Origin of the sequence: Bacillus sp. N3378-2at (genome assembly GCF_033412715.1) — a bacterium.
Lineage (GTDB): Bacteria > Bacillota > Bacilli > Bacillales > Bacillaceae > Bacillus > Bacillus subtilis.
In genome coordinates, this window is sequence record NZ_CP117986.1 from 1950344 (window position 1) to 2008014 (window position 57671).

Here is a 57671-nt window from a genome sequence, read left to right on the forward strand (position 1 = left end):
GATCATCATTGCCAAACCCCGGGGCAAAGCCGATTCTCACCTTGCCGGGATGCATGTTGATCTCATTCAGCACATCCTTGCCATTTGTTAACGCTGATCCTTTTGGCAATGCAACCGTCTGCCATTCCTTGGAGAGAATGGCGAGCGGCGTAAAATCGGACATTTTTAATTTACTTTGCCCGAGAAGATCATTGCTCAATATTAGGCTGGACGTCATGCTGATGGTTTGTTTGCTGCTTTTGTTGACATATTTCCAGCCTTTCTCTCCCCCGCCGCCGGATTTATAGACGATATGAACATCTCCCTTCACGATCTGCTTCTGCCTCAAAACTGATTGGATCGCCTGCGCTGTGACATCCCAGCCGCCAGAAGGTTCGGCAGGGACAACAATTTCTATCGGCCCGTCCGGCAGGCGCGGCGCAGCCGCCTGCCTGATATCACCCTGCATAAAGATCAATAGTAAAATCAATAGGATTATAGATTTTTTCATATCTAATCCGCCGCCAAATAATATTTTCTCTCCGGCCTGCCGATAATCCCGTATTCAAGCTCGGCTCTTGCTTCTTCCTTTGACACAAGATACTCGGCATAACGGCGGGCAGTTGTTCGTGACGCCCCCATTTTTTCCCCAAGTTCCTCCGCTGTCAATCCTTCTGACGCAGTCTGAAGCGCTTCCTTAATTTTTCGCAGTGTAATCGAATTAATGCCAGTCGGCAAATCCTCTGCCGGCAAAGCTGTCTTCACACTGTTCCCAAAAATATGGTCGATCATGGATTGGCTGACCTCCGGCTGAGACATGAGCAGCTTCCTTTTTTCTTTATACTGAAGCAGCACCTGCCTGAACTTGTCAGCCGTTACGGGTTTGATCAAATAGTGGGCAATTCCTGCTCTTAGCGCTTCCTGCAAATGCCGGGTTTCTGTTGCCGCTGTGATAATCATAATGTCCACTTCAGGAAATCGGCTTCGTATATCAGGAATCAACGCGGTCCCAAGCTCGTCCGGCATATAAATATCCAGCAGAAGCAAATCAACCTTGTGTTCCTTCAAAAGCGCCAATGTCTCTTTTGCGTTAGCCGCCTTGCCGATAATCTTGAATCCATCAAGCTGTTTAATCAATCTCTCATGGATTTGCGCAACTCGAAAATCATCCTCCGCAATCGCGATGTGAATCAAATGGATTCCCCCTTTGTTTCTCCTTCGGTATAAACACAGTGAATACCGCCCCGCCAGTTTTTTGATTCGCCAGTTCGATCCAGCCGCCCAGTTCACGCACTGAGTCTTTCACATTGGCCAGACCGTAGCCTCTCCTCATCCCCTTTGAAGAATAGCCTCTCTCAAACACAGCTTCTATTTTCTCTGGCGGCACACCGGGCCCTGTGTCTGATACTTCAATGACAATGTCATGGCCCATATCCGTGATAAAAAACAAAACTTCCTTCACGCTTTGCTCCGCTACAGCTTCGAAAGCGTTATCAATTAAATTGCCAATAATCGTAATAAGATGGGACAAGCCGATATGCGCAGGAAGAGGCGCGAGTGAGCTGTTCTCATCAATCACCAGCTTGACCTTCTTTTCCGATGCCTTGCTTATTTTCCCTAACAAAATGGCCTGCACCTGCTGCGAATGGATGTTATGGAATAAAAGATCATGCTGTTCATTTTGCATCGCATATTCCTCTTTAATCAGATCAATGGCTTCATCATACTCCCCAAGCTCAAGCAGCCCTAAAATCGCATAAAGCTTATTTGAAAATTCATGAGTCTGCGCCCTGAGATCCTCTGAATATTTGCGAACCTCTGTCAATGTGTCGATCAGCTTCTTCAGCTCTGTTTTCTCCCTGAAGCTGACGACAATCCCATACACCTGCCCGCCTTGATTCATCACTTTCGTATTGATAATAAACACTTGATCGTTGACGCTTACCTCCTGGTTCGGCAGCATTTCTCCTTGTTCAAGCACAGACATCAGCCCTGCTCCCGGCATGACGTCATCTATAGGAAGATGGATCACAGGCTCGGGCAGCTTCAGCATCTCGGCCGCCGATACGTTCATCATGGTGACGACGCCTTCACGATTGGTGGCAATAATCCCTTCTCGAATCGCGAAAAGCATTGCGTTTCTCTCACGATATAGAGCCGCGATCTCATGCGGCTCAAGCCCAAGCGTATCCTTTCTGATGCTTTTCGCCAGCACGGCGGCGCCAATAAATCCGAGCAGCAGTACAAGCACAGCAATCACACTCAAATTTCTCAAATGCTTTTTGATGCTTTGCTCTGTCTCCGTTTGTAGAAAATCAACAGACACGCTGCCGATCACTTGGCTGTATCCCTTCTGTTCTTTTATGATCGGCGCGCTTCCTCTGATCACTCTTCGTCCATCCGCTTTTGTTTCAGAAACATGCGAACCACCAAACAAAATTTCTCTGCTGCGCTCCAGTTTCTTTAATCCGCTTTTTCCAGAGGCGCTGCGAATGTCTCCTTTTTCGTCCAAAACATAAATGGCAAACGCGCCAGTCTGTTCTTTCATTTGTTCAATGACCTCTTGCGTCTCAGCCGCATGTCCGCCTTTTCTCTCAATGAGCTCTTTAACCGGCGGCATATAGGAAATGGTTCTCGCCGTTTGAACCGCCAGCTGCTCTGCCTGTCTCCGTTCTCCCTGTGTATGCTGAACGGCTAACGTAATGGTCAGCACACCAATGACAAAGACCAGCAGAGCCGCAATCAGCCCCATTATTTTTGTTTGCAGGGAAAAATGGAACCGCTTTTTCACCACAGCACCAGCCGTCCTTTCTACCTAGATCATACCATTTTTCACAGGAAATTTTCTCATTTTTCAAAATCCGTTTTCTTGCGAAGGAGTGAAAATAAAAAAAAGGCAGACCGCGTCTGCCTTTTTCTTTCTACCATATTCCTAGTACTTTCCACCATAATCCGCCGATCACAAGCCATACGATGATATGAACAATCGACAGGATAAATCCGATGGACCACCATTTGCCTTGTGGGATGTAGCCTGCTCCGAAGAAGACCGGAGCCGCTCCAGAACCGTAGTGAGTCGTTGACCCGAACAGGTTGCTGATGAACGCGAGGCTCAGCGCTGCTAAAAGCGGCGGTGCGCCCGCTGCCACGACGACAGCCAAAAATGCTGAATACATCGCACTGATGTGGGCTGTCGCACTTGCAAAGAAATAGTGAGAGTAATAATACACAACAATTAAAATGATAAATGCCACAATCCAAGAGAACCCTGATACGGATGATTTCATGGCATTACTGAACCAAGATACCATGCCTAATTCATTCAAGAAGTTGGCGAGCATGACAAGCGCCGCAAACCAAGTGAGCGTATCCCAAGCGCCCTGTTCTTTCTTGATATCATCCCAAGTCAGAACTTGTGATAATAATAGAACGGCCAAACCGATCAATGCGGTTGTGGTTGCGTCGATGTTGAAGCTGCCGCCAAAAATCCACAGCACAAGCACCAAAAGAAACACGATAACCATGGAAAGCTCTGATTTTTTGAACGGTCCCATTTCTTTCAGTTTTTCTGTTGCGATTTTCGCCGCATCCGGTGTTTCTTTGATTTCCGGCGGATACAGCTTGTAAATCACAAGCGGCGTGATGATTAAGCTTACAAGTCCCGGCACAATCGCGGCAATTGCCCAGCTTGTCCATGTTAAGTCCACCCCTGCGACATCATGGGCCAGCTTGGCAATCAGCGGGTTCGCCGCCATCGCTGTCAGGAACATAGCAGATGTGATCAGATTCCCCTGAAAACCGGTTTTTAATAAAAATGCACCGATTTTCCTCTCTGTTCCATTTGCCGGGCTTGATCCGAATGTTTCGGATAATGATCTGATAATAGGAAATATAATGCCTCCTGCACGCGCCGTATTACTTGGAATAGCAGGTGAAAGTATTAAATCACTGAATAGCAGTGAATAAGAAAGTCCAAGGGTTTTTTTCCCGAATTTCTGAACGAATACATACGAAATTCTAGCACCGAGCCCGGTTTTGATAAATCCCCGGGAAATAAAGAATGCGATAACGATAAGCCAAATGGTCTTATTCCCGAATCCGCTTAATGTATCCTCAATTGATAGTGTTCCAGTTAGTGCAGTAACCGCCAATGCAAAAATTGCAATTGCACCCATTGGCAAGGGCTTGGAGATAAAGCCGATAATTGTTGCGACAAAAATCGCAAACAAATGCCAAGCTTTAGGTTCAAGTCCGGACGGAGCGGGAATAAACCAGATGATTAGTCCCACAGCGACAGTAATAAGCAATGGAACAAGCTTTACTGCTGACTGTTTTCCTGCGTCTTTTTCTGAAGCCATAAATAGGTCTCCTCCTATATACTTGTTTTCCGATCCCCTTTTCCATTCTACTCCTTAACTAAGTTAATAAACATTTTAATTAATTAAAAAACACAAAGGTTAGCACCCTTTGTGTTTTTCACTTTCTTATTTTAATTTACCCGCACCCGCTTGATTTATAACATTTGATTTCACATTAGCAGAAGCATCAATCGATCCATGCAGAGACGGCGTCCAGCCGACAGAAGAGCTCAGCCCGTTTGCAGCCGATGCGTTGATCTGTGTGCCGTTCAGCAACGTGCCGGAGTCATATAAAGCCGTTCCCCCGCTGAATACGCTGATCGTTTTAGCAGCTGACAGTCCCGGTACGTCAATGACATTGTTTTGGGCATAGATTTTAGATGACTTTCCGATTCCCCATGCATAGCTGAAAGGATAACTTGAAGAGCTTGTGCTTCCTTCATAATAGTTGTTGTATACGTGCACTTGCCCGAAGCGGACTCTCGGCGCGCGCTGGACAATATTTTTATAGCGGTTATGATGCAGCGTAATTTTTAATTTGCCGTCATCGGAGGTTTTGCTGTCACTTGATCCGAAAATGGAGCTTTTATCATGATCGTGATAATAGTTGTAGGACATCGTGATATAGTTAGCACCGTTGGAAGCATCCGTTTGGCCGTCATGGTGCTGATATTTTCTTCCATAATATTTCGGTGATGTGCTGTCCGGACGCGAACCGTCATTAAATGTACAGTGATCAATCCAGATGTGTGTGCCGCCGTTTATCGTGATGTTGTCGTATTGTGAGTTCCAGTTCCCTGAGCTTCCGTCAGTCGGATCCCATTGCGGAAAATAGTCATAGGCATCCTGGAATTCAATGTTGCGAATAATGACGTTATCACTCTTGATTTGGAAGTTTCCTCCCACGACTTTAGCGTTAGTCCCTGAACCGACGATCGTCGTGTTTGCAGGGATATCCACCATGACCCGTGCTTTTTGGTTTTTCTGAGAGCGTGCTCTCGCTTCTTCTTGTGTTCCCGACGGCTCTTTTTTGCCCCATGTGCTAGGATCATAGGCTTTCAAATATTTGTCCAAATCATACTCCGGATCTTTATAATCATTTAGGCCAAGCGGCTTCAGATTGTCATCCACGTTCATGTCAATCGTTCCCTTGATATAAATGATTTTTGGCGTTGTGTTCGTTTCCTTCCCTAATGCCGAGACAAGCTGGTTTCTGTTGCTGACGGTATACACATTTGAGGAGGATGCTTTTGATCCGCCTGTCGTGCCGGTCGAGTACGCGCCCCAGCCATCATTGGATCCCAACGTCTGGTGGCCTAAATCAGCTGCGTTCGCGCCAGCTGGAGTCAATCCTAAAAACAAAGCCGCAGCTAACATCACTTTTTTCATCCACTATGTACCCCCATTTTCTATTTTGTGAGATTTTATTCCAATTTATCACAAAAATATAATAGCAAATTGAGGGACATTCAGAACCGAAAATGTTCCGCTATCCTATTGCGGCATTCTGCAAAATCCCACCGCAAAGACCGCAAAAAAACCAAAAGGCCGACATTGGCCTTTTGGTTTTTTCCTTGCTTTATGCCCAAGCTTTCACTTTTTCGTTATCTGTCACAAAGAGAAGCACTTTTCCTTCATCTAAGCGTTTTTCAAATTGAGCGGCTTCATCTTCAGAAAAACCGATTTCGTGAATTTTATTGCGGAGCTCGTCTCCTTTTTTATTGAAGATATTTCCCACCGCGTGCTTGAAACCTGTTTCTTTGGCTCCGATCGTGTTGGCGTTCGTGTTGTCTGCCAGCCTCCTTTTTATTTCGTCTTCAGTTTTCCGCCTGCATACACAGCTTCACTCAGTTCAACACCAAGCTTCTTCGCCATTTTTTTCAGCTTAGATTCCTCCAATTTCGTCACAAGGCTCAGCACGTTGCCTTCTTTTCCGGCCCGGCCTGTTCGTCCTGATCTGTGGACATAGCCATCTTCATCAGGAATATCAGCATGAATCACGTATGGCAGGTTTTCAATGTCTAAACCGCGTGCGGCAATGTCAGTCGCCAATAAAAGAGGAAACTCTCCGTCTTCGAATGCGGCAATGATTTTTGCCCTCTCCATTTTTTTCGCTTCACTGTGCAAAACGCCGAGTTCAACGTGGTGATATGCCAGTTTTTCCGCATATACACTCAGGTTGCCAATGTCTCTCACAAATACGAGTGCCTGCATGCCTTCAAGCCTTGACAGCTTTTGCAGCAGCTTCACTTTGTCGCGCTGGTCGCAAATCAGGTATTGATGTTTCACTTTCCCTGCCTCCACCTTGCTTCGCTGTACCTTCAACACCTCAGGCTCTTGCGCCAATTCGCGGAGCACATCCTCTGTTTCCTTTTTGAGTGTCGCGGAAAAACATAGAAGCTGGCGGTCTCTTAATGTCGTTTTAATAATTTGTTTGATCGTCTCGCGATGCTCCGGCAGGATAAGCTGATCCGCTTCATCAAGTACAATCGTTTTCACTTCATGCATTTTGAGTTTCTTTGCTTTAATCAGTTCAAATACCCTGCCTGGCGTGCCGACGATGATATGCGGATGTTTCTTCAGCTTTTCGACCTGCTTCTTCACATTCGCCCCGCCGATTAAGGAAGCCGCGCGCAGCTCTGAGCCCGCTTTCCAATCCTGAATCACCTGAAAAATCTGCATCACCAGCTCACGGGAAGGCGCTAAAATCACCGCCTGCGGATGCTTTTGCTCTGGTTTGATCCGCTCCAAGACCGGCAGCGCATACGCCAGCGTCTTGCCTGTGCCTGTCGGCGATTCCGCGATGACATCCTTTCCGTCCATGATCAGCTGGGCTGCCTGCTCTTGAACAGGGGTTGGCGTTTGAAAGCCGGAAGCACTCCAATTCTCTTGTATAAATGATTGTGCATTATGTAAAAATGGCCAAGTTTGCGTCATTTTGTTCTCCTCAATTCCTGAAATCTATTCCATAGTATCTCAAAACCTCGCCCGGAACGCAATTTTTCTTTTTCTTTCCTATACCTTTCAACATTCCGAATCCTCCTTTATAATCAAAAGGGTGAATATTACACGCCGATTGTGCGTGTTTGATAACGATAGAGGTGTAAACATGAGTATTTTATCTGTAAAGGATTTAAGCCACGGCTTCGGGGACCGGGCCATTTTTAATAACGTTTCCTTCCGCCTGTTAAAAGGCGAGCACGTCGGCTTGATCGGCGCAAACGGTGAAGGAAAATCAACCTTCATGAATATTATTACCGGAAAGCTTGAACCTGATGAGGGAAAAGTCGAATGGTCAAAAAATGTCCGTGTCGGCTATCTGGATCAGCATACCGTGCTGGAAAAAGGAAAATCTATTCGCGACGTCCTGAAAGACGCGTTCCATTATCTATTTGCGATGGAAGAGGAAATGAACGAGATTTACAACAAAATGGGTGAAGCAGATCCCGACGAGCTCGAAAAGCTGCTTGAAGAAGTCGGCGTCATTCAAGACGCGCTGACAAACAATGATTTTTATGTCATTGATTCCAAGGTGGAAGAAATCGCCCGCGGTCTCGGTTTGAGCGATATCGGATTAGAGCGAGATGTCACCGATTTGAGCGGCGGACAGCGCACAAAGGTCCTTCTCGCTAAGCTGCTCCTTGAAAAGCCGGAAATTCTGCTTCTCGATGAGCCGACCAACTATCTTGATGAACAGCATATTGAATGGCTGAAACGCTACCTGCAGGAATACGAGAACGCGTTCATCCTGATTTCCCACGATATTCCGTTCTTGAATAGTGTCATCAACCTGATTTATCACGTTGAAAATCAAGAGCTGACACGCTATGTCGGCGACTACCATCAGTTTATGGAAGTCTACGAGGTGAAGAAACAGCAGCTTGAAGCGGCCTATAAAAAGCAGCAGCAGGAAGTCGCAGAGCTGAAGGATTTCGTCGCCCGCAACAAAGCGCGCGTCAGCACGAGAAACATGGCGATGTCCCGCCAAAAGAAACTCGATAAGATGGATATGATCGAGCTTGCGGCAGAAAAGCCAAAGCCGGAATTCCACTTTAAGCCGGCGAGAACGTCAGGCAAGCTGATTTTTGAAACAAAGGATCTCGTGATCGGTTACGATTCCCCGCTGTCCCGTCCGCTCAACCTCCGCATGGAGCGCGGCCAAAAAATCGCCCTTTACGGCGCAAACGGGATCGGAAAAACGACGTTGCTGAAAAGTTTGCTTGGTGAAATCCAGCCGCTCGAAGGCTCTGTAGAACGCGGTGAGCACATCTATACCGGCTATTTCGAGCAAGAGGTCAAGGAAACAAACAACAATACGTGCATCGAAGAAGTATGGAGCGAATTCCCTTCTTATACGCAGTATGAAATCCGTGCCGCTTTGGCAAAATGCGGACTGACGACAAAGCATATCGAAAGCCGCGTCGCCGTATTAAGCGGAGGCGAAAAAGCGAAAGTCAGATTGTGCAAGCTAATCAACTCAGAAACAAACCTGCTGGTGCTCGATGAGCCGACAAACCACTTGGATGTCGATGCCAAGGAAGAGCTCAAGCGCGCCCTGAAAGAATATAAAGGCTCCATTCTGCTCATTTCCCACGAGCCAGACTTTTATATGGATATCGCGACAGAAACGTGGAACTGCGAGTCTTGGACGACGAAAGTGCTTTAATTTATAAAAAAACCCGCCTGCTAAGGGACTGACCCCCGTTTTTGAGACAGGGATCAAAACACCTTTTAAACAGCCAATTGCCGATAATTTATCGGTGATTGGTTGTTTAGTTTCGTTTGAATACGAATATTGTTATAATAATGAATGTATTCTATGACAGTGCGTTCTACGATGGCGGTCGTGGTTCGATCAATGCTGTTAAGATAGAACGTTTCAGACTTTAGTGAGGAATGAAACGATTCGATGGAGGCATTATCAGCGGGTGTCCCTTTGCGGGACATGCTCATGGTAATGCCTTTTGTTTTAACAGCTTTCTGATACTCGTAAGATGTATACACAGATCCTTGGTCACTATGTAACACGCAGTTCTCAGGCAGTGTTGGCAGTTGATCAAGTGTGTGTAAGACAAAGTCTGTGTCCTGCTTATCTCCAATCGTAAAAGCAATCACTTCTCCATTATATACATCCAATATACTGGAAAGGTACAATTGTTTCTGTCCATAAGGCAAATACGTGATGTCTGTTACTAGTTTTTCAAGAGGATGATCAGACTGAAAGTTCCTATCTAATATATTGTCGACCACGGCATATGGCTGCCCATTCTTCTTGCGCTTTTTCACCTTAACCCGGCACTGCCACTGATTTTTCTGCATAATACGCTGAACCGTTTTATGGTTAATACACATTCTCTTTTTTAATATAGCTGTGATTTTTCGATATCCATATCGATACTGGTGCTCTCGGCACAACGTGCCGATTTGTTTTTCTAAATGGCGCTTGGGATGATCTTTCTTCAGATTCTTCTTCCAACGATAATAAGACGAGCGAGAGATACCTAAATGAATACAGATATCCTGCACGGTCATTGTGCTGTGCAATTCTTCTACAAGTTCGACTGACGTTTGGCTATCAACTTCCTTTCCAATTCGTTGTACTTTTTTAACACTTCATTCTGTTGTCTCAGATATCGATTCTCTGCCTGCAGTTTCTCTAATTCGGAAGAATACTCCGGACCTTTTCCATAAGTGTATTGCTTACCAACAGGCTGTTCAAATCGATGTGTATCACCAGCCTTATACCATCTGACCCATGTCTTAATCTGCGTATTATTTTTGATATTCAACTCCTGCATGATCTCTTTCATAGGTACGCCTGCCAATCTCATTTCTACAGCCTTCTGTTTCACTTCAACCGGATAACTCACTCTTGTCCCCATAGAAAAAACACCTCCAAGTCTAATTTCGGATAACAATCATCCGTATTCAAACTTGAAGGTGTTTTTATTTGTCTCATCTTATGGGGTCAGTCCCTAAAGGGCGGGTTTTTTACTGCCATTTATTCTGAACGACTCTCAAAAGCTCTCTGTCTTTTAAAATGAGCTGCAATGGAGATGTGAATTCATCAAGTGTCAGCTCTCTTTTGGCAGACAGCTCAAAATCCTCCTCATCTGCCCAAGCGGTAAACCACTCGGGCGAAAAGCTGTTTTTCATGACGCTGTGTATGTATTGATAGAGCGTTTCTAAACATTTCTGATCATATTCGTCTGGCTTTGCCTTATCCATGGCAAACGTCCCCTCTACAGCATGAACCATCAACGGAGTTAAAAAAATCTCACTGAATGTCCTGGAAACAAACGAAAAGGAATCTTAAAAAAGGAGAAATTGCTTTCTTACGGAAATTACTACAATACGGTAGTAATGGGAAGATTCCACGATTAAAAAAAGACACTGCATCTGTGCAGTGTCTTTCGTTATTAATGCCCCGCCTTAATTCCAGCAAGATGTTTACGTCCCATGAGAAGGACAAGCATGCCGACAAAAACGACGATTCCGCCTACTGTATATGGTGTGCTTGCAGTAAAGTGTTCTGACAGCATTCCTGCAATCCACGGAGCGAGCGCGCCGCCGATGAAGCGGACTGAGCTGTAGGCTGAAGACGCGATTGAACGTTCAACCGGCGCAGAACCCATCACAGCGGTTGTCATGATCGTATTCACCATACCGAGAACAGCACCAGCGACAACGATACATGTAATAATCAAAGTCTGATGGTCTGTCCAGATCCCCATAATAACGAGAATAGCCGCAAAGGCGATAAAGAGAACGACGAGCGAACGCACTGTGCCCAGCGCTTTGTGCACGAGCGGCGCCGTAAAGACTGACGTAATCGCCAGCAGAAGGCCCCAGCCGAAGAAGACATATCCAAGACCGTGTTCATCTAAATCCAGAACGAACGGAGAATAAGCAAGCAAAATAAAAAATCCAAAGTTGTATAAGAATGCCGATACCGCCATTGTTAAAAGGCCTTTATATTTTAGCGCCTTCATCGCATCAAACACACCGACGCGTTTCGCCGGTTTCGGCAATTTCGGAAGCATGAAAGAAATCGCGATTAACGTAATAAACATCAGGACAGATACTCCGAAAAACGGTGCGCGCCATGAAATGCTTCCAAGCTCTCCGCCTGCAAGCGGCCCGACGGAAATCCCGAGACCGAGCGCAGCCTCATACAAAATAATCGCTTGGGCGCTTCCTCCGACTGATACACCAACGATGACCGCAAGCGCTGTTGAAATAAACAAAGCATTCCCTAATCCCCAGCCGCCGCGATAGCCGACTAACTGAGCGATTGAGCTTGAGCTGCCGCCAAGCCCCGCAAACACAATAATAAAAATAAGTCCGAGAATTAATGTCCATTTCGCGCCGATGCGGCTGGAAATGGCTCCTGAGAAAAACATCATAAATCCGGTTACAAGCAAATAACTTGTAAACAAGAGTGATACTTCACTAGGTGAAGCATGTAGTTGTGCGGCAATGGCCGGAAGAATTGGATCGACCAGCCCGATTCCCATAAAGGAAATCACACAGGCAAACGCGACAGCCCATACCGCTTTTGGCTGGCTGAGCAAACCCGTTTTCTGATTCACTTGTGTTGTCTTATCCATTTGACCTAACCTCCATCTTTATTCCATTAAAAGAAACGCTACAAAAATAGCGTTTAACAAACTTTTCATTCGATTGATTGAATGGCGCGTTCCGCTTTACCTTTCATGCCTTGCAGGCGTTCTTTAAAGCTTTGGAATGTGCGGATTTTCTCATCAATCAAACTCAGCTGGTGATTCAGGGTTTCCTGAATTTCCTCCAGTTTTTCTTTCCGTTCCTTAGGATCCAGTGACAACAAATACCCCTCTTTGTTTAACTCTAGCTGGCGGCTGGTTTCCATGAAATGCTGAAGCTCCTGAAGGGAAAAACCGAGCACCTCTTTTGTGCTGATGACTTTCTCAAGCTCCTCCATATCATCCTCTGAATAAAGCCTTACACCGCCGTCTGTCCGTTTCGGCGCCGGAATCAAGCCGATTTCTTCATAAAACCGGATGGTCCGCTTTGTCAGCCCGCTTCTTTTGGCCACTTGATCAATCTTCATCCATTCCAAGGTAAATCCCCCTTCGCCGTTTCTGTTACCATTATACACCTTTTGAACCTTAACGTAAACGTTAAGTTTTAAAAAACAATAAAAAAGACGAGCAGCATAAAGCACCCGTCTTTCACTTTCCTGTTTAAGCTAAACTTCCCGCCACTGACAGAGACTCTTTTTGAAGGCTTTCAGAAAGCACTCGATACGCGATCACTTTCTTCTTGTACTGTTTCACGACGTCGATATGGTCGTCGTAGCGGTACACGAACAGCTTCACGTCTTTTTTTCCTTTTTTTGTATCTATCACCAGCGGCGTGCCGCCATTTTCCGGATGTAAATAACGCTCTTCATCACCTGGATAGATATAATATTTCTCCAGGAAGACAGCTTCGTTAAATTGATCAATCACTTTCTGCTTCTCTGTACCCTCGAGACGTTTTCCATCTAGAGAGAGACTCGCATTTTCGCCACTAAGCTTGGCGTGCACTTCAAATTTGCCGAGCAGCCATTCTATGACGCCTGTAGGAAGACAGGTTAATACGATTTTCACCAGACTCATGAGAATTAACATCACGATCGCCCATGTCATACTTCATCATCTCCGTTAGTTTTCCATGTGCCGCTGACACACAATTTTATCCTAACATAAGCAGGCCGGTTCGTTTTTGTCCATTATGTGAAAAAAAGCGCGGCCTGCTGCGGCCACGCTTTTTAGCTTTCCAGTTCTTCGATCATGAGGGACAATTCTGTCCAGCGGTCCATCGCAGCCTCAAGCTCTTCCGCAGTTTTCGCCTGCTCGGCCATCAGCTCTTGGATTTTGCCAAAATCACTGCCTGCTGCGGCGATGTCAGCTTCGAGCTGCTCATGCTTTTCTTCCAGCTGGGCAATTTTATCTTCGATGCCGTCCCATTCCAGCTGGTCTTTGTAAGAAAGCTTTTTCCGTTTTTTCTTCGGCTCGGCTTCAGCCGTTTTTTCCTCAGCTGTCGGTTTTTGGGCCGCTTTTTTCGCTTTTGACTCCTCCATATAGTCGCTATAGGAGCCTTGAAAGCGGGAAATGACGCCATTTCCTTCAAATACAATCAAACGGTCGACGACGCGGTCAAGGAAATAGCGGTCATGGGATACGGTGATGACGACGCCAGGGAATTGGTCAATATAATCCTCAAGAACGCTTAATGTTTCAGTATCCAAATCGTTCGTCGGCTCATCGAGAAACAGGACATTCGGCTCCTGCATGAGAACCTGAAGCAAGTATAAACGGCGTTTTTCCCCGCCGGACAGCTTGCGGATATACGTCTGCTGCATTGAACGCGGGAAGAGGAAACGCTCGAGCATTTGTTCAGCTGTAATCATATCGCCATCTGCCGTTTTTACGACCTCCGCCGTTTCTTTTATATAGTCAATGACCTTTAACTCACCGTTCATTTCACTATGATCCTGAGTATAGTAGCCGATTCTGACCGTCTGTCCGATCGTAATATCGCCTCCGTCCGGCGTATGACGGCCGGCAAGGGCATTTAACAGCGTTGTTTTCCCGATGCCGTTCGGCCCGATGATCCCGATCCGTTCACCTGGTATGACAAGTTCATTAAAACGGTCGACGAGCATGCGGCCGTCATAAGCGATCATGACGTTCTCCGCTTCAATAACCTGTTTTCCGAGACGGTGCGAGCCAATGGCAAAATCGAGTGAACCTGATGACTGAGGGCCTTTCTGCTCTTTAAGCGTCTCTACCCGGTCAATTCTCGCCTTTTGTTTTGTTGAGCGGGCTTTCGCTCCTCGTCTGAGCCAGGCCAGCTCGCGGCGCAGCAGGTTTTGCCGCTTCGTCTCCTTTTGCTCAGCCTGCGCTTCCCGTTCCGCACGTTTTTCTAAAAACACTTCATAGTTGCCTTTGTACGTGTAGAGGCTGCCTCTTTCAAGCTCATAAATGCGGTTGGTGACACGGTTTAAGAAATATCTATCGTGCGTCACCAGCATGACGGCGCCGGGATATTGGCTTAAATACCCTTCAAGCCACTCAATCGTTTCATTATCCAAATGGTTTGTCGGCTCGTCCAAAATGAGCAGATCAGCAGGCTGAATTAAGTTTTTGGCAATGGCCACCCGTTTTTTCTGGCCGCCTGAGAGCTCATTGACCGGTTTTGTTACGTCGTTGACGCCCAGCTTAGACAATACGGTTTTTGCCAAGGTGTTTGCATCCCATGCATTGTTTGCGTCCATTTTCGCTTGTGCTGCCAGCAGGTGTTTCTGGCGCTGTTCATTTTCGGGATCTTTCCCCAGTTCATACAGCGCTTTTTCATATTCACGCAAGGTTTTCATCACAGCCGATTCACCGGAATAGATATGCTCCAGCACTGTTTGCCCCGCAGGCAGCTCCGGGTCTTGATGAAGAAATTCGACCTGCACGCTTCCGGATTTCGTGATTTCTCCTTCTTCGATAGATTCCAAGCCGGCAATCACTTTCAGCAGCGTTGATTTTCCAGTTCCGTTCGGCCCGATTAATCCGATTCTCTCATTCTCTTCAATATGAAAGGAGATATGGTCAAATAATGTTTTATCTCCGTATGTTTTATAAAGATTTTCCGCTTTTAATATGCTCATGGTTCCTATCAATCCTCACGTAAGTTCATGTGTACATTTTAAATCAGCCGCTGGAATAAAACTAGTAAAACGTCAGACGAATTTCATGGAAATGCAGGATAAGAAAAAGACCGGGGATGTTTGTCCCCGGTCTCTTACTCTTCCTCAAGCGCTTTTTCAGCCATTTTTGCAAGATGCTGCGCGCTTCCTGAAATCTCCTGCATCGTGGCGGAAATTTGTTCAACGGCAGCGGCTTGTCCGTCTGTATGCTGGTTAATCGACTCAATGGATTCCTCCAGCCCTTTCAGCAGGCTGTGGATTTTTTTCGTAATCTGGTCAATTTGGCCGACATTTTCTTTTGAATGCGTCGCTAGCTTTCTGATCTCATCTGCGACGACAGAGAACCCTTTTCCGGACTCCCCTGCTCTTGCCGCTTCGATCGCGGCATTCAAGCCGAGCAGATTGCTTTGGTCAGAGATGCCTTTAACAGTTACTGAAATATCGGCGATTTCACCGGCGCTTTCGCTTACTTTTTTCGCCTGAGAGGAAATGCCCGACATTTGAGTTGAAAACCCGTTAATTGATTCAGAAATGTCGGAAATAGCCGCGGCTGTTTGTTCAACGACAGCTGATAAGCTTTCCGCGACATCATGCAGCTTTGACGACTCCTCAAGGCTCGTTCCGAGGCCGACGCCTCCAATGACTCTTCCATTCTCGTCGTGCAGCGGGATGGCACGCGCGATCAATGGGAAGCCGAACAATTCTTTCGGAACCATGCTCGTCTTCTTCTGATTGCTTCGGATGGCATCTGTGATGATATCCCCTTCCTGCAGCGGATCGCCGGCTTTTACGTTCAGCGAAAAGGTTTTGGCCGGTATATTCACGAGCAGTTTTTCCGTATCATAAATGCCGATTGTAATATCATCCTGAACCAGGCTGTTTAAATAAGGGGCTACTTTGATAAATGCGTCCAGAATATCTGCGGTTTCTTTTTCCGTATTTATGGTCAATTCCATTCACTCCTTTTCATTAATAAGGGAAGCTGCGTTTTTCGTGCTGGACCGAGATCCATTTCAGCGTTGTAAATTCTTCGAGGCTCCACTCACCATTTAAACGGCCGAGGCCTGATTGCTTTTCACCGCCGAAGGCTACATTCGGTTCATCATTGATGGTCGTGTCATTGACGTGAATCATGCCTGTTTCAATGCGTTTCGCAAATGCCACGCCGCGCTCAAGATTTGACGTATGTACAGCACCGCTCAAGCCAAACGGGGTTTCGTTTGCGATATCCACCGCTTCGTCTTCTGAATCAAACTTCATAAAGGAGACGACTGGTCCGAACAGCTCTTCCTTGGCAATGCTCATGAACGGTTTGACGTCTTTTAAGATCGTCGGTTCCACGATCGTCCCGTTAAATCCGCCAAGCTTCACTGGTACAGCGCCTTCTTCAATTGCTTGCTCAACAGTCTTCATCAGCCCGTCCGTCTGTCTGCTGTTGATTAATGGCCCGATAATCGTATCAGGATCCATTGGGTCGCCGACTTTCAGCGATTCCACTTTTGCCTGGTACAGCTCAAGGAACTTGTCATAAATAGAAGAATGAACAAGCACGCGGTTGGCTGACATGCAAATCTGTCCTTGATGTGTAAATCGGCTGAACACCGCCGCATTGACCGCATATTCTATATCTGCATCCTCCAGTACGATGAAGGCGCTGTTTCCGCCAAGCTCAAGAAGCGGCTTTTTAAAATGCTTCATCGCAAGCTGTCCAATGTAGCTGCCGACTTTCGTAGAACCGGTAAATGAGATGATCCGCGGCACTGGATGCTCAACAAAGCTGTCGCCGATTTCTGCAATGTCTGTGACAACAACATTCAGCAGCCCCGCTGGAATTCCCGCGTTCTCAAAAATTTTCGCGATCAGCGTTCCGCCGCAAATCGGCGTTTCCTCATGCGGCTTTAGCACAACGCCATTGCCGGCTCCGAGTGCAGGCGCCACTGATTTCATAGATAAAAAGAATGGGAAGTTAAACGGACTGATGACACCGACAACGCCTGCTGGCACACGATATAATCTGTTTTCCTTGCCATCTATTGTGGACGGAAGAATTTTCCCCTCCATGCGGATTGGGAACGTTGCCGCTTCTTTCATGATGTTTTTGACAAGTCCGATTTCAAAAGCCGCTTTGAGCCTTGTACCGCCTAGCTCCTCCATAATTAAATAAATAATGGCTTCTTCATTTTCTTCAATATACGTGACGGCTTTTTCTAAAATTGTTCTTTTCTCAAACGGGTTGACCGCATCCCATTTTTTCTTTGCCAGCGCCGCTGCCCGATACGCTTCATCTACATCGTCAGCAGTCGCTTTACGGAATGTTGTGAATGTTTTTTGAGTATAAGGATTTTTGTTTTCCAATACATTTGGGCTGCTGCCCTCCTGCCATTTCCCGCCGATAAACTGTTTATTCAACTCTTCATATTGAAACATGGTCAGCATCTCCTTTATAACCGCAAATCAAAATATGGGCGAATCTATTTTTTCTATCGGTTCATCTTGCATAAAATTGAATATACGATTAGTAAAAATTACTATCCTATGATACGACAACGCTGTTTCGCTTCTATCATTTAAAGCAGAAAAATATTTTATTGACTGCGTCAAATTTCGACAATATAATACAACAAGAACTGTATATAATGATTAGAATATTTTGAATATTTACAGGAGGAACTTTTGATGAGTTCATTATTTAGAAAAAAACCGCTTGAAACATTGAGTGCGCAGAGCAAGTCAAAAAGCCTTGCCCGTACGTTAAGCGCATTTGATTTAACCTTGCTCGGTATCGGTTGTGTCATCGGTACAGGGATTTTTGTCATTACAGGAACAGTGGCAGCGACCGGTGCAGGTCCCGCCCTCATCATATCGTTTATTTTAGCGGGGCTCGCCTGTGCGCTGGCTGCTTTCTGTTATGCTGAGTTTTCGTCTTCCATTCCGATTTCGGGAAGCGTGTACTCCTACTCATACGTGACACTTGGAGAGCTGCTCGCCTTTTTGATCGGATGGGATCTCATGCTTGAATATGTCATTGCACTGTCGGCGGTTGCCACCGGCTGGTCTTCATACTTTCAATCACTGCTTGCCGGCTTCAATCTTCATATTCCGGCTGCACTGACAGGAGCGCCGGGAAGCACGGCGGGCGCCGTATTTAACCTTCCGGCTGCGGTGATCATTCTCCTCATCACTGCGATTGTCAGCAGAGGCGTCAAGGAAAGCACACGCTTTAACAACGTCATCGTACTGATGAAAATCGCGATCATATTATTGTTCATTATTGTCGGCATCGGCTATGTGAAACCGGATAACTGGTCTCCTTTTATGCCTTTCGGGATGAAAGGCGTCATACTTAGCGCCGCCACTGTATTCTTCGCGTACCTTGGGTTTGACGCGGTTTCTAACGCGTCAGAGGAAGTGAAAAATCCGCAAAAAAACATGCCCGTCGGCATTATTTCAGCTCTAGCCGTCTGCACGGTTCTGTACATCGCGGTATCGCTTGTGCTGACAGGCATGATGCCTTATGCCAAATTGAATGTCGGAGATCCTGTATCCTTTGCTCTGAAATTCGTCGGACAGGACGCTGTTGCCGGAATTATTTCTGTCGGTGCGATTATCGGGATTACGACGGTGATGCTCGCTTTGCTGTACGCTCAGGTTCGTTTGACATTTGCCATGAGCAGAGACGGCCTTCTGCCTGGATTGTTCGCAAAGGTTCATCCGTCATTTAAAACCCCGTTCCGCAACACATGGCTGACAGGGATCGTTGCAGCGGGAATCGCCGGCTTTATTAACCTCGGAACGCTGGCCCATCTGGTGAACATGGGAACACTTGCCGCGTTTACGGTCATATCTATTGCTGTCATTGTGCTAAGAAAGAAACATCCTGAAATCAAGGCGTCCTTCAGAGTGCCGTTCGTTCCGGTTGTGCCGATTATCAGCGCAGGCATCTGCCTTTGGTTCATGTACAGCCTTCCCGGCGTCACATGGCTTTCATTTGTCATCTGGATCGCTGTCGGAACGCTGGTTTACTTCCTATATTCGAGAAAACACAGCTTATTAAACAAATAATCTCTTTTCAGCCGGCGGTGCCTCACCCGCCGGCTTTTTCCTTTTTTTATGTGCTATACTTTGAATACATATGAGAAAGGGAGACACACAGATGAAACGATACCGCACTTTATTATTTGATGTAGATGATACCATCCTTGATTTTCAAGCGGCAGAAGCTTTAGCCCTGCGTTTGCTGTTTGAAGATCAGAACATTCCTTTAACAAATGACATGAAGGCGCAGTATAAAACCAGCAATCAAGGTCTCTGGAGAGCCTTTGAAGAAGGTAAGATGACACGGGATGAAGTCGTAAACACACGTTTCTCCGCTTTGCTCAAGGAGTACGTTTACGAAGCGGACGGCGCTTTGCTTGAGCAAAAATACCGCCGCTTTCTTGAAGAAGGACATCAGCTTATTGACGGTGCATTTGATCTCATCTCAAATCTGCAGCAACAGTTTGATTTGTACATCGTGACAAACGGCGTGTCTAACACACAATATAAGCGTCTCCGTGATTCAGGATTATTTCCATTCTTCAAGGACATTTTCGTTTCTGAAGACACAGGCTTCCAAAAGCCGATGAAGGAATATTTCGATTACGTATTTGAACGGATTCCTCAATTTTCAGCAGAGCACACATTAATCATTGGGGATTCACTGACTGCTGATATCAAAGGCGGACAGCTCGCCGGACTTGACACTTGTTGGATGAACCCTGACATGAAGCCGAATGTGCCAGAGATCATACCAACCTATGAGATTCGTAAGCTTGAAGAGCTATATCACATTTTGAATATCGAAAATACCGTCAGCTCCTAATCAGGCTGACGGTATTTCTTTCATAAGAATCTTTTTTCCTCTTGATAAATTCTTCACCTTATGAATAATATGGTGGTATGCTTTGGTTATATATGTAAGGAGGAGACTCAATTGGCTATCGCCGCCCCGTTAAAAGAAAAAACAGTTCAAAAACCAGGCACCACGGTGTATCCGATTTTGATTATTATCGGAATTTGCCATATGCTCAACGATTCGCTTCAGGCTGTGATTCCGGCCATGTTCCCTATTTTGGAACGCTCCATGAGCCTGACGTTTACACAGCTCGGCATCATCGCTTTCACATTAAACATGGTGTCATCCGTCATGCAGCCTGTTGTCGGCTGGTATACCGATAAACGGCCGCGGCCGTATGCGCTGCCAGTCGGTTTGACCGCCAGCATGCTTGGCATTTTAGGCCTTGCATTTGCCCCGTCATTCATAACGATCCTATGCTGTGTGTTTTTCATTGGATTAGGCTCGGCCATTTTCCACCCGGAGGGCTCCCGTGTGGCGTATATGGCCGCCGGCACAAAACGCGGGCTCGCCCAGTCGATTTATCAGGTGGGCGGAAACTCAGGCCAGGCGATGGCGCCGCTGATCACCGCGCTGATCCTTGTACCGCTCGGGCAATTCGGCGCTGTTTGGTTCACGCTTGTCGCCGCGCTTGCTGTTTTGTTTCTCATGTATATTGCGAAATGGTACGCCTCACGTCTCGGCAGCCTTGCCCAGAAATCAGGCAAACAAAAGAAAACGGCTGAAAACACGGCCATCACCAAATCTGTTGTATCTGCTCTTATTATTATTATATTTCTCATTTTTGCTCGTTCTTGGTATACGAGTGCGATCGGTAACTTTTACACGTTTTACGCGATGGATACCTATCACGTAAGCATTCAGCAGGCACAAAGCTATATTTTTGTCTTCTTGCTGTTCGGTGCAATCGGCACGTTTCTCGGCGGCCCGCTTGCAGACCGTTTTGGAAAACGCTTCGTTATCCTCGGTTCGCTGTTATGCTCGGCGCCGCTGGCGATTGTGCTGCCATTTGCCGGCCCGGTTCTCGCCTATGGCGTGCTCGCATTGATTGGCTTGGTTCTGATGTCGAGCTTTTCTGTAACGGTCGTCTACGCACAGGAGCTAGTTCCTGGAAAAATCGGCACAATGTCCGGTTTAACCGTCGGGCTTGCCTTCGGGATGGGCGCGATCGGCGCTGTGGCGCTGGGCGCTCTGATTGACGCAGCGGGACTGACCCCGACGATGATCGCCATTGCCTTTCTCCCTGTTCTCGGCATCCTTGCCTTCCTATTGCCAAGTGACCAGAAGCTGAGAGAATGGCATAGCTGAAAAAACCCCTGCCAGGCGGCAGGGGTTTTTTAATCCAGCTGGATAAAATGAGTGTCAGGCACTGCGTGCTTCGGGATAAAGCCATCCGCAAAGTCCGGAAACGCCGACTGTATTTCATCAATCCATCTTTTCAGATTTAATATATACGGCATATAAATCATCTCAATTGTCGCTTCGTCTTCAATCCGATAGTACCAGCAAAGATTAAACTCTTTTTCTGTCACCAGTGTAAACCCAGAGAAATGATAGAAAATCAGCGGCGTTTCATCTATATACACGCGGCCGTCCTTTTGCCCGACCTTATAGTTTTCGATATTCCAAAGCGCTGTATTGGCTCCTATGGATTTGACAACATGAACACCTTTAAACTGCTCCGGCCATTTCTCCACATATCTTTGATCACCATATGTCTTTCGTTCCGTATCCATTTCGACCGTGCAAAATTCAATACAGTCCTGTCTCCACTGCCACACCGCTTCATATGCTTCCTTTGTATTACCGGCACCGACAAAGCCTGTATTAAAGCGTCCGGTTCGGTCGTAGTAGGACATGAAGCGCGGCGAATTACGATGATCAGTCAAATACAGAGACGCCGTTGGGTTTTCTGCAAAAATACGTGCCGGATCAGAAAAGAAAAATAGATCCGTATCCATATGGGCAAAGTATTCAGCGTCATCCCACTTGCTCATCACATGAAACAAAAAGGCGGGCTTTAACGTCCAGCAATATTCATGAAACGTTCTGTTGCTTTTCGCTTTCAACAGCTCCGGGTCTTCCATTTCATGCAGCTGCACAAAGGTTACATGCTCCCATGGAACGTGCTGAAGCAATTCATACGCTTTCTGGTCGACACACAGCACATATAAATGAAAATCATCGCAATGCTCATGGAGAGAATGAATCATAGGCATGAGCTTAAAGATATGTGTCCTTGACACTATCGTTGAAAAATGAAATGTACTCACTTATACCACATCCAATGATCTAAGATCCACGTGCAGCAAATCGTTGACAAGCGCATACAGTGCGTTGGCAAAATCGTTCACGCCTAGCTTTTTCTTCGCCTTAGGCAGAAGCTTGCGGACAGTTTGCAAATCAAAGCTTTTCGCCGTCACCCTTGGGGATTTCTTTCGCCAATCCGGATCAATGTTGCGCTCTTTAACAACATGCAGAAGCTCAAGAAACAGATTCAGCAGCATATCATATTTCTGTGATTCCAGCAGCTTTTGAATATCAGCCATGATTCTGTTCGTCATGTCAGGCGGGAACGGCCCATTAAAAGCGAGATGAACGTCTAAGGAGCGGATGTTATTGTATTTATCGCACATATAGGCAATGTTTGCCCGAATATCGTCTACAGACTTACAATTGCTTGGATGTTCCTGATGAACACTGACAATATCACGGCGAAGCCTGAAGGTCAATCCGGCCTGATGAAGCCTGATCCCGAGGTCATAATCCTCAAACCCGTACCGCACAATGCCTTCGTCAAATAAACCGAGGTCAACCACATGCTTGCGTTTCACAGAGGAATTATTCGTGATAAAAAAGCGCCATGGCATATGATAGCCTTTCAAGTCATCGCCGTACTCATCTAAAATCTTCTTGAGCACGTCTATAAAGTCGGTATCGAGGTCAAAGCTTTTATCAAGAAAGCTTCCGTTTTTGATGTCCGCTTCCTCCAGCAGCTTTTGTTTGTCTTTCTTCGGCATTTCACCTGTGAGCTTTGCGAGCTGTTCCTTATGTTCTTCTTCAAATCGTTCATAGTAAAAACTGTAGATCCGTTTCCAAAACAACCCGCACACGACGAGATTCTCTTCGTTCTCATGGGCTTTAATATGTTTTGCCACAAGGTCCTTTGCCGCAAGCATATCGCTGTCATGGAAAATCAGGATGTCTCCTCTGGCATTGCGAAGCGCCTGATTTCGTCCGTACGCAATGCCCCTGTTTTCTTTAATCCGTGTAAAGATCAGCGGAAAATCAGCTTGAAATGACTCAAGCATCGAGAGCGTCCCGTCCTCAGAGCCATTGTCCGCTACAATGACTTCAAATTCTTCATCGCACTCCTGCTGGTTTAATGACAGAAGGCTGTTGTAAAGACGCTCCTTCGAATTATATGCAGGAATAATAACGCTTGCTTTCACTTCATTTTCACTTCCTGTATTTACTCATTTATTTGTTGTCATCTTTTGAAGCAAAACCGTTAAATTCAGGGTCTAACGTTTGCATGTGCTGAATGATATGCGGCAGTGTCTCTTGATACAGTTCATGCACAAACGGCAGATCTGTGCGGGTTGTTTCATGAATCTGTTTGATTTCATTGATGCTGACGATTCGGTATCCGCTGAAATGATAAAAGATCAGCGGACTGCCATCCTCCAGCACGATCCGGCCATCTTTCCAGGAAAACGTATGCTGTCCATAATTCCAATGGCCGATGTTCACGCCGGGTGTTGTAATGTCACACACATTCGGAAACAGCTCAGACATATAATCCAAATAGCCCTGATCACCGAATTTCCCTTCACCCGGTGCATTTTTGCATTCCTCAAGACAGCGTTCCTTCCACCACTCCAAGCAATCCGTGCCTGCATCATCATGCTTGAAGCTGATAAACCCGGAATTATATCTGCCTAAAAGACGCTGCAGCATGTCAATCTGCTCTTTCTCAAAAGAAGGGATTACAATATCCCCTCGTGAAAGCAACACCGAGCAGTCCGGCTGGTTTTCAAAAATCGGCGATGGATCTGCATAGAAAAAGAGATCCCCGTCAATATACGTCACACGCTCCAGCCCGGGATTGCTATTCAGCACAGCTTGCAGAAAGATCGGCTTCATCGTCCAGCAATACTCACTTTGATCTCTAGTTTCCTTCAGCTTCAGAAGCAATTCATTTTCAAGAGCGGCCACCGGCACAAGGTTCAGCTGCTTCATCTTCAGCTTCTGTAACACGCGGTGCGTATCTTCATCCATGCAAAGTATAAAAATGGGACTGTCTTGATCAACTAGCTCTAACGACTTAAACAAAGCGACTGCCTGATATAATCTTCCTTTTGATAAAACGGTGCAATACGCGCTGGTCACAGTCTTGTTCACCTCGTTTCACATTACTTTTTGAAGAATTCCGTATACCACTCAATCGTTTTTTCAAGTCCCTCATCAATGGTGTAGGCCGGTGTCCAATTCAGCAGCTTTCTTGCTTTTTCCGCGGATAAATATTGATGTTTGATTTCATTGCTTCCCTGATTCAGCACCTTAGGTTTCAGATTACTGTTCATTTTCTTTAATATTTTCTCTACCAGTTCAAGTACGGTCAGCTGGATCTCATTGCTGAAGTTAAAGGCCTCTCCGGCAAGATTGTTTTCTTCCATTTTTTCTGCAAGAAGCAGATAAGCCTGAACGGCGTCTTCAATATAGAAGTAGTCCCGTACAAAGGTACCGTCGCTTCGGATTTCCGGCGCTTCCCCGTTCAGCACAAGCTGAATCGTCTGAGGAATGATGCGGTTGAAGTTCAAATCTCCGCCGCCGTATAAGTTTCCGCAGCGCGTAATGCAGACCGGAAGCCCGTACGTGTGAAAATAGGTGTGGCTGATCAGATCTGCGCAGCTTTTTGAGACGTCGTACGGGTGCTTGCCTTGCAGCGGCATGTTTTCATCGTATGGAAGGTTTTCTTGATCGCCGTAAGCTTTATCACTTGAAGCGACAATGACCCGCTTAATTAACGGATGCTTGCGGCAGGCTTCGAGAATATTCCATGTACCGAGGATATTCGCTTCAAAGGTAGAAATCGGGTTGCGGTTTGCCACGCCGACAATCGCTTGTGCAGCAAGATGAAAGACAGTGTCGATCTCATACTCGCCAAGCGCGCGTTCAATCACAGCCAAGTCCTCAAGAGAGCCCCGCACGATGTTCATTTTCTTGATATGTTCTCCCTGATAAAGATTGGATTGAGGCACATGATCCCTGACAAGCCCCGTAACGTTTGCGCCCTGTTCAATCAGCTCTTTCACCAAATAGCTTCCTAAAAGACCTGTGCATCCCGTGACAAATACGTTTTTATTTTTCCAGAAACTCAAATCGATTCACCATACCTTCCATACTTGTTGTCCTTGATTCCACATTTTGTTGACTTCTAAGAGATTTTTATACGTATCAATGGCCGTCCAAAATCCGTAATGGCGGTACACAGCAAGCTCCCCGTCTTTGGCAAGGTTCTTCAGCGGTTCATCTTCGAACATCGTGTTTCCGTCCTTCGGCAAATAATCGAAAACCTTTGGACTGAGAACGAAGAATCCGCCGTTGATGATTCCGTCACTTGATGTCTTCTCAGAAAATGTTTTCGCCATGCCGTCCTCAACCGTCAAGGTGCCAAACTGCGAGACTTTGTCAATGCCGGTGACAGTCGCGGCAGCACCTTTTGTCTGATGATAGCTGATGAGATGGAAAAGATTGATATTGGCCAGCCCGTCCCCATAGGTAAGCAGAAATGTTTCATCACCGATATAGTCTTTCGCCTGCAAGATTCTTCCGGCTGTCAGCGTATCTTCCCCAGTCTCCAAAAACGTAATTTTCCACGTTTCAGGCTGCCCCAGCATCTGTACCTCTCCCGTAGAGCTGTCGAGTGTCAGGCTGTTGTGCTTCCATTCATAGTCGAGAAAGTATTCCTTGATTTTTTCTCCTTTATAGCCCAAAAGCAGAATAAACTCGTTTACTCCGTAGTACTGATAAATTTTCATAATATGCCATAGAATCGGTTTGCCGCCTATCATGGCGAGCGGTTTAGGAATGTCATTCGTGACTTCACTCATTCTCGTTCCTTTTCCGCCGCAGAGAATGACCGCTTTCATCTCTACCCCTCATCTCTATGAATATTGAGTTCGAAACCTGGTACATCTTCACAATCTATCAAGGCATTTCCCCGATAATTTGTCCGATTTCAATCCGGTTTCAAAATCTACTGTAATGATATGAGAGAAAGCCAGCCTTGGTGACCAAATGGAATCTATTTTTTCAAGTTGGTTGTATAACCAAAAAAAGAGCCTTGAGCGAAGGCAATGCGCCCGCTCAAGGCTCTTTTTTTATCTTATTTGATTTCTTTTTCCTTGCCGTAATGATAGTCTGACGGATCAACGGCTTTGAAATCATTTAGTTTATGGAACCTCAGCAAGTCTTTGTACAGGACACTGTCTGAAAGGCTCAGCTGCTGGTTCACTCTTGTTTTCAGATTCTTCGTTTCTTCATTCGCTTTCAGTTTTTCACCTGTCTTCGTATCGTAAATGATATTGTCGACTGATGTGTACTTCGGCGTTACGAAGTCTCCGTTTCTGAATGCCACTGTATCGTCGTGGTCTTTAGAGAATAAATCAGTACCAAAGTTGATGTATTTCTGAGAATCAATTCCTTCTAAGTGCAGAAGTGTCGGCATAACGTCAATTTCGCCGCCATACGTATGGTTCACTCCGCCTTTTTTGCCAGGAACGCGGATCATCAGCGGCACACGCTGGTTCTGTGCGTTTTGATAATCTGTGATCTCTTTTCCAAGAATCTCTTTCATCGCTCGGTTATGGTTTTCAGAAATACCGTTATGGTCACCGTAAATCATGATGACTGAGTTGTCATACAGGCCGGCTTCCTTCAGCTCCTTGAAGAATTGCTCAAGCGCTTCGTCAAGGTAACGCGCTGTCTGGAAGTAGCTGTCAACTGTGTTATCGCCTGTTGTCGCTTTTTTAAGAGACGCGTCTTTTTCATCAAGGTTAAACGGATAATGGTTTGTCAATGTAATCAAATGCGCATAAAACGGCTGTTTAAGAGATTCAAGCTTTGAAATCGATTCTGTAAAGAACGGCTTATCCTTAAGCCCCATGTTAATCACATTTTCATCCGACATATCGTACGTACTTGCGTCAAAGAACTTGTCGTATCCGATATGTTTGTAAATCTGGTCACGGTTCCAGAACGATTTGTAATCACCATGCAGGACGGCGCTTGTATAGCCTTCCTTCTGGTCTAAAATCGCAGGAAGCGATTGGTAAGTGTTTTCGCCTTTCGTCACAAACGCGGAGCCTTCAGGAAGACCGAAGATCGAGTTATCCATTGTCAGCTCGGCATCAGATGTTTTTCCCTGGCCTGTCTGATGGAAGAAGTTATCAAAATACGTCACATCTTCCCCGCCGTGCGCAAGTTTATTTAAGAAAGGCGTCACCTCTTCACCGTTTAGCTTGTAGTCAATCAGGAATGACTGGAAGCTTTCGAGGTGAATTTTAATGATATTTTTGCCTTTGGCAGAGCCGAAGTACTCGGCGTTTGGTTTCGCATAATGAGACGTCGTGTAATTCTCGACGCTTGTTAAATCATCGCTGCTTGCATAGGCCCGTTGCGTTTCTGTTTGAGCCGTCTGCACACCGTCATAAATGGTGTAGTTGTACAGACCTAAATACTTCACGATATAATTGCGGTCAAACGTTCTTGTCAGCAGCTGCGGACGGTCTTTTTCCGCATAGTGCAGGTTGATGAAAAACAGTGCGATCCCAGAAAGGATCACTAAAGACGCAAAGCGTTTTTTCATTTTGTATTCTTTTAATTCAGGTCTCCAGATCAATACCGCAATCAAAATGATAATATCTAAGAAATAGAAAATATCATGACCGGCCATGATACTGAAAATCCCGTCTCCCATGTTTCCAACGTTTCCGGACTGTTTAATGTTCGGGAACGTCAAGAAATCGTCAAAGAAACGATAGAATAAAATATTTGCATATAACACAAATGTCATCAAGAAATCGATAATCAGCATAATAATGGCTGATTTACGCCCTTTCGCCAGCAAAGCCAGTCCTAAAAAGAAGACGGCGCTTGAGAATGGGTTAAATATCAGGAGGATCTCCTGAGTTGTGCCTTTTACCCCAAGATTAAACTCAGTCTTGTAGGATAAATACGTTTTTGCCCAAAACAGTATAACAGCCAGCACAAAAAAGCTAAGTTTGTAAGAAAAAAGTTTCTTCATGGCAACCTCTACTTTCTTAAACACTTTAAGTTCTTCATTCATATTTACCTGCTCTTTATATCCTGCCTTCCAATTCCTTCTTTCCAAACAAAATCAAGGCATCACACAACAAGAAATACACCGCGGCAAGCCGGAATATTTATGTTTCGCACCATATCATTTTTATTACAACCATTTGGAAACCAATCACTGGACGAAAGAAACCTTCATTTCGTTTCACATTTTTTTCTCGGAAATAAAAAAAGGATTTCTTTTGTCATGTGTGCCTTTGAAAAAAGAAATAGATACCGAGTATAAGAATAACATAAACTAGCAAAAACGAAAAATAGGTTTTGCAGACAGCCCGCCCTTCCGGCGGACTGAAGTTATTGTATGCATCAATGTTTAGCGCGATCACCATTTTTTCTAAAGGACAAAAAAGACTGGATGTCTCCAGTCTTCTTTATCTATATCCCTGCCCAGACATCCTTAGCGTACATACCGGTATCCTGCAGATGTCTCAGCCAGTTTTGCGCTTCTTGCTCCCCGGTGCCATGAACAGACTGATACGCCTTTTGCAGTGCCGCCTCCACATCCGGGGCCATTTTGCTGCCGTCACCGCATACATAAAGCCTGCCTCCGCGGTCAAGGATCGATATTAACGTTTCTGCATGGTCAGCCATGACATGCTGGACATACGTTTTCGGCATGCCTTCTTTGCGGGAAAAGGCTGTGTGGACAGTGACAATTCCGTCTTTTTCAAACTGCTCAAGTTCATCGCGGTATATAAAATCACGATCGTTCCTGCATCCAAAATAGAGATGAGCTTCACCGAGCGTTTTCCCCTCCCGCTTTAAAACTTCGCGGGCTTGAAGGAAACCGCGGAATGGCGCGACTCCCGTGCCAGGTCCGACCATAATGATTGGCGTTTCAGGGTCTTCCGGAAGCTGAAACCGGGATTCCGGTGTGCGGATAAACATCACGACATCATCACCCGCTTGACGCTCAGCTAAATCATTTGATGCCACGCCCCTGTATTCGCCACGGCCGCTCCACGCAGGGCCGCGCACGACGCCGACTGTGATCGATGCTAGCCGCGGATTCACTCTTGGAGAGCTTGAAATTGAATAATATCTCGGTTTTAACGGACGTAAAAGCTCTAAAAATCGTTCAAACGGCATGTCGCACGCTTCGTACTTTTCAAGCAGATCCAGCATGGAAATTCTTTTTTTCAATATTTGCTCCTGATAAACACCCTCTGCTGACAGTTCTTCTAATTCACGCCTATGCGGCGGACACACTGTAAATGCCGCCAGTTCACGTATTTGCGCTCTTGTGGCTGCTTCCTGCACCTCGACGCTGTAGCTGAGAAGATCATACAGGCTGACAGGACGGCCCAATGGCAGATGCCCCGCACTGCGGCCGCTTGCCGACAATGTCACTTGGTCGGTGCCCTTCAGGCCGAATCTGTGGAGAATCCGGCTGACATTGGTTTGGCTGTTTTTTGGCAATACGCCAAGATGGTCGCCCTCTTGATATTCAACATCCGGCGGCAATGCAATTTCGATATGGCGAGTGCTTCGATCGCTGTCTGCGGACTGGAGTTCACGATTTTCGGCAATGGATGCGTGAGAGGCTTCGTACGATCTAGCGAGCGGAGACTCGCCCAGCCCTCTGACAAACTGAAGGCTCAGCGTGCTTCGTTCCTTATCTGCGTTTTCATTAAGCTCAAGTCCGAATGCTTTGATGGCATCCGCCCACATGCTTTTTTTCCACTCGTCAAGCTGCCCTTCAAAATCACCGCTGACATCCCCTTCCCCGCGCCCAGAAAACCGAGTCGCGCCTTTTTCTGCAAGCTGCTCATCAATGAATCTCGGCACGTATTGATACGTGCTCGCCCAGTTGTGGTCGCCGCAGCCAAATACCGCGTAATGGACGCCCTCAAGCTCACCCGGTTTGATTTCTTGAAGCCACTGCACGAATTGTCCGGCATTGCTTGGCGGCTTTCCATTATAAGACGAGGTCACAATGACAACCGCTCCCTCTTTCGGCAGCTTTCCAATCCGGTCGTTCAGAGGTGCTGTCTCTGTCCTTACGTCGTGAAGACTGGCAGTATCAGCAAGCTCCCGGGCGACGCCTTCTGCGGTGCCGGTATCTGAGCCGTACAGCACGAGAAGCGGGCGGTTGTTAAGACCGATGACCGATGCGCCCTTTGCTTCCGTTTTCTCCTTTTGCTCATCAGGCGCGGCTTTTTCAGCTGTCTGGACGTCCGCATGAATGGCTTCCTGATGACGGCTTTGAACCCTGATGTGAAAATCGCCCGGCTTAAGTGTTAAGGTTTGTTTGATATCAAGCTCATAATTCTCATGATCAATCAATGTGAAATATTTTAGAATCATGCCTAACACAAGTGTGGCTTCATGAAGGGCAAACTGCATGCCGATACAGGCCCGTTGTCCATTTCCGAATGGTTTGTACGCATGATGAGGCACTTGGTCCTGATGCTCGAACCGTTCCGGCCGGAATTCCTCGGCGTCCTTTCCCCAAGCGTCTCGATCACGATGAAGCTGCGGAATCAGCACAGAAATTCTGTCTTTCGTCGTGATCGGGAATTTCCCGCCAATGACTGTATCTTCTTTTGGATAAAGGCTGAAAGCCGGAGCTGTCGGCCATAAGCGCAGTGATTCATTTAAAATCATCCGTATGTATGTAAGCTCCAGCACTTGTTTATAGGTCGGCGCTGCATCCGTCAGCACCCGATCGACCTCTTCATACGCCTTTTTCAGTTTGTCAGGATGCTTCAATAAAAAGTAAGTCGCAAAGGAAAGCAGGCCGCTCGTTGTTTCATGGCCGGCAATCAAAAACGTAATGATTTGAAAGCGGATATTTTCGTCGTCGAGCTTTTCACCCGTTTCCGGATCTTCCACATTCAGCATGCGGGCGAGCAAATCTTTTTCATCCTGGTCTCCATTCGCCCTGCGCTCTGCAATAATGCTGTCGACTAACGAAAACATCGTTTGAATATCATGGCGGAATTGCCGTTTTGTTCTGACCATAAGCTTATCTTGAACATCAAGCCGCTGCATTTGATGCATCGCTTCATCAAGCGCCCGCACCATGCTGTTGATAAACGGGTGGGGCGTTTCTCTGTAGTAACTGTTAAAGCGGTAGTTAAACCCGCATAGCCCAATGGTGTCGAGCGTCAGCCGGGTCATATCTCCCGGGACATCGACTACTTCATTCGGGTTGAGCCTTGCCCATTTTTGAATGAGCTGAACAGCGATATCGACCATTTTCTCATGATAGTCCTTCATGGCCTGCTGGCTGAAAGTCGGCATCAGAATGTTGTGCGCTTTTCTCCAGTTAGGCTCATGCGTCCAGCTCGTAAACAATCCGTCACCGGAAAATGCGCGAACCTTTTCCAAGGCGCCTTCAATGCTTTTATCAAACCGTTCTTCATCACAAACCTCTTTCACCAATTCGTGGCCGGACACTACAATGGTCGTGCCCGCGGGTGTATGGATTTGAAAAATTGGGCCCTGTTCTTCCGCCAGTTTGATCAGCGAAAGCGTCGGCTTGTCTTTATCGATTAAAGGCAAATTGCCGAGCGGCCCAAACGTCTTCGGCTGAGGAATCGGGCTTGTTTCCTTCATCGAACCATTCCTTTCCGTATGAGATGCCTTCTATTTGATTACATTTCCCTTTCATGGTCATGATTATTCTCCCAATTGACGCATGATCGCTGTTTTTTCTATACTTGAGAAGCTGTACAATACGCGAATAAGGTGAGTTTATATATGGATTTTGAAATTCGGTTTTTATCCTTTTATGTCATACAGGTGGAAGGCAAAGATGAGCAGGCGAACAAGCAGTTCAAGCACTTCCAGACCCTTGATACGGGCGAATTTGAAGAAAGCGAGCTGAAGGACTTTCTCGACGGGGAACTGAAAAAAATCGTCAAACGGAAAGCCGACCGCCATCCGCAGTCCGAGCAGGTCCCGACGAAAATCGGCCATTTTATCGTCGAGCCCGGCCACGAGCTCGATTCCAACCCAAACTACAACATGTTCAACCGCGCGCGTCTGGCGGAAACAAAAGAAGACTTCAATGAGCTGAGTGAGCAGTTCGTCCGCACGTACCTCGACACAAGCGCGGTTCGCGGCGGCGTGTTTCTCGTCGCTTCGGCCGTGCCGAGAAAATACTTTGACGAGTCATTTGTCTTCATTATGAAATGTGATTTTGAGCCGAAGGTCGCCCGCATCTCTGACGCGTCTTCTCTCATTAAAAAAGTCGAAATGGCGATCACGACAAAAAACATGAAAAGCATCCAATACCCGTACATGCCAGAGGAAGGAATGGTCGAGGAAGGTGAGCTGAAAATCCACCAGGCTTCGCACGCCCGCTATTTTGAGGACTTTCTGAAATTCGTCGAGTACGGAGAATCGATGCCGGAAATCATGAAAAATCAGGTCATGAACATGGTACAGGAGCACGTCTACGAGACATTTGAAGACAACAGCGAAGAGCTCAAGCAGTTCGAGCACGACATTGAGATTTGGGAAGCAAGCGAAAAACGGGAAATCCAAGAGCGCCTCGACACCCATCAAGTCATCGAAGCCTCCGCCCAAATCATCGAGCACACGCCAGAGGCCCAGCTGAAAATGAAAGTCGGAGAAACAGAGATTAAGGGATTGCTAGCGGATTTTGGCGATTCTATTCATCTCGCAAAAGTAAACGGGCGCTATGTCGCGCTGATTGAAGCCGAGACGATTTCGTTTGAGAAAGGCAGTTCGCCGGTGGAGTTTTATAAGCCTGAGGGGCTGCATGAGGTGATTGAGCGGATAAAAGGGAAAAATATAAATGACGATTAACGTTTGTTGAAAATAATAAAAGAGAGAATATTTCAGTATTCTCTCTTTCTTTAGATAACCATATATGAATTAGCGATCACAAGCGGGCTTGTCAAGAAAAGTGTGTAAGTTATTCTAGATATTTCTTCACACGTTCCTTTAGGTGGTCATGAACTAATAGTTGATTCATGACCATAGCCCATTGCTGGATGCGTCCACCATCCCATTTCTTTTCTAATTCTTTTGTTCGTAAAAACAATATTTTTAATAGGGCATTCTCATGGGGGAATGCTCCTTTTTTCGTGACTTTTCGAAAGCTAGAGTGGATACTTTCAACGGCATTTGTAGTGTACATGATTTTACGAATATTACCACCATAATCGAAAAGTTGTTCCACATGAGAAAAGTTTCGTTTCCATACGTCTACAGCTCCAGGGTACGTAGACCACTGCTTTTCAAAAGATTCAAATGCACTGTGACAAGCCTTAAGGCTTGGAGCTCCATACACTTTCTTTAAGGCAGCAGTAAAAGGCTTGTAGTCTTTACTTGGTATATACTTAATCGAATTTCGAATTAAATGAACAATACATCTCTGTACGGTCACATCAGGAAAAATCGCACGTGCTCCTTCTTCCAGACCACTAACGCCATCCATTGAGAGAAAGAAGATATCTTCTACACCACGAGATTTGATTTCATCAAAAATTTGCATCCATTTATGTTTACTTTCCGTTTCATTCAACCACAAACCTAGAATGTCCTTTTTACCTTCTATGGTATATCCTAGTATTGTGTAAACGGCATACTTCTTCGTTTCATAGTCATTACGAATGGTTGTGTAAAGACAATCGACAAACACAAAAGGGTAACAGTTACTTAAGGGACGATTTTGCCACTCTTCTAAATTAGGAAGTACAGTATCCGTAATGTCGGATACCATTTCATGAGATACAGAAAAGCCATAGATGTCTTCTATCGTGGAAGAAATGTCTCGTTGTGACATTCCTCTGGCATACATCGAAATGACCTTATCCTCTATAGAGGATACATCTCTTTTACGCTTTGGAATCAACTGCGGTTCAAATGAACCATCACGATCACGGGGGACTGCAATTTCAACTTCTCCTGCCGTTGTTTTCACGATCTTTTTGCCATATCCATTTCTTCTATTTCTTGTTTCTTTTTCTCCCTTGTCATTGGATTCATAGCCCAAATGGTGATTCATTTCACCTTTTAGCATTGACTCAAACATGGGACCAAATATGTCTTTTAATGCTTCTTGCATATCTTCTACTGATTTAGGCTGATACTGTTCGATAATCTTGTTAGCTAATTCTACGGAGTTCGGATCTCTTTTCAATTTCCCCACTGAAACCACTCCTTTAGCTTTATACTTATTATTCTATCAAATAAAAAACTGTGTGAGTAAGGAACCGTACGCATTCCTTACTTACACAGTTAATATTACACTCCCTCACAAGCAATTCCATCACCATCACGGTCAAGATGTTTAGCATATCCCGGTTCACCAGAATGGATAGGTGCAACACCAGCTTGCCGTGCTACGGTACAATTTTTGTAATAGACATTCGTCTGTTGTTCTTGTGCCTCTGCTTGTTGTATCTCTTTCTCTTGCTTACGCTTTTCTTGTGCTAGTCGCGCTTCTTCCTCTTGCTTGCGCTTTTCTTGTGCTAGTCGTGCTTCTTCCTCTTGCTTGCGTTTTTCTTCTGCTAATCGCGCTTCTTCCTCTTGCTTGCGTTTTTCTTCTGCTAATCGCGCTTCTTCCTCTTGCTTACGTTTCTCTTCTGCTTGCTTTTTTGCTTTTTCTTCTTTCTTACTCTTATTATCTTGTTGTTCATTACCTTCCTGTTTGCTTTGATTTTCTGTCTGTTCTTCCTTTTGTTCGGTCTTTGAAACAGCTGTTTTATCACTTGATTTTACAGAGCTAGCTTCTTTATTGTTTTCACCAAAAAATGCGTTAAAGGTTAACAGTAATATCAGCAGGTAAACCAATGAAGCAATAGCTCTCTTCCACCACTTACCACTTCGGAACCCTAGGATTTTTTGGTACCATTTCCTCTTCTTCTGATGTAGGGGAATATTTGCATCATTTAAAATAGAAACAAATTCCTTGCCAGATAGATTTATAATTAAACTTTTTCCTGTCTCCGTAACATTGATAACTGTTTTTATTGCAAATCGATCAATAACCGCATGAGAAAAATATTTAAAATCCCACTTATTTAATAGTTTGGCTTTTCTTTCTTTATTATTAAATTCATATAAGTACACCACTTGATTGTCGAGTACAATAAAATTACCCTTACTTTGTCTATCCTCTTGAAAAAAGCCTTCCGCTATCAAGGAAGCACCTTTATGCTTTTCACGCAATAATCGTTCACCATTTTTCGACAGATTTAGATTGTCCCTCTTCATTAGAAATGAAGTAATTTTAACATTTCGATTTTGTAAATCATTTAATTTTTCAGCATGTAAAAAATAATCAAAATCATGTGTAACTGTCGTTAGAATTTCTTTTGATTGATTAGTTATTATGTATTCTAAAATCTCTATAAATTCTTGGCTATCATCGTTTTTCTTAATATCATCGAATGTACGTTTTTTACGGCCTATTTTAAGGCTTAAACTCCAACTATTTTTATCTTTTCCATTAGTCCTTACTTCAATATCATTAATTTGTGAATATTCATAAGTCATCTGTTCGTGCTTAGAAACAAAGAAAATGGATTGTGTAGTAAGTGCTAATATCCCTTTTAATTCTCTACCACTTTTTTTATCACATTCAGCTTCGATAATCTTTAGAACGCTTTCCTGCGACGATAAGGTTGCGATTTCTGCTTCTTGTAATAATCTTCCATACTTTGTTACTAAGGTTTTTTGACCTATTGTAGGGCGTTTACCTATCCACTTTTCCATAATGTCCCCCTATTTTACATAATGATATTCTAACAGAAACTTATATTTTTTGACTTAATTTTACCAAATACCGGATGATTTTACATCATTTATTGTTATCAATTTCTAGATAATTTAGTTAAACACTTGTGTCTTTCTAAACAAAAAAGTCCAGAAATCACTTTCTGGACTTTTCCTATTTAATACCCTTCCCTCAACACCGCATAGCACTCCCCAATCAGTTCTTCCGCTCCCGGCTCTCCTTTCAGCCTGCGGCGGACGATTTCCGATGATAGGTTCTGGACTTTGAGCGCTCGTGGGGCTCTTCTTTTATAGTACGCCTGTAATGCTGTTTCGTGGTCGGCGTGGTTTTGGAGTTCTTCGGCGAGGACGATGGCATCCTCGATCGCCATTGCCACTCCTTGTGCCAGGGTTGGCGCACCGGCGTGGGCGGCGTCTCCTCCGATGATGACGGGTCTTCGTACCATGGCTCCAGCACTGTGACCTGCTCCAGCGTATTTAAAATGATAGGATACTCATAAACACTCCATCTGCCCTTTTTATGTATGGAAAAAAAGCGCCTATCTCATGACAGGCGCTTTTTCATTAATCATCACTGCTCAAAATGCCGAAGAAGCGGAGCAGGTTGATGAACAAGTTGATAAAGTCTAGGTACAGCGATAACGCCATAACCGGAATCAAGTCTTCCGTAATGTGGCGGTGCTTGATTTGGTTCAAATCATACAAAATGTAAAGGGAAAAGACGATGGTTCCGATCACGGAATACGCCATCATCGCCGCTGAGTTTAACGGGCTGAAAATGTTGAAAATCCCTACCACTGCGAGGGCGAGCACCGCAACCAGCAGAAATGACCACAGGAAGGATAAATCCTTCTTCATTTTTGCGCCGATTGTGCCTAAGACGGCAAAAATGACAAATGTAGAACCAAAGGCTTCAAGCACGACATAGGCGCCGGCGATGGAAGCGTAATGGCTGACGATCGGAAATAAGGTAATGCCGGAAACGAACGCGAATGTATATACAAACGCATACCCGACCGCTTTTCTTCTGCGCATCCAGAAGGCCAGAATAATCATCACCACTTCAAGAATAGAAAGCGGCAGCATCAAAGCGACAGGAACAAATTGGCCGATAAAAAGGCCGACAGTCGCGATCAGCAAAGTGAAGACAAAGACTGTCAAAATGCGTTGCATGATCGATTGCTTACTCTCGTGAACCGTAGCTTGCATGTCAAAAATCCTCCTAAAAAATGATCTTAAAGGTCTATTATATAAAAATTGGATGAAATATGTATATGTTTTAAGGAGAATTTAATGAAAACAAACGCCCTTTACATTATCATTTTGATTCTTTCCTTTTCAGCGAAAAACGGTGCTTTTCTATTTTCTCAATTTGGGTAATCTGAGAATCATGAACCGTAATCTGAACGGTGCCGAAATCGAGTGTTTCCAGCGAGCTGATGATTTTTTCAATCACTTCCGGATCAATCGTTGATTTTGAAACCAAAAGACCTTCCCCCCTGTTGAACAGGTTTTAATTCGCAGTATTCTTATAAGAATTATAATATTATGTTTTTTTTGATAAATCAATGGTGATTTCTGTTCAAATCAAAAAGGCATATGATCACCCGGTGACGGACAATCATATGCCTGGAAACTTCCTATTTGTTTTCTTCCAATTCCTCAACAATACAGCGGACACCCATATTTTCTAATGCCTGCTTCAGCGTGCCGTACGTTTCATATTCACTAAAATCAAGCCCCAATTGAATCGATGTTTGGGCCACATCCGGGCGAATCCCTGAAAATACGGCTTTGACGCCTAATAAGAAAAGCGTTTTAGACAGGTTGTACAATTGCTGAGCCACCATGGTATCCACAATCGGAACACCCGAAAGATCAACGACGAGGCTTGTGATTTTTCTCTCGACACAGCGGACCGGCACTGTTTCTAAAATGACCTGTGCCCGTTTTGTATCAATGGAGCCGATAAGCGGCAATATCCCGATTCCATCGGCAATGGAAATGACCGGGCAGCCAAGCTCTGAGATCAGTTCCTGCTGAGATGTGAGCCTCATCAGCATGAATTTTTGGTACTGCTCAGAGAATTCAATAATCAGCTTATCGAACGACTGATTCACAATGCGGTTCCATCGGTCTGCATCCTCATTTGTCACGATCTCCTGATTCTCTTTTATAAATGTGACGACTGCGTCCCAGAATGAGATTCTAGAGTTGGATATGGCTTCTACGACCTCATGAACTTGAACATCCTGCTCTACCCTGTTTTTCGCAACGTTTTCCGCCCATTTTGTCATGTTGTCTTGAAAATCGGTTTGATCCTCCAGAAATGCGCTTGCGATTGTTATATTGGTAAATGTATGCTGCTCGGTTAAAAGTGTTTTCGTTTCTTCACTTAAATGGCTGGCGGAATATAGCTCGCCTTTTAGCTGGCAACGCAAACTGAACCATTTCTCAGTAATATCCGCAGTGTTGTCTATGATATATTGATATAATAATTGATCGATATTCACGGTCTGTCTCCTTTTTCGTAATAGAAGCACTTTCATTATAAAATGATAAATCGGAATTGTGAATAAGACTAGAGAAAAATCAAATGATTCTGCTCTCTGAGAGCATTTCAGCTTCATATCCTTAGGCGAATGCACCAATAAGAGTCCGCCCGCATAAACTGCAGTGTACAGTTTACAATGAGAAAGGACGTTATCACATGTATTATGTTGATCCTTATATGTTTGCGGGGCATTTTTATGAGCCTTGGCCTGCTTTTGAATATGAATACCGATATCCATGGCCTGGCATTGGCAGCGGTGCTGTTCCGGGCTCTGGCGGCGGCTCCGGCCCTGGCATTGGCGGCGGTGCTGTTCCAGGCTTTGGCGGCGGTGCTGTTCCAGGCTTTGGCGGCGGCTCCGGCCCTGGTATTGGCGGTGGCGCTGTTCCAGGCTTTGGCGGCGGCTCCGGCCCTGGTATTGGCAGCGGTGCCAGCCCAGGCTTCGGCGGTGCGCCGCAGGGACCTCCTCCTTCCCAAATACCAGCGAAACCCCCAAAACCGCAGGGTTCTCAAGGAGCCGTTTTGTTAATTGAACCAATCACCATTCGTCCTTGCCTTTTCCGATTTACCTATGTTTGGTTAACCAATGGCCGCTCATTTTGGTTTTACCCGATCATCCTTGGCAGAAGATCCGTCGGCGGCTTTTATTGGGATTCCTCACGGCGCCGCTGGGTTTATTTCGCCTTAGACACAAATCACATCGATGTTGTAAGCTGCTCATTTTAATAATCAGCCGGTTTCCCGGCTGATTTTTTTATGTTACTTCGGCCGTAAACAGGTTATAGTATTATTATCTTTTCAACTTGGAGGTTTCCCTATGATCAAACAAATTGGCACTGTTGCTGTATATGTCGAGGACCAGCAGAAAGCGAAGCAATTTTGGACAGAGAAGGTAGGCTTTGATATTGCAGCGGACCACCCAATGGGACCTGAAGCAAGCTGGCTGGAGGTTGCGCCAAAAGGAGCCGAGACTCGTTTAGTCATTTACCCGAAAGCCATGATGAAAGGCTCAGAGCAAATGAAGGCTTCTATTGTGTTTGAATGCGAAGACATCTTTGGTACATACGAGAAAATGAAGACAAACGGTGTAGAATTTCTCGGTGAGCCCAATCAAATGGAGTGGGGCACCTTCGTTCAATTTAAGGACGAAGACGGAAATGTGTTTTTATTAAAAGAATAAACTGTTGCGCACGGCGGTTCGATTCCGCCCTGCGCTTTCTTTGACATTGAGAATGAATTTCATTTACAATTATTCATATGTGAGAATGATTGGAGTGAGACAAATGTTTGTACAGTTAAGAAAAATGACGGTTAAAGAAGGCTTTGCAGATAAAGTCATAGAACGTTTCAGCGCTGAAGGAATCATTGAAAAACAAGAAGGTTTAATTGATGTGACAGTGCTTGAGAAAAACGTACGCCGCGGTGATGAGGAAGTTGTTGTCATGATTCGCTGGGAATCAGAGGATCGCTGGAAGCAATGGGAAAAAAGCGATGCGCATATCGCCGGCCACAAAGCAAACAAAGGCAAACCAAAGCCTGACTATCTGATCAGCACTGAAGTGAGCATGTACCATGTACGTGCTGTCAAACAAGGGACATACAATCAATAAAAAGCTTGCGCCTTGCTGCAAGCTTTTTTCTAAGAGTCATGTTGATCTGCTTTGTTCGTATGTTACGGTATACAGCGGCTTATTTTTATGCCATTCTGCAAATAACACGTCCTCCGTCTTATCAATGTTCTTCTTTTTCAATTCTTGCTTCAGCCACTGTTCATCCACACCTGCTTCCTTCAGATTATCCCGGACAATCTCTCCATCTATGATTAAAGTGATCGGCAGGGAAACAGACTTCGAAGGAATCTGCAAATCCTTATTGGTCGGTTTGTCAAAGTCGGATTTTGGAAGCACACTGACCATCCCGTTTGTTTCCAAAATCGCATATTCTACTTCTTGAATCGAAAAGCTCCCCGCTTGCCTCAAAAGGCTTTGCAGCTGGTTAATGTCCATCTTATTTTTCTTCAATACTTTATATTGAAGCTCCCCTTTGCGGATGACGATATTCGGCTCGCCCTCCAAGAACTTTCGCGATGATTTCATTTTTTGCGTGATAAATTCAATAATATAAATCAGCACGCCCCACAATAGCGAAGCAAAAATAATTTCTTTGATTTTGATTTCATGATCGTAAACGGCATTTCCGACCAATTCTCCTAAAATTAAAGCAGAGATAAAGTCAAACGGCGTAATTTGAGAAAATTGGGTTTTCCCGAGAAGCTTTAAGATGATAAATAAAATGCCTAAACCGCAGACCAGTTCTACCGCAACACTTAAATAATTTCCCATATTGATAGCACCTACTTCTTGATAATACTATCAGTATGGTCAATGCTTTCCTTTCTAAACCGGAAAAACTCCGCTCAACGTTGCATGATGCATTGGAGCATGTCATTGAAAAGCTGCTCTGCATCACTGCGGTCAATCTGGACAAGCGGGTCATTGAGGAAGGCTTGAAACGCGAGGCCAGTGTCCTTTGTTAAACCTGCTTCCGCCACTGCCTCCTGATTGGATATATGCCTAGCCGCCAGCATTTCCACACCTTTCGGAAGCGCTCCGGACAAAATCGGCTGGACACGGTTCCTTGTGATGAATGCGTTTGTTTCGACAATGGCTTGTATAGGAAGGTTTGAGACCTGGCCTTGATTCGGCATATTTACATTTGTGACGAGTTCACCCAATCCGAGAAGAGCCGCTATGATATTCACGCCTTCTTCTCCCGAAGCTTTCTCAGCAACGCCTCGTTGTTGCACGATCAACCGTTCTGTTTCTTGTCGTTTCTCAGCTCTGTCTTGTTTTCTGAATGATATAGGTGTGAGATGAAATTTCCATACTTCAGGCTGTTTGAGGTATGGGCCGGGAAGAAACTCTGCCAGATGCCTGTCTCCCGCAGCAGGGATGGCGCCATACGTTTCAAATAAATCAAACGCAACACGGTGTGCCGAACAAAAGACGCTGTCCCTCCAGCTTTCCCCCTCCAGCTCATATCCTCCTGATTCCCCATAGTGCGCGCTGAATTCACGGAATATAGGCAGCAGGTCAATATGGCGGTAAGAGGCTTTTGTGATCCATGTAAAATGGTTAATGCCGAGCACATTAACGCGGATATCTTCACGCCGCGGCACCTCAATCCCCAGCCTTTCCGTGACCATTTCCGCCAATAACTTTTGCGTCCCGAATACCTCGTGGCAGCAGCCAATCGCTTTGATGCCGGGAAACACTTTATACAGCACTCTTGTACAGACAGACATCGGGTTTGTATAATTAATGACCCATGATTCAGGTGCGTAGTCTCTTATTGCCCGGGCAATTTCCGCAAATATCGGCACAGCACGCAAGCCCCTGATGATCCCTCCAGGCCCGACAGTATCACCTACAGACTGATAAATACCGCAGCGCTCAGGCAAGTGGACATCGACTTCCATATCATCCAGTGATCCCGGCAAAATGGAAATAATGACGATATCCGCGGCTGATAACGCCTTTTTCAAAGTAGAAACAGCCTCATATCTCCATCTGCCGTTCCCGCTGTGATTGCCGATCACTTCATTTTTCTGAGCGGCTTCAAAATCAAGATCATAGAGCGCCACCGTGCCTGACATACGTTCATCAATCGACAAATCACTCATCAGGCTTCTGGCCCAGCCTTGGGACCCCCCGCCAATATAGACAATCTTAATCTGATCTAATGTACTGATATGAAACACTCCCTTTCTCAGCCTTTCACCGAACCGATCAGCATTCCCTTTGCAAAGTGTTTTTGTAAAAATGGATAGACCGCCAAAATCGGCAGCGTTGCAATGACAATGACAGCGAGTTTAATTCCCTGCTCCGGCGGAACGGCATTTTGCATCGTATCGCCATTGGTCGCTGTTAAATCCGATAAAATCGTGACTTGGCGAAGCACCATTTGCAGCGGCCATTTTGCACTGTCATTGATATATAAGAGAGCGTGGAAGAAATCATTCCAAATCCCGACCGCATAAAACAGCGCAAAGGTCGCTATAACCGGCTTTGACAGTGGCAGGGCGATCCGCCAGAAGACGCCGATTTCGGAACAGCCGTCAATTTTTGCTGATTCCTCCAGCTCGCGCGGCAGCTGCTGAAAGAAGTTTTTGATAATAATCAGGTTGAACGGATTAATCGCCATCGGCAGAATCAATGCCCAATACGTATCCAAAAGGCCAAGTGATTTTACGACAAGGTACATCGGAATCATGCCGCCTGAAAACAGCATGGAGAAAATCACCAGATTCAACAGCAGATTCCGTCCCTTCACATGCCGCTTCGCCAGCGGATACGCCATCGTGAAGGTAAAAAACAGCTGTACAGCCGTCCCAACCACCGTGATGAAGATGGACACGCCCATGCTTCGAAGGAACGTCGGTGTCGAAAACACATACTTGTAAGCATCAAGTGTAAAGGTTTTCGGGAAAATAAAGAAGCTCCGCTGGGCGAGTTCCGCTTCTGTCGCAAAGGAACCGGCGATAATATATAAAAACGGCAAAATGGTAATCGCGCCGACACCGCCGAGAAACAGAATGTTGCAGACGTCAAACACCCGTCCGGCTTTGGTGTTGTGCATCGTGTGAATTTCAGCCATACCTCTCCCTCCTCTAAAACAATCCTTCCTGATCAAACTTTTTCGCAATGTAATTGGCGCCAAAAATCAAGATAATCCCGACAACTGATTTAAACAAACCGACCGCCGTGCTGTAGCTATACGCCCCTTGGGTAATCCCCATCATGTACACATACGTGTCGAAGATGTCAGCCACACTGCGGTTGAGCGAGTTCGTCATCAAATACACCTGTTCAAAGCCTAGATTCAAAAAGCTGCCGATTCTTAAAATCAACAAAACGATAATGGTGCTTCTAATCGCCGGCAGCGTAATATGCCACATTCTCCTGAACCGTCCCGCTCCGTCCATGATGGCCGCTTCATACTGCTCTTGATCAACCGTAGCAAGCGCTGCCAAAAATAGAATCGTTCCCCAGCCTGTCTCCTTCCAAATGCTTTGCATCACAATCATTGGCCGGAACCAGTCTGCATCCGACAAGAAAGAAATCTGCTCACCTGTCAGGCTCATAATCAATTTGTTGATCACACCTGTATCGACAGTAAAGAAAACGAAGGTGATGCTGACCACAATTGTCCATGATACAAAATGGGGTACGTAAATAAAGGTTTGGATACATCTTTTATACACGGCCTTTCTTACCTCATTCAAAAGCAGAGCCAAAATGAGAGGCGCGGGAAAGGCAAACAAAAGATCCAGGCTCGCCAGCATGAGGGTGTTGCGCAGCAGCCGGAAAAAATCCGGATTCATAAAAAAGTCTTTGAAATAATCAAAGCCGACCCATTCGCTTTTCCAGAAGCCGAGATATGGCGAGTAGTCTTTAAAAGCGATGAGCACGCCCCACATCGGCAAGTATTTGAAAATCAAGAAATAAAGCAGACCGGGAATAAGAAGAAGATAAAGCCATTTGTCCCGTTTGAGCGCAGCCATCCAGCTGATGCCTTTTCCAGCGGTGAGAACAGGTGCATCTCCCTTCTTCGGCACTGTTTCCATATCTGTTCTCCTTTCGTGATACCGGGGCGCCCGCCGAAAGGCAGGCGCATCGGTTTATTTTGACGATTGGTACAATTTGTTCAAGTCCTTCATCAGTTCATTGCCGCCGCTTTTTTTCCAAAGCTCCACCGCATCATCGAACCCTTTTTCATCAATTTCTCCAATGATAAATTGTGTTCTCGCGTCGAGGATGATGTTGTCAAGCTGGGCTCCTTTTTGGGTATAGACATCAGATACAAGCGACTCAGCCGGGTTAAAGACCGCTATTTTTTCTCCTTCGGTTATGATGTCCTTGCGATGCTGGAAGAGCTTGGTTTTCTGGTCTTCGATGTAATACTCGCTTTTCGGAATCGACATGCTGAACTGTGCCAAGCCTTCATGCTCATACAGGAGAGATTTGTTGTTTTTTTCAAGTGAGGTGAATACGCCGTCCTTGAGCTCGTAATTGCGGCCCTTCACTCCGTTGTTCGTGAGAATCTGCGCTTCCTTGTCATTCATCTTATCGAGGAAGGACAGCACCTCTTTCAGCTCTTTTTCGGTTTTGACGCTTGATTTTGGTATCGCGATCATGCCTGAAGAACCAGATGTCGGGAAGGTGCGCTTGCCATTCGGTCCCTCAAGCGAGCCGACGATATCAATGATATCCTTGTTCGACTCATCAGCCTCCTCCATCGCGCTTTGGATTTGAGACGCTCTTGAGCCTGTATCAACGATGACACCCGCTTTTCCTTTCACAACCGGATCATTCCACTTCGCAGAATCCATGACAGCAAAGTCCTTATTGATCAATCCCTCATCATAGAGCTTTTTAAAAAACGTGAGCGCATTCATGTATTCCTTCGTTGTAAAATCCGAAATCAGCTTTCCGTTTTCAACACCGTAGCGGTTCGGAGCGCCGAACCAGATTTGCAGAACATCCCATGGGCTTCCGTTGCCGAGTCCCATCCATTTCGGCACGACCATGCCATACGTATCATCCTTGCCGTTTCCGTCAGGATCTTTTTCCTTAAAGGCTTTCAGCACTTCATAGAAATCATCAAGCGTTTCCGGCATATCCAGACCGACATTTTTCAGCCAGTCGGTTCTGATGATCATACACGCCCTGATCAGATCCCTCGTTCTGTAGATTCCGTACACCTCGCCGTTCACCGAGCTGTTCTTCAAAATCTTTTCATCTGCCTGGCTTAAATTCTTGTAGTCTTTTAAATAAGGAGACAGCTCCCAAAACGCCCCTGCTTTGACAGACTTGATAAAGCCGGCTGACTTATCTTTAATGATAATCGCGTGAGGCATCTCTCCTGAAGCCATGACGATGTTGAATTTGTCGTTGTAGGATGAATCAGGCACCCATGTGACCTTAATCTCTTTGCCTGTGTATTTTTCGAGCGCTTTTAATGAAGGACTCTTATCACTCGGGCTTTCCGGCGATAAAAGCGGCGCCATAATTTTGATCGTATCTTTCGAATCGCTTGCTGAATTGGATGTTTCCGAATGGCTGCATCCGGCGATCATCATGGCAGCAAGCGGCAAGGCCATCCATTTTTTTCGCATTCTTATTTTCATGATGCGTAAGTCCCCCTTTTTTCAATTTGCATTTCCCCTTTGCCCCTCTCAATATAAAGCGCTTACATAAATTCTTGCAATCTTCATTTTTTGCACCATTTCTCCTATGAAATTCCGGCTGTTATCCGGATCAGTTCCAGCGCCGCTATGACATTTAAACACCATTGAGAGACAGTGTTCGTTGTCACCCATGGAAGCTCCTCTAGCTGCGTCCATGTCTCGATGCGCTCCGGTTTGATCGGAAGCGGCGTATGGCTGAGCTTATCATCTAGCAAAAGATTCCACGCTTTGGCGGCGAGATGAGGATCTTGTTTTTTTCTCGCGGCGTAGGCTGTCATACCGGCGGCGAACATCGGCCAGTGAAAATGCCTGTCATGAAGAGCGCCTCCGCTTTTTTTCCGTTTTTCCTCATCACTGAGTGTGTAAAATTCGCCGAATTTACTCAGCATATCCTCCCATTCCCGGTCATCAAGCAGCTCAGCCAGCTCCATCCACACTTGCGGCGCGCCGAAGGCAATGATCATATGATATCCGCCCGCAATGCCGTCTCCCATGTGATGAAGCATCGAGGTCGCCGGGTCATATTCAAATGTCGGGCCGGATAATAAGCGGAGCGGTAGCCACTTCAGACAGTTGATTCCCGTTTCGATTTTTTTGAGATATTCCGGATTTTCGGTCCGCTCCCATTCCGCCAGCCAGTTCGAGCAAAACGCCGCCCAGTCCGGTCCCGTTCTGGCGTGAGTCGGGTGCTTGCCTTTCTCGTAAAAAGCGCGCATCGGATCGGTTTTGACGAGGGCATAATCGGCATCCTTCACCTCTGTCAAAAGATCTCCCGTCCGCTCATCACCCGTCAGATAATAATAGAATTTATAAAGCCCGGCCATGCTGATTCTCGCTTCCTTGCAGCCGCACCCCCAGTGCACAACGTTATGCCGTGAACCAAGTCCTGCGTATTCACCGAGGTGAAAGCTGTCCGTTTCGCTCGTATGGCGGGTCATGGCTTCTGCCATGCGAAAGATATCCTCTCTGCCTGAGCGGAAAAACGCCTGCCACAGCCATAGGGTCGGAACGAGCTCATTGTTTTGTCATGCGTATCCACCGAGATCGTACCGCCACATATGCCGGATCGGGTCATACGTATGCATGACATCGCCATAATGCCAAAAACCGTACCATCTGCGTTGCTCTACTTCCTTTTTATAAAACAGAAAGGCCGCATCAAGCTGTTCTTCCAGCTCTTTTTTGAGCGGATGGGATGTGTCAATGATGCTCCATACCCCAAGTGCTTTTGATTCGTAATAGACGTCCGGCTCGCATACAATGAGCGGCGGCGCCTGCCATTTGTCAGCCAGCGCATTGAGGACTTCGTCAGACGGCATGTGCGAAAAGCACGCCAGGCTGATTTCATTTGTGTTCGCAATGCCTGTCGGATCAGAGCGCATTTCATCAAAGCCTTCATACGCGCTGGCCACGTGGGTGTTTCCTGTATAATGCCGCAAATCCATCGCTTCGCCGTCCGGAGGCCAAAGCCAGATAGTCATTTTGGGGCGGCTGCCGGCAAGACCTGTGATTTCCAGTGCTGACGGATATTTCTCAAAGAAATACCGCAGGCCGAGAGCCACACCGCCATTTTCTCCGCCCGCATAGCAGAGCCCCTTCGCCCGGCTGCCATGCAGCATTCCGACCCACGCATAATCTTTTCCGGTCCGTTTTGACAGGCTGTAATGATCGCTGGAATCTTGCATGAGCTTGACATCGTCCCAAACCGCATTCTGTGTGCCATGTGCAAAACATTCCTTATGCTCTTCATCTGGAGACAGCATTTCGCCATTGATTTGTTTTTCATAAAGCGGATACCGTTCATTGAATTTACGTGTGCCAAACAGCTGGGCGGGTTCTTTGTACATCCCTTTCTCTCCCGCAAAGCGGAAATGGCGGTTGTACGGCTCTCCCTCCAAAAAAAGGTCGAATTCGATGCCGAGCCCCTTAACGAATTCTTGTTTACCGCTCCTGTCAATCAGCTGCGTGTGCACAAGGCCGATCTCAGACAGCCCGGCTTAAAACGTCAATCGGATGACAAACGGCAGCCATTCTTCATTCGTTTTATGGAGCACATGCACTCCCTCGATTTTGACTACTGCTTTGACAGGACCACTCTGCTCAATCGCCGCCCGTTTGATAAAGCTGACAGACCTTTCATGCAAAAGAACCGTTTCCGCCGCCGACTCCTTTCTCGTTTCTCTTATCGCGACGAGCCTCCCGCCTGCGGCGATCGGCTTTCCATTGATCCGCAATGATTGAATGAAATCAGATCCTGTTTTATGAATGGTACAAACGAGTGCTCCTGTATTCACTTGGATATCATGCTCTGTCTCATGAATGCTGAGCGATTCAGTTGGCTGCGGCACTTCTCTTTTGCGAACTGTAAAGCTTTGGTTTTCCTGACCGCCAAACACCGCCGCGTGCTTCGTCCACTTGATGCTCCCATCCGGCCAATAGGCCGACGGTTCGCTTTGCACATATCGCGTTTCCGCGTTTTCATTCATAAGCGCCAGACGGTCTCCTTTTTTTAATTCTCCTTTTTTCCATGGCACGCCCCACGTCACGCCGCTTGTCAACTTTGGCTGTCCTGATAACCATTTGATCTTTTTCATCTGTCTCTCCCTCCATAGAAAAAAGCTGATTCGATGCAAAGAATCAGCTGTGATTGTCAAATTGAATCACACGGTATTCATGCGGTCCGACCGCCAGCCTCCCCGCCTTTTCCAAGCGGTGCGTCAACAGATCTGTTCCCGCTTCCGGCAGTGTCACACTTCCTCCTTTTCCATCCATATTCACGATGATCCACACAAGGCCGTTATCGCCTTTGCGCGGGGCAACGATTGTGCCGGGCGTAACATCCGACCGGCTGGAAATAACAGCTTCCTCCGCGTAATGCCTAACGAGCGCTTCCAGCATCGCATCCCCTTCTTTCCCGGATGGAAGCGAGCCCAGCATGACAATTTTCCCCTCGCCGTAATTCCGTTCCGTCAGAAAAGCATGGCCCGCCCCCGGTCCTGCTTCAACCGTACCAAGGGTGTTTCCGCTCTCTGTGTCAAACACCGTGCTCCATAGTCCGAGCGGCGCCGTGATGCCAAACGCTTTTCCTGTATTCACGTTCTCATTCATCGGAAAGGTAAAAAGTGTTTTGATCCCTGACGTTTTCTCAAGTTCGCCAAGTCCGCAATCGGTATGAATGGTATGCTCGCATGTGCGCCCTCCTGTCAGCGGCCCGGTGATCCAGATGCCGCCAGCTTCAGCGAATGCCGAAGCTTTTTTGATAAATTCAGCAGACAAATACGGCACAAATGGCGTAAACAGCAAGCGGTAGCCGTCCAGCGGAGCGCCTTCCGGAATAAGGTCACGGTGAATCCCCGTGTTGAGAATACGTTCATAAAAATGCGTCACAAGCGAACGATGCCGGAGCCCCCGGTGAGGCTCAGTTTTAATAAATGCTTTTGCTCTGTCAGAGTAAGTCATCGCCGCCTCGGCTTGAACGGGTTCAGTCGATAGAATAATAGGCTCGATTCCTTTCTTGCCCGCTCAACCGCCAGTACATTTTGGTAGCCGATGGCGGGTTCGCCCCAGGCACTGAGAACCGAACCGTGGGAAATCTCGCTGCCTGAACGCTGCTGTCGCCATAGCCAGTAGCAAAACCCCTGGCTTCCTAAGGCGTAGGACGATACGGCTTCGGCCTGCAAATACCCGTCTGCGTGCGGGTAAGCGGAGCTTTCAAGCGAGGCGGCATACGACGGACTCGTTTCCAAAATCCAAAACGGGCGCCCCTGTTTCAAATTTCTCCATAAATCACAGTTCAATAAAAAGGCAGAGGCGTTTTCCTGCGAAGCGTACGTGTCATAGGAGGCAAAATCGAGATTCTGAAACATTCGCTCATTGTCCACGCTGAACATGACTGATCCGTTATGCGTGATCGGCGCATCTGAATAGCAGCGGATGATTTTGGCCTGTTCATCCGCAAACGAAGCGATCATCTCCATCGAAAACAGCTGATACATGGTGCTTAGGGAAGCGTGATGCAGAAACGGGGCCGGTCCCGGCTGCGGGACTTGCTCAAACGTCTGATAGGTTTCGCTCCACACATCGGTTCCCCAAGCTTCATTCAAGCGCTCAATCACCCCGTAGCGATTTTTGAGCCAGTCATGCCATAAGCGCAAACATGTCTCACACATACATTCTGCAACATGGCATTTAAACTCATTGTCTAGCTGCCATCCGATCAGCCCAGGGAGCCGGCCAAGCTCCTTGGCGATGGCTGTGGTGATGATGGCGGTTTTTTTTTCGGAAATACGGGTTGTTCGTACAGGCATGCTGACGGGAGCCATGCCCCATGATCTCTCTTTTTTCATTGACATGCATGCGTTCGGGCCGGCCGTGTGAGAACCAAATTGGCGGGGTAGGCGTCGGCGTGCACATAATCGTTTCGATCCCGCTTTCATACAGCCGGGCAATGATTTCTTTGAAAAAACCGACGTCAATTTTTCCTTCTTCAGGTTCCATGACAGACCAGGCAAATTCGCCGATCCGCACAACATTTACGCCAACTTCACGCATGATGTCAATGTCCTCCTGAATCGTCTCTTCATCCCATAATTCCGGATAATAGCAAGCGCCATGATACAGTTTTCTCATCCCATTTTCACCTTTCTTTGATGATCGATTCTGTCAATGGCAGGCCGAGCTCCTTTATGCCTTTTGCCACAAGTTTCGCCATTTCATTTGCGCCTTTTTTTGTAAAATGCGTGTAATCGTTAATCCCTTCTGAAATCATAAAATAGGTGTATACTTTTTCCTCGCCCTTCTCAGTAAAGAAAGCAAGGCTTTTCTCCATCAGATCAATGAGCTGGACATTCTCCTCTTCAGCCGTCTGCTTCATGGCAATGCAGTAATCTGGAAAATCGTTCAAAAACACGCCATTTTCGTAATGAAAGCGGGCTACGGGGGTAATGAGAAGCGGATGGGCGCCTTTTTCCCGTGCGCCTGCGATATACTGCTTTAAATATTGTTTATAAGTAGTATAGGGCTCGGTGTAGCGCTCCGGCTTATTTTTCGACGCGTCATTATGGCCCATCTGCACGAACAGCCAATCATCCGGCTCAATCACATCAAGGATTGCCTGAAGCCTGCCCTCTTCCACAAATGTTTTCGAGCTTCTTCCCCCGATCGCTCTGTTGATCACTTGAATATGCTCCGGCAGATGCGAGCCGAGAAACTGCCCCCAGCCCCCTTGATTTGTGCTGTCTCCATACGTTTGAACAGTCGAATCGCCGGCAAGATAAATATGATTTGCCATTTTTTCATTCCCCCTCGTTTTTTATACAGCTTCCATCACGGATAGCTCTTCCCTTGAAAAAGACCGGTGCGTACAGCGCTTGAGCATTGGTTCGTCCTGCCCGTTCGTTAAACATCTTGTCGTAGCGTTCAGCCTTTGCGTCTTATCCCTTAGTCCTCCTACAGCGGCGCCTCCGCTTTACTTCCCGCTATGTACAGGGCGGGCTTCGGCGGTTTTTTCATTCCCGTTCCGAGGTAAAAGCTCGTGTGCGGCGGCTGGTTGTAGGCGGTATTCTGCCAGGCGATGCCGAGCCTGTAAACCGGATCATGCATCAGCGTGTAAAAGCGGTGGCGGGTGAGATGTGTCGTTGTATAGATACGGAGCGCGCTGCTGTCTTCCGTTCTCCATATCACTTCTTCCCGCCAGTCTCCGAACAGGTTGGCCTGAAGAACCGGGTTTCCTTTCGTGCCGTTGTTGGACAGCACGCCGGCCGGCTGAAATACCGTCTTCAGACAGCCGTTTTCAGCATCCCATTTTTCAATCTTTGGCCTGCCGATCGTTCCGTCCCAGTCATGATCAAGCAGTTCTCTGACCAAATCACCGTCCCACCAGATGGCGAAATTGGCTGAAGCGGGCGCTTTGTCGCTGATTTTTTCGCCTTTGCTCGTGAAAAGCCCATACGACATGCCATCATTGCCCGGCGGATCAATTCCCCAGACGAGCGATCCTTTGTAGCTTGGATCAATATGAGCCGCCATGCCCCGGCCAACGTCAGTTCCAGCATGGACGCCCCATAATATCTCACCGGTTCCGGCATCTCGCAGCGACAGTCCGTACGGCTTCGTGGCGTCCTCATACACCTGGAACACTTCAAGCCCTTTTCGTGACGGGTCCAGATCCCCTACATGCATCGCGTCTCCGTGCCCGAGCCCCGTTGAGTACAGGCCGGTTCCGTCATGATCGACAGCCATTGCGCCGTATATGATTTCATCTTTTCCGTCTCCGTCGACGTCCGCCACGCTTAAACTGTGGTTCCCCTGTCCTGCGTACGCTTCATGTCCCGGATGGTTGGAGTCAAATACCCAGCGTTTTTTGAGCCTTCCGTTTCTGAAATCGTATGCCACGAGCACGGCTCTCGTATAGTAGCCGCGCGCCATAACAAGGCTCGGCCGCTCCCCATCCAAATAAGCGATCCCGGCGAGAAAACGGTCCATCCTGTTTCCATAGCCGTCTCCCCAATCCTCCAGCTTGCCGCGGGGCGGTTCATATTCCACGGTCGTGAGTTCCTCACCGGTTTCTCCTTTAAACACGGTCAAATATTCCGGACCGGACAAAATTCTGCCCTGTTCGTTTCTAAAATCGGCATGCTCATCACCGATGATATGTCCTTTCCCGTCTGTTGTGCCGTCAGCTGTTTTCATGGCTATTTCTGCTTTTCCGTCACCATCCAGGTCATACACCATAAATTGCGTGTAATGAGCGCCTGCCCTGATGTTTCTGCCAAGGTTGATGCGCCACAAAAAGGTGCCGTCCAGTTTATAGGCATCTATGAGCACCTCCCCTGTATACCCGTCATGAGCGTTGTCTTTTGAATTGGACGGGTCCCACTTCAGGATGATTTCATATTCTCCATCCCCGTCCACATCCCCGACGCTGGCATCATTGGCGCTGTAGGTGTACGGCTTTCCATCCGGCGTCACACCGCCTTCTGGTTTGGCAAGCGGAACCTCCAGTACATTTTCCCGCCAGACTGGAGCTTCTTTGGACAGTTTTTCTTCCCTTCCCTTATTGACGGCCGCCACCTGATAAACAGCGTCAGCCGTTCCGTTTTGATCGAGAAAATTAGTGCTTTCAGCGATTGGATCGCGGGTGATCCGCTTTCCATCCCGATAAAGGTGAAAAGCCGTCGTCTCATGGTCCGTGCCGAGAAAACGCCAGCTGACAAACACGCCCTGATCTGTCTTTACCGCAATCAAACCTCTGGTCAAGTATTCCATTTGCCTCTTTTTTGGTTTCATTTGATGGGAACGGGCTGCACGCAGCCCGTTCCTTCCCCCTTTCAGTTAAGGCGTATACATATTCGGTTTTGGCTGTTCCGCCATGCCGTCTCCTAAAAAGAAGCTTGTGTGCGGCGGCTGGTTATAGGCGACATTTTGCCAGGCGATGCCAAGCCGGTACACCGGATCGTGCATCAGCGTATACAGCCTGTGCTCAGTCGGAATGGTCGTCGTGTAAATGCGAAGAGCACTGCTGTCCTCCGTTCTCCACACCACTTCCTCCCGCCAATCACCGAGCAGATCAGCCTGAATCGCCGGTGTTGCTTTTGTGCCGTTGTTAGCCGCTGCGCCTGATGCAGTCAGCACATTTTTCGATACGCCGTTTTGATAATCCCACTTATCAATTCGGTTGCTGTCCAGCTGTTCCCGGAGCAGATCGCCGTCCCACCAGATGCCGAAGTTGGTCGAGGACGGAACCCCGCTTCCGATTTTGACCCCTTTCGCTGAGTAGAGAGAACCGTTTGCCCACACTTCCTGTCCCGGATAACTCGGGTCAATATCAGCAGCCATTCCCCGGCCTACATCCTTGCCGGCATAAACGCCCCAAAGGATTTTTCCGGTTGCAGCATCCCGGAAAGATAAGCCGTATTTTGCATTTTTGTCCTCATGAACTTGAAACACCTCAAGCCCCGGCCGGCCCGGATCAAGATCTCCTGTATGGAGGGCATCCCCATGGCCTAAGCCGGTCGAGTACATGCCTTTCCCGTCATGATCAACAGCCATTGAGCCGAAAATAATCTCATCTTTTCCATCCCCGTCAACGTCCGCGATGCTCAGGTTGTGATTCCCCTGTCCGGCAAACGCTTCATTTCCTGACTTTGAGGAGTCCAGCGTCCAAAGCTTTGACAGCTTTCCATCCCTGAAGTTATAGGCAACTAGCATGGTTTTAGCGTAATACCCTCTGGTCATGATCAGGCTCGGCCGCTGTCCATCAAGGTAGGCAATGCCGGCGAGAAAACGGTCAACACGGTTGCCGTAGCTGTCTCCCCAATCCGACACATTGCCGCGCGCCGGTTCAAAATTTGCGGTGACAAGCTCTTCCCCGGTTGAACCTTGAAACACAGTGAGATATTCAGGGCCTGAAAGCACACGCCCCTGTTCATTTCTGTAATCAGCATTGGCATTTCCAATTACTTTGCCCGTGCCGTCTTTTGTCCCGTCTGCCGTTTTCATTGCCACTTCCGCTTTTCCGTCACCATCAAGGTCATACACCATAAACTGGGTGTAGTGCGCGCCCGCTCTGATGTTTTTGCCGAGATTGATCCGCCATAACTTTGTGCCATCCAGTTTATACGCGTCAATTAGCACGTCACCCGTATAGCCATCCTGTGAATTGTCTTTTGAGTTAGACGGGTCCCATTTCAGGATCAGCTCGTATTGCCCGTCACCATCCACATCGCCAACACTTGCGTCATTAGCGCTGTACGTGTAAGCTTCACCTTTTGGCGTCGTGCCGCCAGCCGGTTTATCCAGCGGGACGGAATGATACGGCTGCGCCCATACGGAGGCTTTTTCAGAAGCCGGCTGTTCGGTACCGTTTACAACAGCCCGAACCGTATACGTTGAGCCCGCCGAACCGTTTTTATCCACATAGTTCGTGGTTTTGACAGGCGCAGCATTCAGTTTTTGCCCGTCTCTGTACACATTGAACAAAACAGATGCGTTTTCAGTTCCAAGAAACCGCCAGCTGACAAAAATGCCCCCGTCTGTCTTGACCGCTACAATCCCCCGGTTCAGCGCTTCCATCTGCCGCGCTGCCCCTTCAGCTTTCACAGGACATACAGAGATTCCCATCACCAACAAGACCAGCAACGTAACAGCGGTAAACATGCGTTTCCTTCGTGTAATCATCAGACAGCTCCTTCTCATTTATATGTAAGCGCTTACTTAAATTGGATTTTATGCGCTGTGTGAGCTGTCTTCAATTTCACTTTTTTGCATCTGCCTATTTCGGACACTGCACTTTTTTGCGTATTTGTCATTTTTTTGTTACCCGGCTTGATGATGCCGGGCCTCCGTCTTTTGAAATCCCCTAAGAGCAAAAAACATCAAAACAAGCCCAAATAAACACGGGCCGTAAAATGGGATCAGGCCAGGAAGCGTATACAGCAAATAAAGGACAAATCCGCACCCGATCAGCATACAGCCGGTTGTCAGCGGCCTCATGGCGCCAAACAGCAGTGCCTGCGGAATATATTTGCGAAGCGGGAGCTGGTAATGCACATAAAGGGGAAACACATACATCAGCGCGATGATATACAAAAGCCCTGCAAGCAGCGTGCAGCTTGTTACTGCAAAGGACAGCCAATCCGTACTGGCAGAAAAATAATGATAGTTCGCGGACAATATGAGCAAAAGAGCCGAAAACGCCAATCCGATCGCATTAACCTTGAGAAACTCTTTTTTATAGGTATCGAGAAATAACGGAAATATCGGGACATCCTTTTGCCCCATCAGCCATTTCCTTATAACGGCACACATCGCGGCTGTGCTCGGCGCCCATCCGAAAAGAACGCCGCCCAAAAGTGTAAACAACAGCCACAGCCCGTTGAGCCATGCTATTTTCACCACCGCTTCGCAGCCTGCATAAAGCGCGTCCGTTAGGGTCGTCTTCATCTTCTCACCGCTTGATGCACGGCAAAATCCCTGTAAGCTGCTTTCATGGGGGCCATCTGCCGGAACCCGATTTTTCCTTTTGTTAACACAGGCCCATAAGTGCTGCCGTCGTCCATCCACTCAAGAATGGGCAGACCATTGATTGAAAAGTGCACATAGCCTTTGTCTTTGATCAGCTTCATACGATACGGAGAATCAGCGTCGTCTGGAGAAGGCAGCGGATCGGCCCCCATTTCGGCGAGGTGGAAACCGCGGCTTTTTCTTAAATTGCAGGTGCGGAATGCTCTTTCCTCCGGGTATTTTCTGCGGAAATACGACAGGTGGAGGGCATTGATATCTCCTGAATGATACTCAGGGTATGTTCCTGTTCTTTTCCTGAGACTTGTGTCAAACAAATCCTCGCCGCGAATACCCGCAGCGGCAAAAAACAGCATACACAGTCCAGGCTGCTCGATCGGAGAGAAGTCCCATGTCACAATGATGCCGTCTGGAAAGGTTTCCGGACACCAAAAGACAAAGTGCGCTTCGTCCTGGACATGTGACAGGTGCAAGCTGTGATCGTCAAATGAGATCTGTCCGCCTCCCTCCATCCGCCAGTCCTTTACATCACTAACTGACCGGAGCGGATTGTGGTACAGGCACGCGCCTTCCTTATACATGTTCTTTCCCCTCCCGGCTCACAAGGTGGTCCTTAAGCGGAAGTCCGAGCTCTTCAATGCCTTCTGCCACAAGCTTCGCAACCTCCATTGCACCTTTTTCCGAAAAATGCGTATTGTCCTCAATGCCGTCCGGGTAATTCGGATGTTCATTCGGCTGAAACCAAATGAACAATCGCTTCGACTCCTCCGGCCCGTATGCTTCATACAGCACCTTTGTTTTCGCAAGCAGATCAATCACAGGTACATCGAGCTCCTTCGCCAGTGCTTTCATCGCATCGGGATACTCACCGAGCGTATGCTCGATCCGTCCGTTTTCATCAAAGCGGCGGCGCTGCACCGATGTGACGAACACAGGATGCGCGCCCTTTTCGCGTGCCGTATCTGCAAACAAGGTAAGAAACTGCTGAAATGTGGAGTACGGCTTCGTCCCCCGCGGTTTTTGGTCATTGTGGCCGAATTGAATCAACAAATAATCGCCTTGTGTGATGTGCTCGGCAATTGCTTGAAGCCTTCCTTCCTCCACAAAAGAATTGGTGCTCGCTCCTCCTTTGGCATGATTGCGGACCAGCACACCTTCAGAAAACAATTGCCCGAATACCTGCCCCCACCCCGCCATCGGCGCTTCATGAGGCGGGCAGTCACTCACAGTGGAATCCCCCGCTAAAAATACTTGAATCGGTTTCTTCATCACATGTTCTCTCCTTTCACGGCGTTTCCTGATACATTTGCCTGAAGACACCCGGCGGCATGCCGACCTGTTTTTTAAAAATCCGATTGAAATAATTGTGGCGATAGCCGACTTCTTCAGACACATCATGAATTTTTTTATTCGTATTGACCAGCAGTTCTTTCGCCTTTTCGATTCTGATCTGGGTCACATAATCGATAAAATTAATGCCGGTCACTTGCTTAAATGCCTTGCTTAACGTATAGGAATTCATGCCAAGCGCATCGGCACAGCTTTCCAATGAAATGTCCGCCATATACTGTTCGTGAATCATCGCAATCACACGTTCTGCCAGCTGCTTTTGCTGTCTGTTTTTTCTGCCCTCAAGCTTGGAAAGGTAAGGCGTCACCACTGCATCCATCAGCCAGGCCGCCGCTTCGTTAGGTTCGCGCAATTCTGAAATATCAAGAAACGGATTCCGGTGCTGAAACAGTTCGCTGGGATTGAGCCCGGAATGCAAAATATCCTCCTGAATGCGGGAAAACAGCTGAATC

Annotated in this window: 45 protein-coding genes and 6 pseudogenes (2 of these 51 running past the window's edge); 9 read left to right on the forward strand and 42 right to left on the reverse strand. The window is 46.7% G+C overall.

Annotation, left to right across the window (positions count from 1 at the left end):
• The 7 genes and pseudogenes from PUN35_RS10700 to PUN35_RS10730 form a co-directional block, all read right to left on the reverse strand.
• On the reverse strand, positions 1-490 hold the 5' portion of the coding sequence (locus tag PUN35_RS10700; protein WP_014479152.1) for a tripartite tricarboxylate transporter substrate binding protein. The gene continues 470 nt to the left of window position 1, outside the view; only the first 490 of its 960 coding nucleotides appear in the window; it begins with the start codon at positions 488-490; the stop codon falls past the left edge of the window.
• 2 nt (positions 491-492) lie between these two features.
• Positions 493-1173 carry a two-component response regulator CitT gene (gene citT, locus PUN35_RS10705; protein ID WP_014479151.1) on the reverse strand — a complete coding sequence of 227 codons (681 nt, stop codon included), beginning with the start codon at positions 1171-1173 and terminating at the stop codon, positions 493-495.
• Positions 1145-2773, reverse strand: coding sequence for a two-component sensor histidine kinase CitS (gene yflR / locus PUN35_RS10710; protein ID WP_014479150.1), 1629 nt, complete (start codon positions 2771-2773; stop codon positions 1145-1147). Before yflR ends, citT begins: the two co-directional genes overlap by 29 nt.
• A gap of 127 nt (positions 2774-2900) precedes the next feature.
• Complete coding sequence (locus PUN35_RS10715; protein ID WP_003233725.1) at positions 2901-4337, reverse strand: anion permease; 1437 nt, start codon at positions 4335-4337, stop codon at positions 2901-2903.
• Between the two features lie 126 nt (positions 4338-4463).
• Positions 4464-5726, reverse strand: a complete 1263-nt coding sequence (locus PUN35_RS10720) for a pectate lyase (protein ID WP_014479149.1) — start codon at positions 5724-5726, stop codon at positions 4464-4466.
• A 190-nt stretch (positions 5727-5916) separates the two neighbouring features.
• A pseudogene (locus PUN35_RS10725) lies at positions 5917-6144 on the reverse strand (general stress protein); the annotation flags it as partial.
• Entirely contained in the window at positions 6144-7274 is a 1131-nt protein-coding gene (locus PUN35_RS10730) for a DEAD/DEAH box helicase (RefSeq protein WP_014479147.1), read from the reverse strand. The gene PUN35_RS10730 and the pseudogene PUN35_RS10725, both read right to left, overlap by 1 nt.
• Before the next feature lie 172 nt (positions 7275-7446).
• Between PUN35_RS10730 and PUN35_RS10735 the strand changes: the two genes are divergently transcribed.
• Entirely contained in the window at positions 7447-9003 is a 1557-nt protein-coding gene (locus tag PUN35_RS10735) for an ABC-F family ATP-binding cassette domain-containing protein (protein WP_014479146.1), read from the forward strand.
• A 65-nt stretch (positions 9004-9068) separates the two neighbouring features.
• Here the strand turns inward: PUN35_RS10735 and PUN35_RS10740 are convergent.
• Together PUN35_RS10740 and PUN35_RS10745 are read right to left on the reverse strand one after the other, a co-directional pair.
• A protein-coding gene (locus tag PUN35_RS10740; protein WP_087614160.1) for an IS3 family transposase occupies positions 9069-10219 on the reverse strand; the annotation gives its coding sequence in 2 pieces (ribosomal slippage) (positions 9069-9946 and positions 9946-10219; 1152 coding nt in all).
• A gap of 192 nt (positions 10220-10411) precedes the next feature.
• Positions 10412-10565 (reverse strand): annotated as a pseudogene (locus tag PUN35_RS10745) (hypothetical protein).
• Between the two features lie 31 nt (positions 10566-10596).
• Here PUN35_RS10745 and PUN35_RS10750 point away from each other — a divergent pair.
• Positions 10597-10721 (forward strand): annotated as a pseudogene (locus tag PUN35_RS10750) (GNAT family N-acetyltransferase); the annotation flags it as partial.
• A gap of 35 nt (positions 10722-10756) precedes the next feature.
• On the opposite strand, the gene PUN35_RS10755 reads toward PUN35_RS10750, so the two are convergent.
• The 6 genes from PUN35_RS10755 to yfmT form a co-directional block, all read right to left on the reverse strand.
• Complete coding sequence (locus tag PUN35_RS10755) at positions 10757-11947, reverse strand: MFS transporter (protein ID WP_014479144.1); 1191 nt, start codon at positions 11945-11947, stop codon at positions 10757-10759.
• A gap of 65 nt (positions 11948-12012) precedes the next feature.
• A complete protein-coding gene (locus PUN35_RS10760) occupies positions 12013-12435 on the reverse strand; it encodes a MerR family transcriptional regulator (protein ID WP_014479143.1) in 423 nt (140 codons plus the stop codon).
• A gap of 124 nt (positions 12436-12559) precedes the next feature.
• On the reverse strand, positions 12560-13006 hold the full coding sequence (locus tag PUN35_RS10765) for a YfmQ family protein (protein WP_014476106.1): 447 nt from the start codon (positions 13004-13006) through the stop codon (positions 12560-12562).
• Positions 13007-13128: 122 nt separating this feature from the next.
• Positions 13129-15018, reverse strand: coding sequence for an ABC-F family ATP-binding cassette domain-containing protein (locus PUN35_RS10770; protein WP_014479142.1), 1890 nt, complete (start codon positions 15016-15018; stop codon positions 13129-13131).
• Between the two features lie 134 nt (positions 15019-15152).
• On the reverse strand, positions 15153-16013 hold the full coding sequence (locus tag PUN35_RS10775; protein WP_003233767.1) for a methyl-accepting chemotaxis protein: 861 nt from the start codon (positions 16011-16013) through the stop codon (positions 15153-15155).
• A gap of 13 nt (positions 16014-16026) precedes the next feature.
• A complete protein-coding gene (yfmT, locus tag PUN35_RS10780) occupies positions 16027-17484 on the reverse strand; it encodes a benzaldehyde dehydrogenase (protein ID WP_014479141.1) in 1458 nt (485 codons plus the stop codon).
• Positions 17485-17733: 249 nt separating this feature from the next.
• On the opposite strand from yfmT, the gene PUN35_RS10785 reads away from it, so the two are divergent.
• From PUN35_RS10785 to PUN35_RS10795, 3 genes are all read left to right on the forward strand, one after another.
• Complete coding sequence (locus PUN35_RS10785) at positions 17734-19119, forward strand: branched-chain amino acid transporter BcaP (protein WP_003233771.1); 1386 nt, start codon at positions 17734-17736, stop codon at positions 19117-19119.
• A gap of 91 nt (positions 19120-19210) precedes the next feature.
• Positions 19211-19918 carry a YjjG family noncanonical pyrimidine nucleotidase gene (locus tag PUN35_RS10790; RefSeq protein ID WP_014479140.1) on the forward strand — a complete coding sequence of 236 codons (708 nt, stop codon included), beginning with the start codon at positions 19211-19213 and terminating at the stop codon, positions 19916-19918.
• Positions 19919-20029: 111 nt separating this feature from the next.
• The gene (locus PUN35_RS10795) at positions 20030-21259 is read left to right on the forward strand and encodes an MFS transporter (RefSeq protein WP_014479139.1); all 1230 of its coding nucleotides are present in this window, start codon (positions 20030-20032) and stop codon (positions 21257-21259) included.
• A gap of 29 nt (positions 21260-21288) precedes the next feature.
• Here the strand turns inward: PUN35_RS10795 and PUN35_RS10800 are convergent, their stop codons facing one another.
• The 7 genes from PUN35_RS10800 to cypD all read right to left on the reverse strand — a co-directional run bounded on the left by PUN35_RS10800 (position 21289) and on the right by cypD (position 31894).
• Positions 21289-22224, reverse strand: a complete 936-nt coding sequence (locus tag PUN35_RS10800) for a putative nucleotide-diphospho-sugar transferase (protein WP_015252589.1) — start codon at positions 22222-22224, stop codon at positions 21289-21291.
• Positions 22225-23403, reverse strand: coding sequence for a glycosyltransferase family 2 protein (locus PUN35_RS10805; RefSeq protein WP_003233779.1), 1179 nt, complete (start codon positions 23401-23403; stop codon positions 22225-22227).
• Between the two features lie 28 nt (positions 23404-23431).
• On the reverse strand, positions 23432-24343 hold the full coding sequence (locus tag PUN35_RS10810) for a putative nucleotide-diphospho-sugar transferase (protein ID WP_014479137.1): 912 nt from the start codon (positions 24341-24343) through the stop codon (positions 23432-23434).
• A gap of 23 nt (positions 24344-24366) precedes the next feature.
• Positions 24367-25335: a GDP-mannose 4,6-dehydratase gene (locus tag PUN35_RS10815; RefSeq protein ID WP_003244102.1), complete on the reverse strand. Its 969-nt coding sequence runs from the start codon at positions 25333-25335 to the stop codon at positions 24367-24369.
• A gap of 6 nt (positions 25336-25341) precedes the next feature.
• Positions 25342-26106, reverse strand: coding sequence for a glucose-1-phosphate cytidylyltransferase (locus PUN35_RS10820; RefSeq protein WP_014479136.1), 765 nt, complete (start codon positions 26104-26106; stop codon positions 25342-25344).
• Between the two features lie 236 nt (positions 26107-26342).
• Positions 26343-28262, reverse strand: coding sequence for a lipoteichoic acid synthase LtaS1 (ltaS1, locus tag PUN35_RS10825; protein ID WP_033881176.1), 1920 nt, complete (start codon positions 28260-28262; stop codon positions 26343-26345).
• Positions 28263-28708: 446 nt separating this feature from the next.
• A complete protein-coding gene (gene cypD, locus PUN35_RS10830; RefSeq protein ID WP_014479134.1) occupies positions 28709-31894 on the reverse strand; it encodes a bifunctional P-450/NADPH--P450 reductase in 3186 nt (1061 codons plus the stop codon).
• Between the two features lie 144 nt (positions 31895-32038).
• Here cypD and PUN35_RS10835 point away from each other — a divergent pair, with 144 nt between their 5' ends.
• Positions 32039-33112 (forward strand): DUF3900 domain-containing protein, encoded by a 1074-nt coding sequence (locus tag PUN35_RS10835; RefSeq protein ID WP_014479133.1) that lies wholly within the window; start codon positions 32039-32041, stop codon positions 33110-33112.
• Between the two features lie 109 nt (positions 33113-33221).
• Here PUN35_RS10835 and PUN35_RS10840 read toward each other — a convergent pair whose 3' ends face one another.
• From PUN35_RS10840 to PUN35_RS10865, 6 genes and pseudogenes are all read right to left on the reverse strand, one after another.
• Complete coding sequence (locus PUN35_RS10840) at positions 33222-34469, reverse strand: IS256-like element ISBsu2 family transposase (RefSeq protein ID WP_031600262.1); 1248 nt, start codon at positions 34467-34469, stop codon at positions 33222-33224.
• A gap of 86 nt (positions 34470-34555) precedes the next feature.
• On the reverse strand, positions 34556-36028 hold the full coding sequence (locus PUN35_RS10845) for an excalibur calcium-binding domain-containing protein (protein ID WP_041516347.1): 1473 nt from the start codon (positions 36026-36028) through the stop codon (positions 34556-34558).
• 179 nt (positions 36029-36207) lie between these two features.
• Positions 36208-36545 (reverse strand): annotated as a pseudogene (locus PUN35_RS10850) (FAD-dependent monooxygenase); the annotation flags it as partial.
• Positions 36546-36613: 68 nt separating this feature from the next.
• Positions 36614-37258, reverse strand: coding sequence for a Bax inhibitor-1/YccA family protein (locus tag PUN35_RS10855; RefSeq protein ID WP_014479129.1), 645 nt, complete (start codon positions 37256-37258; stop codon positions 36614-36616).
• A gap of 109 nt (positions 37259-37367) precedes the next feature.
• Positions 37368-37535 (reverse strand): YezD family protein, encoded by a 168-nt coding sequence (locus PUN35_RS10860; protein ID WP_003244522.1) that lies wholly within the window; start codon positions 37533-37535, stop codon positions 37368-37370.
• Positions 37536-37689: 154 nt separating this feature from the next.
• Positions 37690-38562 carry an STAS domain-containing protein gene (locus PUN35_RS10865; RefSeq protein WP_014479128.1) on the reverse strand — a complete coding sequence of 291 codons (873 nt, stop codon included), beginning with the start codon at positions 38560-38562 and terminating at the stop codon, positions 37690-37692.
• Between the two features lie 197 nt (positions 38563-38759).
• On the opposite strand from PUN35_RS10865, the gene PUN35_RS10870 reads away from it, so the two are divergent.
• The 3 genes from PUN35_RS10870 (at position 38760) to hmoA (ending at position 40210) form a co-directional block, all read left to right on the forward strand.
• Entirely contained in the window at positions 38760-39326 is a 567-nt protein-coding gene (locus tag PUN35_RS10870) for a hypothetical protein (RefSeq protein WP_031600257.1), read from the forward strand.
• A 91-nt stretch (positions 39327-39417) separates the two neighbouring features.
• Positions 39418-39780, forward strand: a complete 363-nt coding sequence (locus tag PUN35_RS10875) for a VOC family protein (RefSeq protein WP_003233803.1) — start codon at positions 39418-39420, stop codon at positions 39778-39780.
• Between the two features lie 103 nt (positions 39781-39883).
• Positions 39884-40210 carry a heme-degrading oxygenase HmoA gene (hmoA, locus tag PUN35_RS10880; RefSeq protein WP_014479126.1) on the forward strand — a complete coding sequence of 109 codons (327 nt, stop codon included), beginning with the start codon at positions 39884-39886 and terminating at the stop codon, positions 40208-40210.
• Between the two features lie 36 nt (positions 40211-40246).
• Here the strand turns inward: hmoA and PUN35_RS10885 are convergent, their stop codons facing one another.
• From PUN35_RS10885 to yesS, 14 genes and pseudogenes are all read right to left on the reverse strand, one after another.
• Positions 40247-40942, reverse strand: coding sequence for a DUF421 domain-containing protein (locus PUN35_RS10885; RefSeq protein ID WP_014479125.1), 696 nt, complete (start codon positions 40940-40942; stop codon positions 40247-40249).
• 74 nt (positions 40943-41016) lie between these two features.
• A complete protein-coding gene (lplD, locus tag PUN35_RS10890; RefSeq protein ID WP_014479124.1) occupies positions 41017-42360 on the reverse strand; it encodes an alpha-galacturonidase LplD in 1344 nt (447 codons plus the stop codon).
• An 8-nt stretch (positions 42361-42368) separates the two neighbouring features.
• Positions 42369-43256, reverse strand: a complete 888-nt coding sequence (locus PUN35_RS10895) for a carbohydrate ABC transporter permease (protein ID WP_014479123.1) — start codon at positions 43254-43256, stop codon at positions 42369-42371.
• Positions 43257-43269: 13 nt separating this feature from the next.
• Positions 43270-44226 (reverse strand): ABC transporter permease, encoded by a 957-nt coding sequence (locus tag PUN35_RS10900; protein ID WP_014479122.1) that lies wholly within the window; start codon positions 44224-44226, stop codon positions 43270-43272.
• 54 nt (positions 44227-44280) lie between these two features.
• Positions 44281-45789, reverse strand: coding sequence for an extracellular solute-binding protein (locus PUN35_RS10905; RefSeq protein WP_014479121.1), 1509 nt, complete (start codon positions 45787-45789; stop codon positions 44281-44283).
• A gap of 104 nt (positions 45790-45893) precedes the next feature.
• A pseudogene (locus PUN35_RS10910) lies at positions 45894-48443 on the reverse strand (hypothetical protein).
• Positions 48444-48486: 43 nt separating this feature from the next.
• Positions 48487-50478: pseudogene (gene yesZ, locus PUN35_RS10915) on the reverse strand (beta-galactosidase YesZ).
• Positions 50479-50485: 7 nt separating this feature from the next.
• Positions 50486-51139 (reverse strand): rhamnogalacturonan acetylesterase, encoded by a 654-nt coding sequence (locus tag PUN35_RS10920; protein WP_003233813.1) that lies wholly within the window; start codon positions 51137-51139, stop codon positions 50486-50488.
• A gap of 158 nt (positions 51140-51297) precedes the next feature.
• On the reverse strand, positions 51298-53136 hold the full coding sequence (gene rhgX, locus PUN35_RS10925) for a rhamnogalacturonan exolyase (RefSeq protein WP_049832635.1): 1839 nt from the start codon (positions 53134-53136) through the stop codon (positions 51298-51300).
• A gap of 45 nt (positions 53137-53181) precedes the next feature.
• The gene (gene rhgW / locus PUN35_RS10930) at positions 53182-55044 is read right to left on the reverse strand and encodes a rhamnogalacturonan lyase (protein ID WP_072592510.1); all 1863 of its coding nucleotides are present in this window, start codon (positions 55042-55044) and stop codon (positions 53182-53184) included.
• Positions 55045-55164: 120 nt separating this feature from the next.
• Positions 55165-55791: a YesL family protein gene (locus PUN35_RS10935; RefSeq protein WP_033882027.1), complete on the reverse strand. Its 627-nt coding sequence runs from the start codon at positions 55789-55791 to the stop codon at positions 55165-55167.
• Positions 55788-56450, reverse strand: coding sequence for a YesU family protein (locus tag PUN35_RS10940; RefSeq protein WP_014479110.1), 663 nt, complete (start codon positions 56448-56450; stop codon positions 55788-55790). Before PUN35_RS10940 ends, PUN35_RS10935 begins: the two co-directional genes overlap by 4 nt.
• Entirely contained in the window at positions 56443-57141 is a 699-nt protein-coding gene (rhgT, locus tag PUN35_RS10945) for a rhamnogalacturonan acetylesterase (RefSeq protein ID WP_031600252.1), read from the reverse strand. The genes PUN35_RS10940 and rhgT overlap by 8 nt, the downstream gene beginning before the upstream one ends.
• A gap of 13 nt (positions 57142-57154) precedes the next feature.
• Positions 57155-57671, reverse strand: partial view of a transcriptional regulator YesS gene (yesS, locus tag PUN35_RS10950; RefSeq protein WP_014479108.1) — the 3' end only. The gene runs 1769 nt beyond the window's last position; only the last 517 of its 2286 coding nucleotides appear in the window; its start codon lies off the right edge, out of view; its stop codon occupies positions 57155-57157.

Bases quoted from the DNA above. Each gene is read 5' to 3' on its own strand.
- PUN35_RS10715 (WP_003233725.1), bottom strand. From the start codon at position 4,337: ATGGCTTCAGAAAAAGACGCAGGAAAACAGTCAGCAGTAAAGCTTGTT.
- PUN35_RS10720 (WP_014479149.1), bottom strand. From the start codon at position 5,726: ATGAAAAAAGTGATGTTAGCTGCGGCTTTGTTTTTAGGATTGACTCCA.
- PUN35_RS10730 (WP_014479147.1), bottom strand. From the start codon at position 7,274: ATGACGCAAACTTGGCCATTTTTACATAATGCACAATCATTTATACAA.
- PUN35_RS10735 (WP_014479146.1), top strand. From the start codon at position 7,447: ATGAGTATTTTATCTGTAAAGGATTTAAGCCACGGCTTCGGGGACCGG.
- PUN35_RS10755 (WP_014479144.1), bottom strand. From the start codon at position 11,947: ATGGATAAGACAACACAAGTGAATCAGAAAACGGGTTTGCTCAGCCAG.
- PUN35_RS10765 (WP_014476106.1), bottom strand. From the start codon at position 13,006: ATGACATGGGCGATCGTGATGTTAATTCTCATGAGTCTGGTGAAAATC.
- PUN35_RS10770 (WP_014479142.1), bottom strand. From the start codon at position 15,018: ATGAGCATATTAAAAGCGGAAAATCTTTATAAAACATACGGAGATAAA.
- PUN35_RS10775 (WP_003233767.1), bottom strand. From the start codon at position 16,013: ATGGAATTGACCATAAATACGGAAAAAGAAACCGCAGATATTCTGGAC.
- yfmT (WP_014479141.1), bottom strand. From the start codon at position 17,484: ATGTTTCAATATGAAGAGTTGAATAAACAGTTTATCGGCGGGAAATGG.
- PUN35_RS10785 (WP_003233771.1), top strand. From the start codon at position 17,734: ATGAGTTCATTATTTAGAAAAAAACCGCTTGAAACATTGAGTGCGCAG.
- PUN35_RS10790 (WP_014479140.1), top strand. From the start codon at position 19,211: ATGAAACGATACCGCACTTTATTATTTGATGTAGATGATACCATCCTT.
- PUN35_RS10820 (WP_014479136.1), bottom strand. From the start codon at position 26,106: ATGAAAGCGGTCATTCTCTGCGGCGGAAAAGGAACGAGAATGAGTGAA.
- ltaS1 (WP_033881176.1), bottom strand. From the start codon at position 28,262: ATGAAGAAACTTTTTTCTTACAAACTTAGCTTTTTTGTGCTGGCTGTT.
- cypD (WP_014479134.1), bottom strand. From the start codon at position 31,894: ATGAAGGAAACAAGCCCGATTCCTCAGCCGAAGACGTTTGGGCCGCTC.
- PUN35_RS10835 (WP_014479133.1), top strand. From the start codon at position 32,039: ATGGATTTTGAAATTCGGTTTTTATCCTTTTATGTCATACAGGTGGAA.
- PUN35_RS10845 (WP_041516347.1), bottom strand. From the start codon at position 36,028: ATGGAAAAGTGGATAGGTAAACGCCCTACAATAGGTCAAAAAACCTTA.
- PUN35_RS10855 (WP_014479129.1), bottom strand. From the start codon at position 37,258: ATGCAAGCTACGGTTCACGAGAGTAAGCAATCGATCATGCAACGCATT.
- PUN35_RS10870 (WP_031600257.1), top strand. From the start codon at position 38,760: ATGTATTATGTTGATCCTTATATGTTTGCGGGGCATTTTTATGAGCCT.
- PUN35_RS10875 (WP_003233803.1), top strand. From the start codon at position 39,418: ATGATCAAACAAATTGGCACTGTTGCTGTATATGTCGAGGACCAGCAG.
- hmoA (WP_014479126.1), top strand. From the start codon at position 39,884: ATGTTTGTACAGTTAAGAAAAATGACGGTTAAAGAAGGCTTTGCAGAT.
- PUN35_RS10885 (WP_014479125.1), bottom strand. From the start codon at position 40,942: ATGGGAAATTATTTAAGTGTTGCGGTAGAACTGGTCTGCGGTTTAGGC.
- PUN35_RS10895 (WP_014479123.1), bottom strand. From the start codon at position 43,256: ATGGCTGAAATTCACACGATGCACAACACCAAAGCCGGACGGGTGTTT.
- PUN35_RS10900 (WP_014479122.1), bottom strand. From the start codon at position 44,226: ATGGAAACAGTGCCGAAGAAGGGAGATGCACCTGTTCTCACCGCTGGA.
- PUN35_RS10905 (WP_014479121.1), bottom strand. From the start codon at position 45,789: ATGAAAATAAGAATGCGAAAAAAATGGATGGCCTTGCCGCTTGCTGCC.
- PUN35_RS10920 (WP_003233813.1), bottom strand. From the start codon at position 51,139: ATGGCAAATCATATTTATCTTGCCGGCGATTCGACTGTTCAAACGTAT.
- rhgX (WP_049832635.1), bottom strand. From the start codon at position 53,136: ATGAAACCAAAAAAGAGGCAAATGGAATACTTGACCAGAGGTTTGATT.
- rhgW (WP_072592510.1), bottom strand. From the start codon at position 55,044: ATGAGAAGGAGCTGTCTGATGATTACACGAAGGAAACGCATGTTTACC.
- PUN35_RS10935 (WP_033882027.1), bottom strand. From the start codon at position 55,791: ATGAAGACGACCCTAACGGACGCGCTTTATGCAGGCTGCGAAGCGGTG.
- PUN35_RS10940 (WP_014479110.1), bottom strand. From the start codon at position 56,450: ATGTATAAGGAAGGCGCGTGCCTGTACCACAATCCGCTCCGGTCAGTT.